Below are 57671 nucleotides of genomic sequence, written 5' to 3' on the forward strand. Positions count from 1 at the left end.
GCCGAGCGAGCCGCCGCAGGCCAAGCACGCGGTGGGGGAGAAGATCGACCCGGTCGCCGCGCCCCGGCCCGAACCGGGGCCGCGCCTTAACCTGATGCTGCCCGTGGTCCTGATCGCCGCCGTGGCCGCGTGGATGTGTTTGCTCGCGGCCGGGACCGTCGCCAGATTGCGGCGGATACTGGGATCGCCGCCACATCCACCGCACAGGGTCCTGATGGAATACTGGGGGTGGGGCCGTCGTCGGGGGCGGGGTCCCGATGGATCGGCGCACAACCGATCTGTGGATTTTTGGGGTCCGAGGTCATGAAGCTGTGTGTTGCTCGATAGCGGCGTAATGTTTTCGGTGGCATCATGGGGAATCGAGATCGTCGAATCCCACACGAAACCAAGGGAGTAGCATTTTTACCATGTCTTTTAATCAAGTGGCGAACGACCGCCCTCGTGTCCTGATCGTCGGCGGAGGTTACGTCGGCTTCACCGTCGCCAAGCAGATTCAGTCTGCGATCAAGGCCTCGGGCGGCGTCGTGACCGTCGTCGACCCGAATCCGTACATGACCTACCAGCCCTTCCTCCCCGAGGTTGCCGCTGGCCAGATCGAGGGTCGTCACGCGGTGGTTCCGCTGCGTCAGCACCTCCCCGGATGCGAGATTCTGGGTGCCAGCGTCGAGAAGATCGACCACAAAACCAAGACCGCTACTCTGCGCGCCAATGACGCCGGTGACACCTACGACCTCAAGTACGACCAGATCGTCGTGGCCGCCGGTTCGGTGACTCGCGCCTTCCCGATCCCGGGCCTGGCGGAGAACGCCATCGGCATGAAGACCATCGAAGAGGCCGTGCACGTGCGCAACTGGGTCCTCGACCGGATCGAGACCGCCTCGTTGCTCAAGGACGAAGACGCTCGCCGTCGCGCCCTGACCTTCGTCGTGGTGGGCGGCGGTTTTGCCGGCGTCGAGACCATCGCCGAGCTCGAGGACATGGCCCGCGACGCCGTATCCCGCAACTCGCGTCTGCGCGTCTCGGACCTGCGCTTCGTCATGGTGGAGGCCATGGGCCGCATCATGCCCGAGGTCCCCGAAGACCGCGCGGAATCCGTCGTGGCGCACCTGCGCTCCCGCGGCATCGAGGTTCTGCTGAACACCTCCCTGGGTGAGGTCGACGGCGACACCTGCAAGCTGATCAATATGTCGGATAAGTCCCCCGCGGGCGAGGTCGAGACCCAGACCCTGATCTGGACCGCCGGCGTCATGGCCGCGCCGTTCCTGAAGAATTCCTCCCTTCCGATCGACGAGCGCGGACGCGTCCGCGTGGGCGCGGATCTCCGCGTCACCGGGGACGAGGGCGTCGTGGAAGGCGCCTGGGCCGCCGGCGACAACGCCGCGGTTCCGGACCTGACCGGCAAGGGCCCGGGCGGCTTCTGCGTCCCGAACGCTCAGCACGCCTCGCGCCAGGCCATGACCCTTGCGGCCAACCTGTTGGCCGCACGCAACGGCGGTGAGCTCAAGGACTACTACCACGAGAACATCGGCGCGGTTGCCGGTCTCGGTGCTTACAAGGGCGTCGCCAACATCAAGGGTCGCTCCTTCGAAGGGCCCCTCGCGTGGCTGATGCACCGTGGATACCACGGCATGGCTATCCCGACGGTCGAGCGGACCACCCGCGTGGCCGCCAACTGGGTCCTCAGCCTCGTGTTCGGTCGTGACACCTCTCCGATCCGCAACGAGCGCACCCCGCGTCTGCCCTTCCAGGAGGCCACCAACACGGCCCCCGAAGAAACCAAGTCGCACCTGTAACGATGCTGTTCCCCGCCCCGCGGCGGGATCACGCTGATGTCACCCCGCACCGCCCCCGGACGCTGCGGGGTGGCCTCGCCCCAGTAGCCCAATCGGCAGAGGCAGCGGACTTAAAATCCGTTCAGTGTGGGTTCGAGTCCCACCTGGGGTACCAAGAGTTCAATTTTCATCACCCGAGAGCGTACGCGGCCGGACGGCCTGCCCACACACCTCGGCGGTCTGTAGAATGAAGCAGACACCGGTTCGTCCCGGCGCGCGTTCGTGATCGTTGCGCGACCGATGTGAACCGCCGCTTGAGAATTGAGGAATCCCATGGGACGTGGAAATCCCCTGATCAGGCGCATGGATCAAAATGCGCAGCGCAACGACTACGCTCACGCCGGGCAGCGAGCCCCGTACGGCCAGCAGCCCGGTTACGGCCAGCAGGCTCCCTACGGCCAGCAGCCCGGGTACGGGCAGGGGCAACAGCAGTACGGCCAAGGCCAGTACGCGGCCAGCGCCGACTCGCTGAACCAGATGTACAACGCCCCCGCGGCGGGTCCCCAGGATACCCAGCGGGCCACGATGGACGACGTCGTCGTCAAGACCCTCAGCATGTTGGGTCTTATCGCCGTGGGCGGTGCCGTCGGGTGGTTCTTGGGAATCATCGGCATCGTCTTCGGCGTCATCGGCTTCGTTCTTGCGATGATCGTGATCTTCAAGAAAAAGGTCTCGCCGGGCCTCATCATTGCCTATTCGGTGTGCGAGGGTGCATTCCTCGGCGCATTGTCGAAGACCTTCGAATCGCAATTTGGCGGCATTGTCCTGATGGCCGTGGTGTCCACGCTCGTGGTCTTCCTCGGAATGCTCGCTCTCTTCGCCAAGGGGGTGCGCGTTTCCGGCAGGGTCGCCAAGATTGTCGGCATCGGCATGATCGCTTACCTCATCTTCATGGTGGGAAATATTTTCTATGGCGCCTTTACCGGCCACTCGATGCGAGAAGTCACCGTTTTCGGTATCCCGCTCGGCGTGATCATCGGTTTGCTCGCGGTCATCATGGCCTGCGTGTGCCTGATCTCTGACTTCCAGCACATCGATGGCGCGCTCAAGGCCGGGGTCCCGCAGAAGGAATCCTGGCGCTTGGCCTTTGGCCTGATCCTCACCGTCGTGTGGCTGTACGTCGAGATTCTTCGCCTGCTCAGCTATTTCATGCCGAGGAATTAGCGCGATCTGCAGGATTTATTGCCTGAATGATGCGGGGCCTCACCTTCGGGTGAGGCCCCGCATCCGTTGATGACCGGTCTCCTGCCTTTATGATGAAACCCATGACATCGATCTCGCGAGTGACCTCAGAAAATACCCCCGAGGTCCACCTGGACCACAGCGGGGGATCGTCCCAGCGTTCCCACAGCCCAGATATTCCCTACGGCCTCAACGTCGCGGCGGCCTGGTCGTGGCGACTCATCGTCATCCTGACCATGGCCGGCGTGCTGGTGTACCTGTCGAAAAGCGTCAGCACGATCATCACCGCGGTCCTGGTCGCGGCGCTGATCGCCGGACTGCTCTCACCCTTCGTGTTGTGGTTCCGCAGCAAGAAGATCGGCGCGGGCATCGCGACGGCCATCGTAGAACTTGGCGCCATCATCCTGGTCGTCGGACTGTTGACGTTGGTGGGCCAGCAGCTGGTCAAGGGCTTCTCGGAGCTCTCGGATCAGGTTGTCTCCGGCTACCACCAGCTGATGTCGTGGCTGTCCGATGGCCCGTTGCAGCTGTCCGTGGATCAGGTGGATAACGCGATCAGCTCGGTCACGAGCGCCGCCAAGGGCCACTCGAGCCAGCTGCTCAGCGGCGCCGCCGCGGCCGGCTCCACGGCCGGCGAAATCGGCACGGGCCTGCTCATCGTCCTGTTCACCCTGATCTTCTTCCTCCTGGAAGGCGAACAGATCTGGCTGTTCTTGGTGAAGCTCCTGCCTCGTAAGGCACGGACGGCCGTCAACGGCGCCGGACGCCGTGGCTGGCACTCGCTGGTCTCCTACACGCGCGTCCAGGTCCTGGTGGCCTTTGTCGATGCCCTGGGCATCGGGATCGCGGCCCTGATCCTCGGTGTGCCGCTGGCGTTCCCCTTGGGCGTGCTGGTCTTCCTGAGCTCCTTCATCCCGGTGATCGGCGCCCTGGTTTCGGGTGTCATCGCCGTCTTGCTCGCCCTGGTGGCCAACGGCCCGATCAACGCGCTGATCATGTTGATCGCGGTTCTCCTGGTTCAGCAGATCGAATCCCACATCCTTCAGCCCCTCGTGATGGGCAAGGCCGTGTCCCTGCACCCGCTCGCCGTGGTGCTCGCGGTCGCCCTGGGGTCCATGGTCTTGGGCATTCTGGGCGCCCTGTTCGCGGTGCCGGTACTGGCGGTCGTCAACACCGTGGTGCGATACCTCGCCAACCGCGAGTGGGAGCACGACGAGAACATTCGGACCACGCCCTTTGCGTATCAATGGGAGATCGACAAGCGGAAAAAGAAGTCCGCCGCCCAAGAGGCCAAACAAAAGCTCAAGAAGGCCGGTCGCAAGGCCTCCCAGGACGAATCGGAGAAGCAGCCCGTCGATGCGGGTGTCCACGAATCGGACGACACGGACGCGACGTCGACCACCGGCTCCGAGCGCAAGTAAATTGATGGAGGCGCCCCACAGGCTGTGGGGCCGAACCCCAGAACGAAGGTTGAATCAGTGAATCCTTTGGAGAACCTCCCCGTCCAGATCGACGACGTCGAACAGGCCGCCACGCTCGTGGGAAGGATCATTGAACGGACCCCGATTGCTCACTCTCGGGCCATGGAGCGGAAGATCGGCTCGCCGGTCCACTTCAAGTGCGAGAACCTCCAGCGATCGGGGTCCTTCAAGGTCAGGGGCGCCTACAACCGCATCGCGCAGCTGAGCGACGAGGAGAAGGCCCGCGGCGTGGTCGCGGCATCGGCCGGCAACCACGCCCAGGGCGTCGCACTGGCTTCCTCCAAGCTCGGCATCGACGCGCGGATCTACATGCCGCAGGGCGCGGCATTGCCCAAGATCGCCGCGACCCAGGGGCACGGCGCCCGCGTGGTGCTGCACGGCAACACGGTCGACGAGGCCCTCGCGGAGGCCCAGCGCTACGCCGAAGAGACCGGCGCGATCTTCGTGCACCCCTTCGATAACAAACACATCATCGCTGGACAGGGCACGCTCGGTCTGGAGATCATCGAGCAGGTGCCCGACGTGGACACCATCATCACCGGTGTGGGCGGCGGTGGGCTTCTGGCCGGCGTCGCGATCGCCGCGAAGAGCCACGAGGCGAAGACCGGCAAGAAGATCCGGGTGATCGGCGTGCAGGCCGAGCACGCGGCCGCCTATCCGCCCTCCCTGGCCGCGGACGCCCTCGTCCCGCTCAAAAAGGTCTCGACCATCGCCGACGGCATCGCGGTGGGCCGCCCCGGGCAGTTGCCGTTCTCCATCATCAAGGAGCTCGTGGACGACGTCGTGACGGTCACCGAGGACGACCTGGCCAAGGCCCTGATCTTCCTGATCGAACGGAATAAGCTGGTCGTCGAGCCCGCGGGTGCCGTCGGCGTCGCCGCCCTGATGAACGGCAAGCTCAACGAGTCCTACGGCAATCTCGGTTCCACGGTGTGCCTGCTCTCGGGCGGAAACATCGACCCGATGCTCATGCTCAAGGTCATCCAGCGCGGTCTCTCGGCGGCCGGGCGTTACCTCACGGTGAAGATCATGCTCACCGACCACCCGGGCGAGCTCCGAGACATCTCGCGCATCATCTCGGAGTGCGACGCCAACGTGACCGGCGTGGACCACACGCGGGTCGGCGGTTCCCTTTCGATGGGCGACGTCTCGATCACCATCGACATGGAAACCAAGGGCGAGGAACACAGCAACGAGGTGCTCCAGGCCCTCGAGGCCGAAGGGTTCAAACCCATCGTCGTCGGCTGACCGGGCGGCGTCGCGAGCCCCGCGAGGGGCCCGAGGCGCGACGCACCAAAAATCACGGACGCAAAAAGGCCGGGCCCCGCACGCAGCGGGACCCGGCCTTTGGCTCTTCGGGGAAGATTCCGATCAGTACGGCTTGGCCGAGAGGACCTTCAGCTCGATGTCCTTGCCGTTGGGGGCCTTGTAGCTGAGCTTGTCGCCCACCTTGTGGCCGCTGATGGCCTGGCCCATGGGCGACTTCTCCGAGAAGACCTGGATGTCTTGGTCTCCCACGAGGGTTTCGGCGACCTCACGGCTGCCCAGCAGGAAGGTCAGCTTCTTCCCACCGATCTCGGCCTCGACGAGCATTCCGGACTCGACGATGCCGTCGTCGGCCGGCTTGGCGCCGACCTCGGCGTTCTCGAGCAGGTAACGCAACTGGGCGATGCGCCCCTCGTTCTTGCCCTGCTCTTCCTTGGCCGCGTGGTAGCCGCCGTTTTCCTTGAGATCGCCCTCTTCACGGGCGGCCTCGATGCGGTCGATAATGTCCTGGCGCTTGGGACCTTCGCGGTCGTCCAATTCTGCCTGGAGGCGGTCGTAGGCCTCCTGGGTCAGCCACGTGCCATTCTCGGTTGTCTCTTCAGACATGATGTCTCCTTGATGCGACGCTGCATCCGCGGGCCTTCCGCGGTGGTTCCCTGGGGGAGGCGGACCTCCCCGCGGCGTCTTTACGGATAGATAAAACCCGCCCGGGTAGACCCGTGGCGGGAGACGTCAAGATTCTATTGTACCGACAGGTGCTCGGAAGGGAAAAACATGCCTCTTTAGGGGGCCTTCCAGCAGGAATCGACCGTGACCGTGTGCGCCTGTGAAGTGGTGCGAACCGTGACGCGCTGGGGGGAGGTCTTGCCGCGGAGCTGATCCTCGGCCACGTGCCCGATGGTGACTTCCTTCCACCCGACGATCGCGTGCTGGTCGTTGATCGCCTGGACCGCACACGTGACCGTCTCGTCCGGTTCCTTGGTGAGGTCGAAGTCCAATGTGGCCTCCGTCGCTCGGGAATCGTCGAAGCTGACCTCTTTGAAGGTGGGCCCCTGTGAGTTTCCGTACGCGATCCACGCGACCAGGGAGACCGCTAAGACCAGCAATACGGCCACAATGCCCCACCACGCGCGTCGGGAGAGGCCGCGGCGCGATCTTTTCTTGCCGTAACGCTGGTCTAGAGTGGAAGTGGTCAATTTGGGGAGAACCTGTCCGTTAGTCTGCGGGCCGTCCGTCTCAGCTCGAGGTTCTCGGGTGAATCCGATGACGGCCCATAAAGCACTCTCCACTGTATCGAAAAGAATGAGGTGTCCGTACGTGACGACCGCTCAGGAACCCGGCTCCGCCGAGGGGGCAACCTCCGCCGTGCCCACGCTCGAGACCGACTACAGCGGATTGCGAATCCTCGCGGTTCACGCCCATCCGGATGACGAATCCAGCAAGGGCGCGGCGTCGATGGCGGCATATGCCCGCCGGGGCGCCCGCGTCATGGTGGTCTCCTGCACCGGTGGCGAGAGGGGATCGATCCTGAACCCCGCGGTGGAGGAAAACCCGCGTTCGCACTGGGACCTTCCCGGGCTGCGTCACCGTGAGATGGCCAACGCCCAGGCCGCCCTCGGGGTCGAGCACCGCTGGTTGGGGTTCATGGATTCCGGTCTGCCCGAGGGCGACCCCCTGCCCCCGCTCCCGTGGGGGTGCTTTGCCACGACGCCCCTCGAGCGCGCCGCGGCCCCGCTGGTGCGTCTGGTGCGCGACTTCAAACCGCACGTGATCCTCGCCTACGACGAGAACGGTGGATACCCCCACCCCGACCACATCATGGCGCATAAGGTCGCCGTGGAGGCGTGGGAGGCCGCCGGAGACCCTCGTCGTTACCTCGCCGAGGGCACCCCTTGGGAGCCGTCCAAGCTCTACTACGACATGGCCTTCAACACGGACCGATTCTTGGCCCTGCACCACGCCCTCGAAGATCGTGGCATGGATTCTCCGTACGCGGAGTTCATGGCGCGGCTCGCGGAGTCGGAGCCCGAAGGAGCGCCGCCGGTCTCCCGACACGAAACCACCACGCAGATTCCCTGCGGAGACTACTTCGAGGTTCGGGATGAGGCCTTGAAATCGCACGAGTCCCAGGTGGACCCGACCGGCTTCTTCTTCGCCGTGTCCACGGATCTCCAGCGCGAAATCTGGCCCTACGAGGATTACGTCCTCGCCGCGAGCAGGGTCGAGTCGTCATTTCCCGAGCACAGCTTTTCCGAGGGCCTGAACCTGTCCACCTCCCCGGCGGACGCGGGAGAGGAAGGACGAGACCGATAATGCTGAACCTAGTCGTCACCCAGACGGCGAGCATTCTCGCCGCCGATGAATCCCCGAGCCTCAAGCCGGGGCTGGACGCCAACCAGGTTTCCCCCGGAGTGATCGGCTTCCTGATCACGCTGTTGCTCGCGGTGCTGATTATCCTCGTGGGCCTGGATCACACGCGTCGGCAACGGCGCCTGCAAAACCGCTTTGATTACGCGATGGCGCGGGAGGAAGAGCGCTTGGCAGAAGCCGAGGACGGGGCCCCGGTGCCCGCCGAAGACAGCGGCGAGGAGCGGGCCGACTCGGCCGGGAACGGCTCGCATCGCACCGGCGGCGAGTCCCGCTAAGGGGCTAGGCGTACAGGGTAAACACCACGGCCGCGTAGTGGCAGGCGAACCCAAAGATGGTGCAGACGTGGAATAGCTCGTGGAACCCGAAGACCCGCGGCGAGAGCGCCGGGCGCTTGAGGGCGTAGAAGACCGCCCCCACGATGTAGAAGACGCCGCCGGCACAGATCAGCACGGTGGCCACCGGGCTGACGGACCAGAAGTCACCCAGGAAGAACAGCGCCATGAGGCCCATGACCACGTACAGCGGCGTGTAGAGCAGGCGTGGGGCCCCGGTCCAGATCACCCGAAACAGAATGAGCAGGATCGCGCACGCCCAGACGCTCCAGAGCAGGACGGACGTCTTGGGCTGATCCAGCAGGGTCAACGCCAAGGGAGTGTAGGTTCCGGCGATAATCAGCGAGATATTCGAGTGATCCAGACGCTTGAAGGTCATGCGGACCCGCCCCTGCCAATACGCCCGGTGATACATGCCGGAAACCCCGAAAAGGATCACGCTGGTTGCGCCGAAGACCGCGCACGCGGCCGAGAGGGCGCCGCCACCGGCGAGGACGATCAGGACGATGCCCGCGGCGAAGGCCACCGGCGCGAAGGACGCGTGAATCCACCCGCGCCACAACGGCTTTTTCTCGAGCACCTCGTGAAAACTTTCGGCGGCGCGGTTGGCGGCCCGTTCTGCCTTGGCCGTGGCCTCTCGGGCCCGGTCGCCCCAGGGGGAGGAACGAAGGGCGCGAGTCTCCGTGGCGCGATCGCCGCGATAGTCTGGGAATTTATCCCCGGGGGAAGCCTGACGGCTTGACGAACTCATGTCCTGATTCTCCTCTTCGAACCTGACGTACAAGAACAAGCCTATTTGCCCGCGCTGTCGGTTTCCTGTGTCGGGGTGGATACGAACGTACCGGCGCCGACGAGCAGGTACGGTTAAGCCACACGAACCCGCTGGAAAGTCCAGTGCGGAGGACTCCCAGCCGCCACGACCCAAAGGACTGCCATGAAGCTTTCAAAGCCTCTGTACAGCGTGTACGAGCGAAACCTCACGGCGTCCATCCCGGTGGACCGGTTGCCGCATCACGTCGGCGTGATGGTCGATGGGAACCGTCGTTGGGCGGCGCTCATGGGGCAGACCACCAAACACGGTCATCAGAAGGGTGCCGAGCGCATCATCGAATTCCTCGGCTGGTGCCGGGAACTGAATATCGGCGTCGTGACCCTCTACATGTTGTCCACCGAGAACCTGAAGCGTCCCGCCTCCGAGCTGGGCGATCTGATCGGCGTGATCCAGGATCTCCTGCACGAACTGGGCGAGAGCCAGATCGCCCGCCTCCAGCCGGTGGGAGCCCTGGACCTCCTGCCGGATGATCTGCCGGAGACCGTCGAGGCCGTCACGGCGCAGACCGCCGACGTCGAGGGTCTCCACGTCAATATTGCCGTCGGATACGGCGGTCGTCAGGAGATCGTGGATGCGGTACGTGAGCTCCTGCGCGACGCGGCGGAGGAAGGCAAGAGCGCTGCCGACGTCGCCGACACGCTGACCTCGGAGGACATCTCGAGCTATCTCTACACTCGGGGCCAGCCGGACCCCGACCTGGTGATCCGCACGTCGGGCGAGCAGAGGCTCTCCGGCTTCATGATGTGGCAGTCGGCCTACAGCGAGTTCTATTTCTGCGAGGCGTTGTGGCCCGATTTTCGTCGGGTCGACTTTCTGCGGGCCTTGCGGGATTTCGCCGGACGGCAGCGTCGCTTCGGTTCCTGAGGTGCCACGGTGTGGGACCTTGCGCGCATGTGGTGGCAGACCGGTCCTTCCGGGCAGGTCGCGGCGAGTCTGGTGGCGCTGGACGCGCTGGCATTTCTCGTCCTCGGGGCGGGCCTCTTCTGGAACGATCTGACCCGTCACCGGTTGCCCCGCCGCCTGTCACGGCCGCTGTATCCGGTGCTCGGCGTCGGGCTCCTGCTGGGAGCCCTGCTGGCCGGGGAGCCGCAACGCGTGGCCTCGGGGCTGTTCGGAGCGTGTCTCGCGTGGGCGGTGCTGGCGGTCTCGCGCCGGCTCAGTCAGGGTTCCGTCGGCCGCGGTGACCTGTTTCTGGCCCCGGTCCTGGGATGGACCTGCGGATTTCTGTCCGTTCTCCACGCGGTCGCGCAGCTGGCCATGACATTTTTCGGCGCGGGGATCTGGGCGACCACTTTGTTGGCCACGGGCCGGGCGCAGAAGAGCACCCACCTGCCCCTGGGACCGTGGCTGTTGGTCGCCACGGTGGCGGCCTGCGTGCTCCTACCGTCCGGGGTCGCCTGAGCCGCCGCGGGTAGGGTGGTTGCAGAAATAAAGCCGAGCCGCCAAGGAGAACCCCCGATGCCAACGCCGGAATTCGTGGTCCAGATTCGTCAGAAGATCGGACACGACCCGCTCTGGATGCCGGGGGTGACCGCGGTGATCCTCGACGACGACCGCCGGATCCTCCTGTGCCGACGCTCGGATAACGGAGCGTGGACGCCCATCACCGGAATCGTGGATCCGGGCGAGGAGCCCGCGGTGACCGCGATCCGCGAGGCGGAAGAGGAAGCCGGCGTCGAAATCCGCGTCGAGGGGCTCGCCTCGGTCAAGGCCTGCCCGCCCCAGACCTTCCCGAACGGGGACCAGGCTCAGTTTCTGGACCTGACCTTTCGGTGCCGGTACGTGGCCGGAGCCGCGCGCGTGAATGACGAAGAATCCACCGACGTGCGCTGGTTCCATCTGGACGACCTGCCGGAGATGAGCGACCGCATGCTCTACCGCATTCGCTCCGCGGTGGAATTCACCGGGGCCGCGGAATTCTCCCTCGACGGACTGGGGGACTGACCGTCCACGGGACCACCGCGCTCAAGGGCCCCGCCTTGACCATCACGACGGATGGCGAAGACGGGGCCCTTGGACAACTCGGGAGGATTACCTCAGCGAGTTGATATTGCGGATATTCGAGCGTGCCATCGAGACGGCCTCACCGGCACCGCGGTTGAAGACGATCTTGGACATCGCGGTCGCGAATCCGAAGACCATGCTGTTGTTGATCTGCGGCGGCACCGACAGGGCCAGGGGATCGGTGATGATCTCGACGACGCTCGGTCCCTTGTGGGCCAGGGCGTCCTCGTAGGCCTTCTTGAGCTTCTTCGGATCGGTCACGCGTTCCGCGTGGAAGCCCATGGCCTTGGCGACGTCCGCGTAGTTGATGTCCGGGACATCCACGCCGTAGTCCTGAAGGCCGTCGACCATCATCTCCATCTTGACCATGCCCAGGGTCGAGTTGTTGAACACCACGATGTTCAGCGGCAACTGGTACATCGCGGCGGTCGCGAGCTCTCCCAGGAGCATCGACAGCCCGCCGTCGCCGGACATCGAGATGACCTGACGATCCGGGTAGGCAACCTGCGCGCCGACGGCCTGGGGCAGCGCGTTGGCCATCGAGCCGTGCAGGTACGAGCCGATCAGCCGGCGCGTTCCCAACGGGTTGATGTAACGGGCGGACCACACGTTGCACATGCCGGTATCGGCGGTGAAGATCGCGTCTTCGTCCGCGACCTGATCCAGGATCGACGCCGCGTATTCCGGGTGGATCGGCTTGTGCTTTTCCACGTTCCGCGTGTACGCGCCGACGGCCTTGTTCATGATCGTGTCGTGGCGCTTGAGCAGCTTGTCGAGGAACTTGCGGTTGGTCTTGCGCTCGAGGAGCGGAAGCACCTTGTGCACGGTTTCCAGGACGCTGCCCTCGATCTGCAGGTCCACATTGGTGCGTCGGCCCATGTGCTCGGGGGCGGTGTCGACCTGGATGGTCTTGGTATCGGGCAGGAACTGGTCGTACGGGAAGTCCGTGCCGAGCATGATCATCAGATCGGCGTCGTGGATGCCCTCGGCGGCCGCGCCGTAACCCAACAGGCCGGTCATGCCGACGTCGAAGGGGTTGTCGTACTGGATGAAGTCCTTGCCACGGAGGGAGTGCCCGATCGGGGCCCCGATCTTCTCGGCGAGCTCGACGATGACGTCGTGGGAGCCCTTCGCGCCGGCACCGACAAACAAGGCAACCTTGTCGGCCGAGTTGATGGCGTTCGCGAATTCCGCGATGGTCTCGTCGTGGGGCACCTTGGGGGAGCGGCGCAATTCGCCGAGCACCGGCGACTTGGCGGTGGCTTCCTCGTCGGCGAGGTCGCCCGGAAGGGTCACGACGGAGACACCGGACTTTCCGACGGCGTAACGGATCGCCGAGGACAGCACGCGCGGGGCCTGGTCGGTCGTGGAGATGAGCTCGTTATAGACCGTGCACTGTTCGTAGAGACGGTCCGGATGGGTCTCCTGGAAATATCCCTGGCCGATCTGGACGCTCGGGATCTGCGAAGCAATCGCCAAGACCGGGGCCTGCGAACGATTGGCGTCGAACAGCCCGTTGATCAGGTGGAGGTTGCCGGGCCCGCAGGAACCCGCGCAGACGGCCAGCTCTCCGGTCAGCTGCGCCTCGGCGCCGGCGGCGAAGGCCGCAGCCTCTTCGTGGCGGACGTGCACCCAGTCGATGCCGCCCTTCTTAGCTCCGCCGGTCGCTCGGACCGCGTCAACGATGGGGTTGAGAGAATCACCGACGATACCGTAAATGCGGTGTACGCCGGCCTCGATCAGTTGTTGGACGATCTGTTCTGCGAGTTTCACAGTTCCTCGATTCCTTATCGATCGGAGCAGGGACGGAAATCCCAAATTCTGGTCATGTCAACCAGTCCTGACGCCATGCTATTCCGCCCCGAGTCCTAAATTGACCGGAATCACTAGGATCGGGGCGGAATAGTGTTCAAAGGAACTGTTTCGGAAACAGACCGGTGGGACCGATCACCGTTGCGTGGAATCTGCCTCACGGGTTCCGGGTCGGGCGTCCACGGGCGAATCCGCGACGTGGCGACCGGCGGGCTTGGGCGAAGGGTCGGCCTCACCGGCCGAGGATGCCCCGCCAGCGTCGGCCGCCGTGGCGTCCTCGGACCGCGGGGGCGCCTCGCTCGAATCCTCGTCCTGCGGGCCGGGCACGACGCTCAGGCCGCCGGTCGGAATCGCGGCGAACTGACCCGTGTGCAGGTTCTGATAGGCCTGCTCGGCGGCGTCGCCGTCGATGGCCTCGCCTCGCGCGACCATGCCGGAGACCGACCGCAGCGGAATTTCCTTGAGGAACAGGGAGAGGATGAAGGCCAGGGCCATGAAGGGGAGCAGGTACCAGAACACCGGTGCCAGGGACTCCGCGTACGCCTTGACGATGCCGTCCTTCAAGAAGTCCGGCATGTCGTTGAGCATCGACGGCGTCAGGGAGGACGCGGCGTCGCCCCCTGCGCCACCGGCCTGGGCGGCCTGCGCGGCCTGCGGCGGCAGCGAGCTAAACAGGTCGGTGAGCTTCTCGGAAAGATGCGAGGTGAACATCGCGCCGAAGATCGCCACGCCCACGGACGAGCCCATCTCACGGAAGTAGTTGTTGGCGCTCGTGGCGGTGCCGAGCTGGGTGAACGGGACGGAGTTCTGCACCACCAGCACGACGACCTGCATGATCAGGCCGAGGCCCACGCCGAAGAAGAACAGCATCGTGCAAATGACCCACACGGCGGTGTCGGCCGACAGCGAGGTCATCCACACCATGACCGCGGCCGTGACGAGGGTTCCCAAGATCGGGTACAGCTTGTATCGGCCGGTCTTGGAGATCAAGTTACCGGAGAGGATCGACGTCAGCATGAGCCCGGCCATCATCGGCAACATCAGCAGTCCCGAGGCCGCGGCCGAGGTTCCCGTGGACATCTGCAGGAACGTCGGGATGAAGGCCAATGCCGCGAACATGCACATACCCAGGAAGAAGCCGATCGCGGTCGCGATGATGAAGATGCGGTTCTTGAACAGCGTCAGCGGAATCACCGGGTCGCTGGCCTTGGCCTCGACGAGGACAAAGACGAACCCGGCCAGCAGCGCGCCGCCGCCCCACAGCCAGGTCTCCAGGGCGTCCCAGCCGTGATCGCTGGAACCACCGAAGTCGGTGAAGAAGATCAGGCAGGTTGTGGTGATGGACAGGAAGATGACGCCCAAAACGTCGATACGGTTCTGGGCCTTGTGCGAGGGCAACTTGAGGAAGACGATCGCCACGATCAGGGCGATGACACCCAGGGGCACGTTGACGTAGAAGCACCACTGCCAGGAGAGGTGATCCACGAAGAAGCCGCCGAGCAGAGGGGCGATCACGGCGGACATGCCGAAGACCGAGCCCATGACGCCCATGTAGCGCCCGCGATCCTTGGCGGGAATGATGTCGCCGATGATCGCCTGCGACAGGATCATCAGGCCACCGCCGCCCAGGCCCTGGACAGCGCGGAAGACCACGAAGAACCAGAAGCTCGTGGACAGCGAGATCACCAACGAGGCACCGGTGAAGATCGTGAGCGCGATGAGGAAAAGATTCCGCCGGCCCAAGGTGTCCCCGAATTTGCCGTAGATCGGCATGACCAGGGTAGAGGCGAGTAGGTACGCGGTGGTCACCCAGGTCTGGTGCTCGACGCCGCCCAGGTCGCCGACGATCGTCGGCATGGCGGTCGAAACGATGGTCTGGTCCATCGATGCGAGGAACATCGCGACCAAGAGGGCGCCGAAAATGGTCCAGATGCGGCGCTTGGTCAGCAGAAACTTGCCATTGGCGTCGGTCAGCTGATCTTTGCGCCGCGACTTCTTGCTCGTCGCGGGGGCCGCGCCGGTCGCGGTCGATTGTGTCACGGTGTCTCCTGTACGTCGTGGTCCGTCGTTCGCGGAGTGGGCCGGAAGGCCATGTCCGCGAGGTCGTCGTAAGTCTGCATGAGTTTTTGGGGGCCGTACTCGAGGGAACCGGAATCCCGGATCCTCTCGAGGTAGATATGTCGTAAGCCCTCGACGGTCTTGAGGGCCAGCATTCGTTGCGCCTCGGTCAGCTGGGGGTGCCGGCGCTGGAGCAACGCTGAGCGATCATGGAAATTCGCGTCCGTCTTCTTGATGACGTAGTCGATGAGCTTGGGATTGTCCTTCAGGAGGTCCCGGACGCGACGCATGCGGGACGGCTGGTATCCGACCAATCGTGACTGCTCGACGTCGGCGTACATCCGAACCATTTCCAACACGACCGAGGATTCGGGAGATGCGTAGACGCCGTCGACGTAGCGCTGGCGGTAAGCATCCGGGAGGTCCTCGGGATCGAAGTCGAAGATCGCGTCTTCTTTGCTGGCGAAGTAGTTGAAAAAGGTGCGTCGAGAAATCTCCGCACGCTCGGCGGCTTCCTCGACGGTGAAGCCGCTGACTCCGCGTTCCTCGGCCAGATCAAGGCAGGCCTCGTGGATGGCTTTACGCGTCTCGAGCCGTTTGCGCTCGCGAAGGCTGTCCACGCAGGACGGCGTCAGAAACATTTCACTATCGGTCACTCAGTGTATTTTTGCACTACGCACCGAAGGGTGCAATTAGTTTGGATGTGACCTTTGACATGAGCAGATACGCAAAAAGCCGCGCCGAAATCGGCGCGGCGAGTTCACGTCAGGAGGTTTAGGCGGCCATCGGAATCGTTGGGAGAGGGGTGGCCGTGGTGAGCAGGGTCGACATTCCCATGGCCATGGTCATGTCGTTGACCTCCGGATCGCTCAGGGAGTAATCCGAGGCGTTCCGATCCTCGCGACGCGGGGTGGTGACGAGTTTAAGGAAGTTCATCGCGTGGTCCTTTCGAGAGCCGGTCATGCCTTGTGCTGCATGACGTCTACGACTCTACGGACCGCGTGATGGCGGGGGATCAGAGGCAGATGGAGACTCGGGCAGAGCCAGCTCTACCTTTCGGCCTTCGCCTTTTCCCGAGGCACGCCAAAGGGCCGACGGCGTCGTGGAATGGTGGGAAGTTCACGACGTCGCCGGCCCTTGGCGCGTGCCGGAGCACCTGGTGTTGAAGCCTAGTGGCTACCGAGCATCTTGGTCACGTCGAGCGCGTCATCGAGCTGTTCCTCGGTGACTTCTCCACGTTCCACGTAACCCAAGGCGATGACCGCTTCGCGAACCGTGGTCTTGTGGGACACGGCGTGCTTGGCGATCTTGGCGGCGGCTTCGTAGCCGATCAGCTTGTTCATGGGGGTGACGGTGGACGGCGAGGCCTCGGCCAGGAAGCGCGCGCGCTCCTCGTTGGCTTCGAGGCCGGAGACCATCTTCTCGGCCATGACCCGCGTGGAGTTGGACAGCAGACGGATCGACTCGAGCAGGTTCGCGGCCATGACGGGGATGCCCACGTTCAGCTCGAAGGCGCCGTTGGTCGAGGACAGCGCGACGGCCGTGTCGTTGCCGATGACCTGCGCGGCCACCTGGATGACGGCCTCGCAGATCACGGGGTTGACCTTGCCCGGCATGATCGAGGACCCGGGCTGCAGATCGGGGATGCGCAGCTCGCCGAGGCCCGTGTTGGGGCCCGAACCCATCCAGCGGATGTCGTTGCAGATCTTCATGAGCGAGTAGGCGATGCCGCGGAGCTGGCCGGAGGCTTCGACCAGGCCGTCACGGTTGGCCTGCGCCTCGAAGTGGTTGCGCGCCTCGGTGATGGGCAGTCCGGTCTCTTCGGCGAGCAACTCGATGACCCGGGCCGAGAAGCCGTCGGGCGTGTTGATTCCGGTGCCGACCGCGGTGCCGCCGAGGGGGACCTCCGCGACGCGGGGGAGCGCGGCGTCGATGCGTTCGATGCCGTAACGGACCTGCGCGGCGTATCCGGAAAATTCCTGGCCGAGGGTCACGGGGGTCGCATCCATCAGGTGGGTGCGGCCGGACTTCACCACGGAGGCGAAGTCGGAGGACTTCTTCTCGAGGGCGGTGGCCAGGGTGTCCAGGGCCGGCTTGAGATCGTTGATCAGCGCGCCGGTGACGGCCACGTGCACCGAGGTCGGGAAGACGTCGTTGGAGGATTGTGACGCGTTGACGTGATCGTTCGGGTGAACCTCGATGCCCTTGGACTCGAGGGAGCGGCTCGCCAGCGTGGCGAGAACCTCGTTGGTGTTCATGTTCGAGGAGGTTCCGGAACCGGTCTGGAAGACGTCGATCGGGAACTCTCCGTCGTGCCGGTGCGCGATGACCTCGTCCGCGGCGTTGCGGATGGCCTCCGCCCGGTCGGCGTCGAGGACGCCGAGCTCGAGATTCGCCTGGGCCGCGGCCTTCTTGACGCGGGCCAGGGCGGCGATGTGGGCCGACTCGAGGGTCTTGCCGGAGATCGGGAAGTTTTCGACGGCGCGCTGGGTCTGGGCGCGGTACAGGGCTTCGGCCGGGACGCGGACCTCGCCCATCGTGTCGTGTTCAATGCGGAATTCTGTATTTTCAGCCATGCCGCCAGTTTAGGCCGATCAGCGTCCCGTTTGCGTCTTAGGCGTCCAAGTCGTGTGACGAGAAGACCAGTTCGGCCTTCCCCTCGCGCAGGTGGTAGAACATTCCGACCACGGCCGTGCTTCCGTCGGCCACGGCGCCGGAGATGATCTTGGACTGGTCGATCATGCGTTCGGCGGTCTGGCGGGTGTTCGTGCGAACCATGTCGTTGACGGTCGCCTCCCCGGCCTCGGAATTGCGCTCGGTTTCGATGACGGCCGGCATGATCTCCTCGACGAGGTTCCGCACGAAACCGGGAGGCATGGATCCGGACTCGTAGGACTGCTTGGCCGCGGTCACGGCTCCGCAGGAGTCGTGGCCGAGGACCACGATCAGGGGGACGTTCAGATCCGTGATGCTGTACTCGAGGGAACCCATCGCCGCGTTTCCGAGCACCTGCCCCGCCGTGCGGACCACAAAGGTATCCCCGAGGCCCAGGTCAAAAATGATCTCGGCGGCCAACCGTGAGTCGGCGCAACCGAAGATGACCGCAAAGGGGTTTTGGCCGCCCGTGAGCGATTCGCGTCGGGCCGCATCCTGATTCGGGTGGTCCGTCTTGCCCGCGACGAAACGGGCGTTTCCGTCGGTCAGGCGCTGCCACGCTTGCTGGGGTGTGAGTTGCTGGGGTGCATCCGACATGGAGGAAACTTTCGACGTGGGGGACAAAGGCGGTCTCCGGTCTGTCGGAGCGCCCAGTTCTTCGATGGTAGGCCAGGCTAGCCCTGGTCCGTGGACGGGGTGGTCGAGGAGGCCTGGGGTTGCGGGCCTTCCTTGACGGATGTGACGCAATGTTCCGCCACGGTCGAAAACTCGTCCTTGGTTCCGTCGCCGGAGAGCACGATCGTGGTGCCCTGAATATTCGCGACGTACGAGGTGCCGCCGGAATCGTCCTTCTTGCCGGGCTTGACGTGCGTCTCCCAATCGACCCCGCCGATCTGGGTGTGGCCCGTTGCCGGTGAGCCGTTGGTCTTCTGCGCGGTCCAGGTCGGGTTGGCCTTATTGGTCTGCGAAATGGTGATAAACCCCTGTGAGGGGGTCACGAAACCGGTTTCCCAGAATGGGACTCCGTCGGCCGCCCCGGAATTCCACCGCGCAAAATTCGCGTGCCACGGCTCATCGAGCTGAGGGGCGGCGACCGTATAACCCGCGGCCTCGCTCGCCTCCTGCGCGGTCTTGGTGAGGTCGACCTCGGGGCGATACGACTCGTTGTCCGGGCGTGGCACCAGCCAGAGGAACGGGAGCAGGATCAACAACAGCGCGATCATCGAGAAAACCATCGCGCGCAGGGGAGTGTTGAGCCTTTTGGCCTGTGACTCCGTCAGCTGCGGCGTGATCGGGGTGTCATCCCCGGCGGCAGGCTCGGTCGGGTCAGTGGCGCTACCGTCGCGCGGCTCGGGAGGTTCAGGGCTGGATTGGCTCACGTGGCCATTGTGCCGCAGGGTCCAGTGCGGTCCAAGCTGACGGGGCCGCGCCCAGGGATCTCTCACGCAATATTGTGCCCAGGATCATCGATTGGTCCGAGATACGGGCATGTCACATGAAACGGAGACGGGCCTGGCCCGCGCGGGGGAAGTAAGCTGAAGGGGCAACCCCGGTGGCAACGCGCTCCAGGGAGACCACGCGGTGGGCGACGACTACACGCTCATCGTGGATGACAACTTCGAAGGCGAGGAACTCTGTGTCGGAAGTCAGCGAACAGAATAATCAGGCCGATCGCAACCTTGCGCTCGAACTGGTTCGAGTGACGGAGGCCGCGGCGATTGCCGGCGGCAACTGGGTAGGTGCCGGAGACAAGAATTCGGCCGACGGCGCGGCAGTGGATGCGATGCGCAAGATGCTCTCCACGGTTCACTTCAACGGAACCGTGGTCATCGGCGAAGGCGAGAAAGACGAAGCCCCGATGCTCTTCAACGGTGAGGAGCTGGGAGACGGCGACGGCCCCGCGCTCGACGTCGCGGTGGACCCCGTGGACGGCACGCGCCTCACGGCCCTGGGCATGAACAACGCCCTGTCGGTGATCGCCGTGGCTGATGGCGGGTCGATGTTCGATCCGTCCGCCGTGTTCTACATGGAAAAGCTCGTCACGGGCCCCGAGGCCGCCGACCTGGTGGACCTGCGGCTGCCGGTCAAGCAGAACCTCCACCTGGTGGCCAAGGCCAAGCGAAAGCGCATCAACCAGCTCACGGTGTGCATCCTGGATCGCCCCCGGCACGCGAAGCTGGTCGAGGAGATTCGGGCCACCGGCGCACGCACCCGGATGATCCTGGACGGCGACGTCGCCGGCGCGATCGCCGCGTGCCGCCAGGGCACGGGCGTGGACGTCATGATCGGCACGGGCGGAACCCCCGAGGGCATCGTCGCGGCGTGCGCGATCAAGGCGACCGGTGGCGTGATCCAGGGTCGCCTGGCCCCCAAGGACGACGAGGAAAAGCAGAAAGCCCTCGACGCCGGCCACGATCTGGACGCCGTGCTGACCACCGACGAGCTCGTGACCAGCGATAACTGCTTCTTCGCCGCGACCGGGGTCACCGACGGGGACCTGCTGCGCGGCGTGCGCTATTCGGGCCCGACCATCACCACGCAATCGATCGTGATGCGGTCGAAGTCCGGCACCGTCCGCATGGTCGAGGCCGAGCACGTGGCGTCCAAATGGGATAAGTACCAGCGCTGAGCGTCTCCTGAGGCCCGCAACGGCCCGGGAGTGCGGTGTACCACGCTGTACTGACGGGCCGTTGCCGGTAATGTCTGGTGCTCGGCGGCGTCATCATTGTCGATCTCGATGGCGCGGCCGAGGAGAGACTGCATAGGGGGATGTTGTGGCTCGAGGCTCTGGGAGCGGATTGTCCGCAAAGGACGACTACCGCCGTCTACGAGTAGTTTTCCGACTGGTTCCGTGGCGCATGCGCTCGCGCATCGTGGCCATGTTCATCACCGCCTTCGCGGCGTCCGTGCTCGACATGGTCGCCGTGGCGGCGATGTTACCGCTGACCCAGGTCATCGCTGCCGGTGACCAGCTGCCGGGCATCATTACCCGGTTCGTCGTTCCGGTCCTGGGAACGGAAGACCGCAAGACCATCCTCTTCGTGCTGGCCCTCGGCGTGGGCCTGGCCTTCCTCATCAAAAATGGCGCCATCATCCTGATCCGCCGCTGGATCATTCGCGAGATCGAATACGCCCGCGCGGCCACCGAGGCGGAAGTCCTCGAGCGATATCTGGCCGCCCCGTACGCGCGCCACCGGCAGCGGTCCAAGGCCGGGATGCTCCAGATTCTGACCCGGGGCATCGCGCAGGTCTTCGAACAGGTTCTGCTGGGCTACATCACGATCGCCGTGGACGGCATCACGATTGTGCTCATCATCGCGACCATCACCGTGATGTCGCCGGTGGCCGCCGCGGCCGCGGTCATCATTTTTGGGGGCGCCGCGTACCTGCTGGCGCGGGTGGTCAAGCCGTATTCCCTGAAACACGCACACTCCGCCTACCTCCGGGATATGGAGGCCTTCGGGTACCTCAACCCGGCGATCGAGGGGTTCCGGGAATCGCGGATCTTCCAGCGCGAGCAGTACTTCGCGGATGCCTTCCGGAAAAATCGGCTCGAGTACGCCGGCTACCAAAGCTTCCTGCGCATCATGGGCGAGCTGCCCAAATACCTCTTGGAGATCGTCATGATCTTCGGGATCCTCGTGGTCGCGATCCTGCTCTTCAGCGTCAAGGATCAGGCCACCGCCTTCGGCCTCCTGGCCGTCTTCGCCGCGGCCGCGATGCGCGTCGTACCCGCCCTCAACCGCGTGGTGGCCACGCTGAACCAGGTCAGGTCGGGCGGCCCGTCGTTGAAGGAGGTCGCCGCGGATATCGAGGAGCTCGCTGCCGACCAGGCGAGCAGCCGGTCGAGGGACGAGACGATCCTGGAGTTCCCGGACACGGAGATTCAGGTGCGGGATCTGTGCTTCGCCTACCCGGACTCGTCGCGACCGGTGCTGGAGCACGTGAGCGTGACCATTCCCCGGGGGCACACCGTGGCCCTGGTCGGTGGGTCGGGCGCCGGGAAGACGACCTTCGCGGATATTCTGGCGGGCCTGTACGAGCCAAGCTCGGGGACGGTCAGCGCCGGCGGCATCGATATCTCGACCCATCCTCGATCCTGGTTGCGGCACGTCGCCATGGTCTCCCAGAAGGTCTATCTGTGGGACGCCAGCGTGCGCGACCTGATCACCTTCGGCGAGCCCCACGATCAGATCGACGAGGCCTGGCTCGACGAGGTCGTGCGACGAGCCCGGCTCGACTCGCTCTTGAAGGATCTGCCGGACGGGCTCGACTCGATGGTCGGAGACGCCGGCGCACGGCTCTCAGGAGGGCAAACGCAACGGATCGGCATTGCCCGGGCCCTGTACCGCAAGCCGCGAGTGCTGATCCTGGACGAGGCCACGAGCGCCCTCGACAACGAGACCGAGCACGAGATCACCGAAACGATCGACGCCTTGCGCGGGCAGATGACCGTCATCGTGATCGCCCACCGGCTCTCCACCGTGAAGAACGCGGACGAGATCCTCTTCTTCGCCGGCGGACGCCTTCAGGGACGCGGCACGATGACGCAGCTCAAGGAAACGCAACCGGAATTCGCCCGGTTGGTTGCCCTCGGCGATCTGGGCGTGTGAGGCTCCCGCGGGAGGTCAGCGCTTAGCCACGGACCGTACCGAGGAGACGGCCCGCGATCCCAGCTTCTTGAGGCGGGGGAGGCCCTTCTCGCGCAGGGCGTAGGCGGCGCGGAAGGCCCGATACGCGGCAAGGCTGACCGGCAGGTCCCAGGTGCCCGGGGTGGTCACCGCGTAGCCGCCGAAGGACTTCTTGAACCCGGTGAATCCGGCCCACGGATGATTCGGCTCACCCTCGGGCGCGATGCCGAACATGTCGAAGCGCTGAAGGCCCTTGGCCTTGGCATCGAGCATCATGGTCGACACCAGGGGGTTATTGGCGCTCAGCCGACGGTGCTCGTAGGACATCGAGGCGTGCGCGTAGGTGCGCGTGTCCTCGGAGTCGTAGACCATGGCCGCGCCAATCGGTTCGCCCTCCACACGGATCAGATACACCGAGGCGGCGCCCAACGGGAACAGCGACTTGGCGGCCTGGGTGAGGTAGTCGTCCTGTTGCCGGTTGAAACCGACGCGCTCGGCGGTCTGATTCAGGTAGGTGAGCAGGACCGACACATCGGCGGGGTCGTGAGACTCCTCGAAGGTCACGGCCTTCTTGTGGATATTTCGGTGCAGATTCCGGTTGGTCGACTTCATGCCCTTCAGGATGGCGTCTTCATCCTGGGTCAGGTCCACCATCCAGGTGTGGCTGGGCTGGATCTGACGCGGGGAGAAATACATCCCGCGGCTCGTGAGATCCTCAACGGGATCCGAGCCCACCGGGAACATGGTGTCTTCGGTCGGTTCGACGCGAACGAAGAGGCACTTCTTGCTGGCCGCCAGCCGCCGCAGGTCGTCCAGGGCCTGGGTGAAGGCCTGGGGAGACTCGGCGATGGGGCCGTACGGGCAGTACAGGTAGCGACCGGCGCGGCCACCCTCCAGGATCGCAAGGTAGGAATAACCGTCTCCGGTCTTCTGAAAAACCTCGTGTCCCAGATCGCGCTGAAAAGTGGCCCATGCGTCTGACTGCAGAATCGTGCTCATTCTTTTCATCCTATGGCTTTAGGGGACCGAACAGGTTCCGTTCTCCGTGAGCTCCGCCGCCAGCTGGACGTCGACGGTGCTCGAGGCGCCGTGCGTCGAGGACTGCTGGGCGGTGGTCACGCCGAGCGGCTGGAGCAGGGACATGGGGGAGACCGCCGAGACGGGCGCGACGCCGGTCCCGGAGCCCGCCGCCTGAGGGCTGCTGCCGTCATTCGTGTCGGGGGTCTTGCCGTCCTTCGAGTCCTGAATGACCTTCGCCACGGAGGAGTGGAACTGATCGAAGTCGGGATAGGTCGGGAAGGTGTCCGGGAAATAGGGCGGGGCCATGCCGTACTGGATCAGCGAGTGGTCTTTGGACTGGATGCCCAAGTCGACAAACGTCGAGAGCTGTTTCTCGGGAATGTCGGTTTCGATGATCTTCTGCCCGGCGTTCGAGATGTCTTGGAACCGGGTCAGGACCGTCGCGGGATCCAGCTGCTTGAGCATGGCCGATTGCACGCAGCGCTGGCGTGCCTCGCGGTCGTAGTCGGATGCGCCTTCGCGGGAGCGTCCGTACCAGAGCGCGTGGAAACCATCCAGGTGCTGTCTGCCGGGCTCGATGTATCCGTCGATGGGGTTCGGTGCGCCGGTGATCTCATCGTGGCCGCCGCCGATCGGAACGCGGCCGCCCACGTTGATGTCGATCCCGCCCATCGAATCGATGAGGTTGGCGAACCCGTCCATATCGACCAGGACGTACGCCTGGATCGGCAGCCCGGTGATGCCCTCGGCGGCGTCCTTCATGGCCTCGGCGCCGGGATCGGAGGCATTGGGGTAGAGGTCTTTGTGATTATTCGCCACGTCGGGATAGAGCGCGTTGAGGATGCACTCGTCGCCGCAGTTGTAGCCGTCCGGGTAGATCTTCCACAGCGGGGAGTCCTTGGAGAACTGGGCGTTCTGCGTATTGCGCGGCAGCGAGATCGTCACGGCCTGCCCGGTCTTGGCGTCCACGCTGAAGACGGTCATCGAGTCCGGGCGCCGGCCCACGCGGTCGCTCCCGGCGTCGCCTCCCATGAGGAGGAAGTTATACCGACCATCGACCGGCTTGACCTTGTCACCCGAGGCGAAGATGTTGCTGACGGCCCCGCGACCGACCCCCACGAGGTATGCGGTATAGCCCACGCCGCCGGCGGTCACGAACAGTAGCACCACGAAGCCAATGATGACGGCCGGGCGCATGCCTTTGGCCAGGAGCACCGGCCGAATGAGCCGAAGGGTATCGACGAAGAGCAAGGCCCAGAACAACGCCAGGGCGATCAGCACGATCACCAGGACCAGGGACATGAACGATCCGGTGACCAGATCGATGACCCACGCCCGGTGAATCAGGTAAACCAGGAACAGCAGGATGATCAGGGCCCACACGCTGAGGGTCACGGTCAGGCCGATGCGGCCCAACCGCCGGTGGCCGGCCACCAGCTGCGCTGACCCCGGGATCAGGGTGGTCAGCAACAACAGCAGCCAGGCCCGTTTGGTGCGCGTGACAGCCCCACCCGAGCGCGGATTCCTGAGCGGATCCGTCAAGCGGGTGCTGCCGACGCTCTCGTCCAGGCCTCGGGCGGCCTCGATCTTGTCGGAGTGGTCCTGGTTACTGGAGGAAGTAGTCATGATCGAGGTCGATCCTACCGTCTGACATGCGCAAATACCCCGATATCGGGTCAAGGCGCGAGGGGAAGTGTGCCGGGTGTCGAATTACGGGGCGTAGGCCGCGGCGGGGCCGTCACCGCGGTCCTCGTCCTCCGGCGCCTTGGGTGCGGCGGCCGGGCGATCTTCCTCCGCGGGGTCCCGGCGCGCGGCGACCTTGGCGCTCAGCGCGAGTCCCTTATTGCGGGCAGTCTCCGAGAGGTTTGCCGCGAATTCCCCGAGTTCGCCGCGGATCTCCTGGCCCTCACGCGTGGCGGCGGAGCCGAGAATCCGGGCGGCCAGGAGGCCGGCGTTCTTCGCGCCATTGATCGAGACCGTGGCCACCGGCACGCCCGCGGGCATCTGAACGATGGACAGCAGGGAATCCATGCCGTCGAGGGTCTTGAGCTGAACCGGGACGCCGATCACGGGCAACACGGTCACGGAGGCCAACATGCCCGGCAAATGCGCCGCGCCGCCCGCGCCCGCGATGATCACCCGGAGACCGCGTTGCTCGGCCGATTTGCCGTACGCGATCATTTCCTCGGGCATCCGGTGTGCCGAGACCACCTTGGCCTCGTACGCAATTCCGAAGTCCTCGAGGACGTCGGCGGCTGCCTCCAGGGTTGGCCAGTCCGAATCGGACCCCATGACGAGGCCGACGAGAGGGGTTTCCTGCGTGGGGCTCATGTGTGCTCCTTCGTGGTGCTGGTGACCGGGTCGGATGCCCGGCCGGGCTGGAGGGTGGGCGCTAATCCCACTCCCGGGTCGGGTAGTCGCGGATTCCCTCGGCGGCCCCGCGCGCAATCCGGCGGAGCGATTCCACCTCGTCGTGGGAACCGGTGACGTTGACGTGGCCGACCTTCCGGCCTTCGCGCACGGACTTACCGTAGGTGTGGATCTTGGCCCGCGGGAATTCGGCCATCACACTGGGATAGGCCGCAAAGAGATTCGGGTTGCTTCCGCCTAAGAAATTCTTCATCACGCTGACCGGAGCCACGCGATCCGTCGACCCGAGGGGAAGATCCAGGACCGCCCGGAGATGCTGCTCGAACTGGCTCGTGACCGACCCGTCTTGGGTCCAGTGCCCGGAGTTGTGGGGGCGCATCGCGAGCTCGTTGACCAGGAACCCGGGGCCGCGTCCGGGGGTCTCAAACAGCTCGGCCGCCATCACGCCCGTGACGTCGAGTTCCTCGGCGATGCGCCGGGCCGCGTCGCTCGCGGCCTTCGCGGTCTCCTCGGGAAGGCCCGGCGCGGGAACGATGACCTCGTCGCACACCGAGTTGACCTGAATCGACTCCGCGACCTCCCACGCGGCGATTTGGCCGCTGGGCCGGCGGGCCACCAGCGCGGAGAGCTCGCGGGAGAATTCGACCTTCTCCTCCGCCAGGAGGGCCCCGTCGGTCCATCCCGCGTCCTGGGCCCGTCGGAACCAGTCGGCCACGTCGGCCGAGTCGACCTCGTGGGCTTCGACGAGCATGACGCCCTTGCCGTCGTATCCGCCGCGCGGGGTCTTGAGGACCACCGGCCAGCCTGCCTCCTCGCCGAAGGAGTGTAGCTCTGCGGGGGAGGAGACCGCCGCCCAGCGGGGGTTGGGCAATCCGAGGCGATCCACGGCCCGGCGCATCGCGATCTTGTCCTGGGCATGGATCAACGCGCCGGGGCCGGGATGCACGGCTACGCCGTCGGTCAAGAGCGCCCGAAGGTGTTCGGTGGGCACGTGCTCGTGGTCGAAGGTCACCACATCGACGCCGCGGGAGAATTCGCGAAGGGCCGTCAGATCCGTGTAGTCGCCCACGGGGGAATGGGGAACGACGGCCGCGGCGCATACCTCGGGGGATTCGGCGAGGACGCGGAGCTCGATTCCTAGCTCGCTGGCAACGGGCGCCATCATGCGGGCGAGCTGGCCGCCCCCGATGACGCCGACAATGGGTCCGGTACTGGGAAAATTCACGCTTCCAGGCTACCTGCTGAGGGTGCTCTGGGTGACGGATGCGTCATTTTCCTGCGCAGGATTTCTTCCCGTCCCGGGTAGACTCACCGTGAGCATTGGGCCTCCGCACGAGGTGCGGACCCCATCATCGCGGCCAGTCGCCCGGAAAATCTCGCGCACCGTGCGGCCGGTTGCGGCCTTCCTGCCCCCAATCACGTGGAGTCTGAGTGTCGACCATTGCTGAGAAAGTCCATGGACTGTGGAACCTCTTCCTGAAAGAGGTCCTGAAGTTTGGGATCGTCGGCGCCCTGGCCTTCGTCGTCAATGCCGGTGTCACGCTTCTGCTGATGAACACCGTGTTCGAGGCAGAAGGGCACGTGAAGGCGAAGTTCATCGCCGGCATCGTGGCGACGATCTTTTCGTGGATCGTCAATCGCCTGTGGACCTTCCGCGACAAGCGGCAGCAGAACAAGCTGCGGGAAGCCGTCCAATTTGCCGTGGTCAACCTCATCGGCATCGGCGTGGAATCCGGGTGCGTGCTCTTCACCTTCTACGTCTTGGGCATGACCTCGAAGGAAGCCTCTTTCATCTCCGGAACGATCATCGGCACGATCCTGGGCACCATCGTCCGGTATTTCGCCTACCGGTTCTGGGTCTACGGGGACGAATCCAAGACCAAATCGGCGGTCTCCGAGGAGGACATGACGCGGGAGGAACGCGTCGGCCGCTTCGTGGCCGAAGCCACCGAAATCGTCACCGGCTCGATGGACGCGCGCGAGATCGCGCGGCACTCAAAACCCTCGAGTCAGGGCCCCCGCGACGCCGATCGGCCGGAGTCCTAGCCCCGCCTGTCGCGCGGCGTGCGGGAGGCGATCACGGCGCCGTGAGGCTGCGCGTGGCCCGCTCATCGCGGCAGATCGAGGCCGCGCGGTCTTCCTCGGAGGCGACCGACGGATCCAGGAGGACGACGGCCCGCCCGGTCGCCAGGATGCCGCAACACCAGGCGAGAAACTCCAGGTTGAGGTGCCCGGCCGGGACGACCACCTGAACCGCCTGTTCCTCGAGATCGCCCAGTTCCTCGGCCCACGAGGCGGCCCGATCGAGCCATTGCCTGACCGTGGTCTCGCCGCCTGCAGAACCATCGGCGGGTGCGTTGAGCACGTGATCCGAGGCGACGGCGTCGATCGGGTCGAAGACGTCACCGAAGGACCTGATCTCGGCGCAATAGTCGAGCGAGCCGTCCGGCAAGTTCTCGGACGGGCCGTCGTAGGACATCGCGAGGGATCCGCGGCCCATGAAGACGGCGATGTCGGCGGCGTCGGCCGCCGGGTCGTGGTCAAAGCCCAGCCAGAACGCGGGGGCCTCGTCGGCGGTTACGGTGCACCCCGCCCGAAGCGCGCCGAGGGTTGCCGCGATGCTACGCCAGTGCGCCGTCGCGTGGACGGCGATCGAGTCGCCGTGGACCGCGTCGAGTTCGTCGACGAAGAGGTTCGCCGATTTCGCGATCCAGTTTTCCAGGACCTTGCCCGAGAGCTCGATGCGCTCGCCCCCGACGCCGTACCAAATGATGGCGGGCCGCGGCGATGCCGACAGCGCGCGGGAGAAGGTTTCCAGATTGGCCCAAGACGAGGGCGTGGCGAAATGGCTCATGGGTTCGAGTCTATCTGCGGATGAGACGTGCGAGACACGCCGGAAATGTAGCGGTTCGGCGTGGTTGCTTGACATTTGAATCAAATTCGAGCTTGACGCGACGTGATTACACCGATGTAATTATGAGTGGAATTTTCCACGAACCGGCGCGCATCTTGGGGGCGCAAGGAAAGGACGAGCATGGGCGAAGCAGTGCGGAACCGAAGCACATCACCCGCTTCCGAGGGGAGGATGGGCCTTCGCCAAACCGTTCCGGCCGACTGGTACGTCGATCCCGCGGAGACGCAGGGCGACCACCGTGAATCGACCGACAGCCTGGAAGATCAGGCCACCGCTTTTCTCGCTCTTGCCGACGATACCCCCAAACAAACCGCCGCGCCCACCGAGGCGGAAGACCAGCGCGTGGATCTCTTTTCGTCGGATCCCGACGTCTTGAAGATGTGGCAGGCGGCCGCGGGGCAGTACGGAACGGACGACGAAGAAGGCGAGCTTGCCTGGCAGGCCGACGCGCTGTGCGCCCAGACCGATCCCGAGGCCTTCTTCCCGGAAAAGGGCGGATCCACCCGGGACGCCAAGCGCGTCTGCTCGGAGTGTCCCGTGAGCCAGGCGTGCCTGGACTACGCACTGGCCAAGGACGAGCGCTTCGGAATTTGGGGCGGCCTGTCCGAGCGTGAACGTCGTCGCCTCCGCAGGCGTGCCAGCTGAAGGACGCTAACCTGACTCACAGCTGAGCGGGGTAGCATTTGGATTCCCATGATTGAGAACATTCGCATGTGCTCGCGCATGATGTGTCAGCGCGAGGCAACTTACACCTTGACGTACGCGTACTCCGAGTCCACCGTGGTGATCGGGCCCTTGGCGACTCGCGTGGAACCTCATGCCTATGACATGTGTTCTGCGCACGCCGCCCGGCTGACCGCACCGCGTGGATGGGATATTGTGCGGTTGGACATGGATGACTCGCATCCGTCACCCCAGGGTGACGACGCCGATCCGTCGGCGAATCTGTCCACGGAAGAGAGCAAGCCGGATATGCCGGACAACGTGAGGACTCTCCACTTTATGCGCGGGCCAGGCTCGCGCGCTTAGACTACGTCGGATGGTCGTGCTAGGGAACACGATCTTCCGTGATGCCGCACATCGGAAGGAAACCTTAGCTTTGGCCGAACCCACCTCGAACCACCGCGAGCATCGAGCTCAGGGGCGTATCGGAAGTCTTTCCGATCCCGATAACGCCCGCCCCCTCCTGAGCCGGCGCAAGGCCGTCGCCGGGGGCGCCCTGGGGCTCTTCAGCGCCGCGATCCTTTCGGCGTGCTCCAATAATTCCGGGGGCTCCCCGGGGGCCTCCGGGAGCAGCTCGTCGGGCGCGTCATCGGCCGCTGCCCCGGTCTTCGAGCCAGAGGTCACGGTCGTTCCCGCCGCCGATGCGCAGGAGATTAACCCGGTGGCCCCGGTGACCGTCAGCACGAAGCAGGGCAAGATCGAGAAGGTCACCGTTGACGGTGGCAAGGAGCCTGTGCAGGGCAAGGTCTCACCGGACGGGCTGACCTGGACCTCCGAAGGCCCCTTGGACTTCGATACCCAGTACACCGTCAACTACTCGGTGAGCAACGGTAAGGCCTCGAAGGACGGGCAGAGCGGCTTCACGACCGTCGTCGCGGCCAATGAGGCGGACGCCAAGATCAACGTCGCCGACGGCAAGACCTACGGCACCGGCCAGATCATCGAGATCAACTTCTCCGAGCCCGTGACCAACCGGGCCGAGATCGAAAAGGCCATCACCGTGACGGGCGGCGGCATGGGCCCCGGACGTTTCCGCTGGTACAAAGACACGATGGTTCGCTACCGCCCCGAGGACCTGTGGGCGCCGAACTCCGAGATCACGATCAACGCCGACCTGCTGGGCAAAGACCTCGGCGGCGGTCAGATCGGCAACCAGAACTACCAGGTCACCTTCAAGACCGGTGACAAGCACTACGCCTACGTGGACAACAACACGAAGACGATGACCATGTACGTCAACGACAAGAAGGTGCGCGAGGCCTTGGTGACCCTGGGCGACCCGGAGTGGCCCTCGGTCACCGGCAAGCTCGTCATCATGGAGCAGGCCAAGAAGTACAAGTTTGACGCGAGCACCCTGGGCATCAAGAAGGGCGATCCGCACTGGTACGAAACCTTTGAAGCGACCAACACCAACCGGCTGACCAGTAGCGGAGCCTTCGTTCACCAGGCGGAGCCCTCCGCGTATGCCTACGTGGGCGTCGCGAATATCTCGCACGGTTGCATCGGTCTGTTGCCCGACGACGCGGAATTCTTCTTCGACACCTTCATGGTCGGCGACGTGGTCCAAACCGAAAACACCGGCTACGGCCAGGCGGACCCGGATAACGGGTATGGTGACTGGAATATCCCGTGGGAGCACTACACGGATACCAGCTGGAAGGGTAACTGGTAGACGTCTTCCGGTGCGCCACGGCGCCCCCAGTGATGGGGGAGTCGTGGCTTCCCGCGTATCAGCGTCACCGCATTTCTAGTGAGGAGAAGCATGCCCGCCCCATCACGACCCGATGAACCCGAGGCCCCTTGGGCGGAGACTCCTCGACCGGAATGGGATAACCTGCTCCCGGCGGTGGCCCCGGAGACGGTGGATACCGGCACCACCGGGGCAACGGGTCGTGCCGGACTCCGCCGCCCCGAAACGACGGCACGCACCGCCTCGGCGCACGACGCATCGTCTGCGGCGTCGACCGGCGATGGCTCGCGGGCCTCAGGCGGTGGCACCTCGGCAGTTGCCGTCGCGGGCGAGGAGCGTGCCGACCCCGGCAATCTCCAGGCCGACGCGCAGGCCGAGGACGGCCGACGAGGGGGCGCGGGCCGAGGCTCCCGGGCGGCGGCCCGGGACGAGGCGATCGAGGACCGCCCCAGAGCCCTCGGCCTTCGGCGGGCCGTGATCACCATCGCCGTCCCCCTGGCCACGCTCATGCTGGCCATCCGGCTCGTGGCGACCCCGGCTTTTCTCTGGCTCGAATATCACCGCCCCGGCTTCCCCGAGGATGCCTACGGATTCTCGACCGATGACCGCATGACCTTCGGCTCCTACGGGCTGAACTACATCCTGAATTTCGCGCCGTCGCGCTTCCTGAGCGACGTCGTCACCCCGCACGGACAGACGGTGTTCTTGCCGGCAGAGGTGGGCCACATGACCGACGTCAAGCACGTGATGCTGTGGTCGCTGGTGGGAATCACCGCGTTGGCCCTGGTCGCTCTTCTGTGCATGACCGGGTTGCGGCGTCGGGCCCCGGGCGCGATCCGGAAGAGCTTATTCCTGGGCGCGTGGCTCACGCTCATTCTGCTGGTCGTCCTGGGGGTCCTCGCGGCCGTCGGCTGGGAATCCTTCTTCACGACGTTCCACGAAATCTTCTTCTCCGGTGGCAACTGGGCCTTCCGCGAATCCGACAGCCTGATCCGGCTCTTCCCGGAGCAGTTCTGGGTGGATTCGGCGGTCGTGATCGCCGCGGTGAGCATCATCGTCAGCGCCGTGATCCTGGCGATCACCTGGCCCACCAAGGCACGCCGTCAGCGGACCCTCCAGCGGATCCACGAGCGTCAGGGAGCCCGCGAGCGGCTCAGCCACTGAGGCCGCGGCCCGCAACAGCGCGGGTCACGATGAGCGTGCGGTGTCGTCCACCCAGCGGTGGAGCGCGGGGAGCAGCTCGCCGATCGCGTCCTGAATCTCCGTGACGGCCCGGCGGGCGGCTTCGTTTCCCTTGCGAAAGGGATCGGCGATGCCGTCCTCGGGCTGCCCGGCCGCGGCATGCGACCGCAGCCACACCGCCGGATCGGTCATTCCCGAGACCGGCGCGTGGGCGGCGGAAAGGTTGCGGGCGGCGTGCTTGAGCAAGAATGTTTTGCCGACCGCCGCCGGCCATTCGTCGAGGATCCACTGACGGTGGTGTCCCTCCATGGCGAGCACGATGTCCGCGTGGCGGATCATCTCCCCGGTCAGTTGCTGGGCCCGATGCTCGCCGAACGGCACGCCCCGCTCGCGCAGTTCGGCGCCCACCTCCTCGGCGACCGGAGAGCCCACGACCGCCGCTGTTCCGGCGCTCGCGAAGACCAGGCGCGAATCCTCCGGGCTCCGCTGGCGGGCCAGCAGCTCGGCGGAGGCCGAGCGGGCGATATTGCCGGTGCAGACGAACAGAGTGGCGTAGGGCGCCGGACCCGCCGCGTGTGCAGCGGGCCCGGAATTCGTGGGGCTGTTCACGGAAGACTCCTCCGAGGTGCGAGGTGAGGTGGTCGTGGGCGGATCAGATCCAGGCGTTGAACCACATCCGCCACCGCCAGTGATCGTAGGGGATGGTCTGGCCCGTCCAAATCGGCCAGAAGAAATTGCTGATCAGCAGCGCGGCGATGAGGAATGTGCCGACGACGATGAGCCCGAGGCGTCGTCGGCGCACGGTGTCTCCGGGCCTGCCGAGGCCAAGCCCCAGGACCGCCGTGAGCCCGAGAATCAGCCACGGCAGGAACGACAGGGCGTAGAAGTAGAAGGTCGTGCGCTCGGGATAGGCGAACCACGGCAGATAGGCCACGGCGAAGACCAAGAAGATCGCGCCCATGCGCCAGTCCCTCTTGATGATCCACCAGATCAGCACGAAGATCATGGCCGCCGCCGCGGACCACCAAATCAGGGGATTGCCGACGTTGAGAATGGCCGCCGAGCAGTGATCGGCCGCGCATCCGGCCTGGCCGGAATCGTAGGACTGGTAGTAATACGAGGTGGGCCGGCCCAGAATGAGCCACTGCCACGCCGGCGACATGTAGGTGTGCGGCGTGTCCAGGTGCGTGTGAAATTCGTAGGCCTCCACGTGGTACGCCCAGAGGCTCCGTAACGGGGCCGGGAGCCATTGAACCCCCTGGTCCGGATGTTCCTGGGCCCAATGGCGGTTGAAACCGTCCGAGGACGCGAACCAGCCGACCCAGGTCACCAGGTAGGTCCCGAGCCCCACGACGACCACCGAGATGAAGGCCCTCCAGGCATCTTTGAGGAGCGCGGCCGTGAACCAGTTGCGGACACCAACAACCCGCCTCGCGGAGATATCCCACAGCACGGTCAGGATGCCGAAGATCGCCACGAAAAACAGCGAATTCCACTTGACGCCGACCGCCGCACCGCACGCGATGCCCGCCGCGATCCGCCACCAACGGATTCCCAGCCACGGTCCGTACGAAAGATACGACCGGCTCGGAATTCCCGTGTCACCCGCCGATGCCGAGACCAGACACGCGAGCCGTCGTCGGCTCGCGGTGCGATCGGCGACCAGGAGCGCGAAGGCCAGGAGCAGCCAGAACATCTGGAAGATGTCGAGCAGGGCCAGCCGAGACTGGACGATGTGCAGCCCGTCGATGGCCATGAGGAATCCCGCGATCGACGCGAGGGTGATGGACCGGAACATCATCCAGGCGACCCACATCAGAACCGCGATCGATAAGGTTCCAAAGAGCGCCGCGGAGAAGCGCCACCCGAGGGGGTTGTCGTCGCCGAAGAGCAGCATGCCGAGGGCGATCATCCACTTGCCCAGCGGCGGATGCACCGCGTATTCGGGGTGGTCGGAGGGCTGCACCGGGTTCCCGGCGAGGAACGAGTCGTTGGCGTTCTCGGGCCACTGACGTTCATACCCGAAGTGGAACAGCGAGTAACCGTCTTTGGCGTAGTACGTCTCGTCAAAGGCCATCGCGTTGGGATGGGAAATGCTGACGAACCTCAGCAGCGCCGCCACGACCATGACGACGGCCGGTCCGATCCACCAGTACCGAGGCAGGTAGGCCGGGCCGACGCGGAGCCGATCCCACAGTGACTCCGGGGAGAAATGCGCCGGTCGGAACCGAGTTGCGGCGGTCGGGCGGCGTCGGGTTGGGGCCCGTCGTGCCGAACGCGAGGTCGAGATGTCATCGGGGGTTCTCACCCGTCCCATGCTACGGGAGGGCGGCTGTGCTTGACCGTCATGTCGCCTGTGGAGACCCCGACCACGAGTGCGGGAGGCCGCCGAAATTCCCTATATAGTTAAGGGCCGATGACCGAGATTTCGCTCACCAACGGGTGAGCACTTGCGCTGCGGGGGACTTCATGCACCATCGAACCGTCGAGGCCCGGGTATCGGAATGCGGGAGCAGGGGAGTTCGCGCGTGAGGGCCGCGAATCGCCTGCTCATTCTGAGCCCGGCCTTCCACGATTACGACGTCGCCTTTGCGGCGGCATTCGAACAGATCGGATACGAGACACACACCCACCTCTACGACCGTTTTGCGAGCCTTCCCCAGAAGGTCAAGAACAAGGTGCGCTTCGAGCTACCCGAGAGGTTGGGCCGGGACACCACCGCCCTTCGCGAGGAGCACGCCAATGCCGGGGCGTTGGCCGCCTTGCGGGAGGTCAAGCCCGATCTCGTCTTGGTCGTCAAGGGGGACGTGCTCCACCCGAACGTATGGCAGGAGATCGCCTCGCGAGGGATCCCGGTCGTGCTCTGGCTGTGGGACGAGGTGCGCCGAACCCGTTGGCAGCCCGACCGGTTGCGCGTGATCCCGAGTGTCGCCAGTTACTCGGCCCTCGACGTCGAGGCCTTTCGAGCCGAGGGCATCAACGCCTCCTACGTGCCGATGGGCTTCGACCATCTCCTCGAATTTCCGAACGGGCCCGTCGTGCCCGAGATCACCCACATCGGGGCCCGATACCCCAAGCGTGAGGCGATCCTCACGGATCTTTACGGCCGTGGGTTCCGGGTCAAGAGCTATGGCCGGGACTGGTCCCACGACGTGCGGGACAGGCTCCGCACTTGGGGCGGCGACCGTCCCGAGCTTCCCGCCGGCAGGGACCTGGACAGGGCGAATGCCTACGCCACGATGCGAGACTGCCTGGCGACCCTCAATATCCACGGAGACCAGGATGGCTTCACCATGCGGACCTTCGAGGCCGCGGGCGTCGGGGCGATCCAGCTGTGCGACCGGGCCGACGTCGCCGACTACTACGAGCCCGACCGCGAAATTCTGACCTTTGGCTCCACGGACGAGGCCCGGGAACAGATTTCGCGGGTTCAAGCCGACCCAACCTGGGCCGGAGCCATCCGCGATCGGGCCCGAAGCCGCACTCTCGCGGAGCACACCCTGGTCCATCGCGCGCGTGCCATCGCGCAGTTGTGGTGAGGCGGCTCGGTCTGCGGTCGGGCGATTGGCTAGTCTGGACGGGTGAACTCGACAAACGAAACCCCTGACCCCGCCCCGGATGCGGCCTCCGCCGGGCAACTGGTCCTGGCCGCGACCCCCATCGGAAACCTCCGTGATGCCAGCGAAAGGCTCAAGGAATATCTGTCGAGCGCCGACGTCGTCGCGGTGGAGGACACCCGCCGGTTGCGGACCCTCGCCTCGGGCTTGGGCGTCACCGTGACCGGCCGCGTGGTGACCAACCACGACCACAACGAGGGCCGCCGGTCAGAGGAGCTCGTCGCGGAGATCGCGGCGGGCAAGACCGTGTTGCTGATGTCCGACGCGGGCATGCCGACCGTCTCCGATCCCGGGTTCCGGGTGGTCGAACAGGCCGTTGCCGCGGGCCAGACCGTGACCTGCGCCCCCGGCCCCTCCGCGGTCTTGGCGGCGCTCGCGGTTTCGGGCTTGCCGACGGACCGATTCACTTTCGAGGGATTTATCCCGCGCAAGGCCTCCGAGCGCAAGGCCCGCCTGGCGGAATTGGCGGCCGAGCCCCGCACGATGGTCTTCTACGAAGCCCCGCACCGCCTCGGAGCCATGCTGGGGGCGCTCGTGGAGGCCTTCGGCGATGAACGACGGGCCGTGGTCGCGCGCGAGCTGACCAAGCTCCACGAAGAGACCCTTCGGGGGTCGCTGGGGGAGCTGTTCATGTGGGCCGATCAGCATCAGGTCCGCGGCGAGATCGCCGTGGTGGTGGCGGGTGCCCCCGAGCCCGAGGCGGAGCGACCCGAAGACCTCGTGGGCGAGGTCGAGGCCCTCGTCGAGGGTGGCCTGCGGTTGAAGCAGGCCGTCAACGACGTCTCCTCGCAGCATCAGGTGGGCAAGCGAGATCTGTACGAGGCCGTGTTGTCCCAACGCTCCGAAACCGATGACTGACCGCGTGACCGACGAGAAAGGCATTCTCACCCGATGAGCAACACAGCATCGAGCTCCTGGCGGGAGCTCGCCCCGGACACCCGAACCTTGACGAAGACGCTGTGGCCGGTCCCATCAGAGCGGCCGTACCCGGTCACCGGAGAGACACCGCCGGCGTATCAGGCCGAGCGCTATGTCGGCATCGCCGAGGAACCCTCGGGGGAGGGCACTCGTCGCCGGCACACCGCGGGCGACGACGGCCGCTCGCGCAACCTCGTCTTTCCCCCGGCGCCTGAGCCGCTTCCCGTCCCCATCGTGGACGATCACACCCACATGGATCTGCTTGATGGCGAGGTCGAGGTTAGCGCGCGTGACGCGCTGGATACGGGCGAAGCCGCTGGCATCGGGGCCATCGTCCAGGTCGGATGCGATCTGGAATCGTCGGCCTACGCCGTGGCCGCCGCGCAGGCCGACCCGCGGGTCCTGGCGGCGGTGGCGATCCACCCGAATGAGGCCCCTGGGCTCGTGGCCGCCGGCGAATTGGATGCGGCCCTCGAAGCCTTGGCGGAGATGGTGGACTCGTCCACCCGGGTGCGGGCCATCGGCGAGACCGGCCTGGACTACTTCCGCACCGAACCCGATGGTCGCGCCGCCCAGCAGGAGTCCTTCCGTCGCCACATTCGCCTGGCCAAAGAACGCGGACTTGCGTTGCAAATTCACGACCGTGACGCGCACGACGACGTCGTGGCGATCCTGCACGAGGAAGGAGCCCCCGAGCGAACCGTATTCCACTGCTACTCGGGAGGTCCAGATCTGGCGAGGGTATGTAACGAGAACGGGTGGTACATGTCCTTCGCGGGCACGGTCACGTTCAAGAATTCCCACGCGGTCCAGGAATCCCTCGACATCGCGCGCCCCGAGCTGATTTTAGCCGAAACCGACGCGCCCTTCCTGACACCGCACCCGTATCGGGGCCGCCCCAACGCGTCTTACATGACCAACTACACGGTCCGTTACATGGCGGATCGCCGGGGGCAAGACCTGACCGAGCTGTGCGAGCAGATACGGTCCAATGCGGTGCGCGTTTACGGTTCCTGGGGGATCGAAGGGTTCACGGAGGACCCGGGTCTTCCCACGTCGGCTCGCCTGTAGAATTCGGGACGTGATGGAAACAGCGCTACTGGGAGCCGCGGAGATCCGGGATCTCGCCGAACGGGCCGGCATCCGCCCGACCAAGACCCTCGGGCAAAACTTCGTGATCGATCCGAATACGATCCGACGGATCATTTCCACGGCCAAGATCAGGCCGGAAGAGACGGTTCTCGAGGTTGGTCCAGGGCTCGGGTCCCTCACGCTGGGGCTCTTGGACGCGGCCGAACGCGTCGTCGCGGTGGAGATTGACCCCCCGCTGGCCGAGCAGCTTCCCGACACGGTCCGACGTTTCCGACCTGAGAAGGCGGACCGCCTCGACGTTGTGCTCTCGGATGCCATGAAGGTCCGGCACCTTCCGGTCGAGCCGACGGCGCTCGTGGCCAACCTTCCGTATAACGTCGCCGTTCCGGTGTTGCTGCATCTCCTGGCGCAGTTTCCGTCGATCACCCACGGTCTCGTCATGGTCCAAGACGAGGTCGCGGATCGGCTGGCCGCCGAGCCGGGCAACAAAACCTACGGGGTTCCTTCGGTCAAGGCCTCCTGGTTCGCCGAGGTCCGCAAGGCCGGGGTGATCGGGACGAACGTGTTCTGGCCTGCCCCCAAGATCCGGTCCGGATTGGTGTCTTTCACTCGTCGCGAGGAGCCGCTGGCAGACGTGGACCGGGTCGCGCTCTTCGGCGTGATCGACGCCGCCTTCGCCCAGCGACGCAAAACGCTCCGGGCCGCCCTGGCGGGTTGGGCCGGTTCGTCGCAGCGGGCGGGCCGGATCCTGGAGGCCGCCGGCGTGGACCCCACTCTGCGCGGTGAACGGCTCGGCGTCAACGAATTCATCAGCATCGCTCGGGCGGCCGAGACGGTCCCCGCCTGGGTGGCGCGCGGTGATGTCCTCCCGCGCGGGTATTCACAGTAGGGGAATTCTTCGACTTCTTGGGTGGATCCTGACTGGGTGAAACGCTTCCTCTGGAATGAGAACACGCTCCTGACAGGCAGTTATACCGGTCGGTAACACTCGCGCACCGCGTTGTTCCTTGTGATAGCTCTCACTAATATCTACCCCATCATTTCAAAGTTGAATGTTGGGGGTACCTCGTGAAGAAGACATCATTCTCCCTGGTCGTGGCGGCAACGGGCCTGCTGCTGGCCTCGTGTTCGGCGCCGAGCGGTCAGGAATCCGCGCATCAGACCTCCGGCGACGGGGATCTCAAGATCGCCTGTTCGCAACAGGAGATCTTCTGCCAGAAGATGACCGATAACTTCACCCAGGCCACCGGCATCAAGGCGACGTACGTTCGCTTGGGATCGGGCGAGGTATTGGCCCGTCTGAAGACCAACAAGGGGGAGTTTGACGTCTGGTCGGGAGGGCAGGCGGAGAACCATATTGTCGCCCACAAGGACGGCAACATCGAGCCCTACGTCTCGCCCAACGCGGCCAAGCTGCCGTCCGAATACAACGATCCCGACGGGGTCTGGTCCGGTTTCTACACGGACTCCATCGGCTTCTGTTCGAGCAAGGACGAGCTGGCACGCCTGGGGGCCGACGCGCCCAAGTCCTGGGATGACCTTCTGGATCCCAAGTTCGAAGGCAAGATCTCCATGCCGCATCCGGCCACGGCGGGCGTGGGGTACATGGTCCTGTACACGCTCAATCAGAAATTCGGCGGGGACGAGGGCAAGGTCCTGGACTACATGCAGAAGCTCAATAAGAACGGGGTGCAGTACTCCAAATCTGCTGCGACCAGCACGCAGATGGTGGGCCGGGGCGAGGCCGCGGTCGGCATCGCACTGGATTCGGACTGTGCCCAGGCCCAGCACGAGGGCTTCGGGTCGCTCGAGAATACCTATCCGGAAGGTGGCACCGGTTTCGAGGTTGGCTCCGTGTCGATCGTCAAAGGCGCCAAGCACATGGATCAGGCCAAGAAGTACTTCGACTGGATCCTGAGCAAGGAAGCCCAGGAGAAGTTCGCCGAGGTTCCTTCCTTCGCGGCGCCTACTAACCCGGAGGTGACGATCGGCTCCGACGTTCCCGACCAGACGAAGGTCTCCAAGGTCAGCTGGAACGTCGCCGATGCCGCCGGAAAGCGTCAGGATCTGAACACGCTTTTCGAAGAGAAGATCCAGAAGGCCAGCGAGGCCAAGTAGTACCGACCGATGTCGTCCGACCCCGTCGCTCGTCGAGAGAGACCCTTGGCGGGGTCGGGCTCAAGCCCGAAAAGTCCCCAACACCATGACAGCGCTGAAGAAACGCGGCATCCATATCTGGATTCTCACCGCGATCGTCCTGATTGCCCTTTACTTTGTGGTCCTCCTGCCCAGCATTCGATTGTTGGGCCAGGGGCTCAGCTCCCAAGGCATCACCGCGTTCACCAAGTCGATCGTGGGAACCGGCGGAAAAAACGTCTTGGTGAACACGGTGATTCTCGGATGTCTGGTCGGGCTCGTGGGCATGATCGCCGGTTTTGTCCTCGCGATGGCCCAGACCCGTCTGCGATTCCGGGGCAAGAGGATCTTCCACTGGATTGCGATGTTGCCGCTGATCTCCCCGCCCTTCGCGATCGCCACCGCGACAGTAACCCTCTTCGGGAGGCGGGGCCTCATCACGGACAAGCTCCTTGGACTCGACGTGGACGTCTATGGGCTCCCTGGCTTGGTCATCGTCCTGGCGCTCAGCTTTACGCCGGTTTCGTACATGAACTTCAGCGGAATGATCCGCAATCTCGACCCCACCTTGGAAGAAGCCGCGCAGTCCTTGGGCGCTAGTCACCTGACGACGCTGCGCAAGGTCATCCTGCCGATGTTGCTCCCCGGTTTTGCCACGGCCTTCCTCTTGCTCTTCGTGGAGGCCGCCGCCGACCTGGCGAATCCGTTAGCGCTGGGCGGAGACTTCAGGGTCCTGGCCTCGGAGATCTACTTTGCGGTGGCCGGCAACGGCGACATCTCGTATGCGGCAGGGGTGGCCGTGGCCCTGCTTATCCCGTCGCTGTCCGTGTTCTTGATCCAGCGCTACTGGGTGAGCAAAAAGTCGGTCGTTTCCGTGACGGGAAAACCTTCGGGGCAGCCGAAACCCCTTGAGTCGTGGTGGATTAAGGCCCCGATCGGGATCCTGGCTGGCGCGTGGATACTGCTGATCCTCCTGATGTATCTCACCATCGTCGCGGGCGGATTCGTCACGATCCTCGGGGTCAAGAACGACTTCAGCTGGGAGCACTACGAATTCATTTTCCGTCTCGGCAAGGAAGCGATCGTGACGACCACGGTCATGACCCTTATCGCGGCACCGTTCGCGGTGCTGATCGGAACCCTCACCGCGTGGCTGGTGGTCCGTCAGTTCAAACGATTCGGGGCGGTGTTGGATCTCGTCGGCATGCTTGGCCTTGCCGTACCCGGGACCATCTTGGGCCTCGGTTTCGCGATTGCCTATTCCCAGCCCACCTGGCTCTTCGGAGTCAGAATCCTCCCGGCCCTCGCGGCCGGAGGCGCGGTGCTCGGAGGCGCCGTCGCGATCGTCATGGTTTACATCGCGCGAGGGCTACCGGCGAGCCAGCAGTCCTCGATCGCGGCCCTTCGACAAGTCAGCACCAGCCTGGAGGAAGCGGCCGCGAGCCTGGGGGCCGGACCGTTGACGGTGCTCAGGAAAGTTACCGCCCCCTTGATCTACCAATCCATGCTGACCGGATTCACGTATACGGTCACCCGATCCATGACGGTCATTACCGCGGTCATTTTCATCATCACCCCACAGACCAAGGTCATGGCGGGGCAGATCTTGGACGAGGTCGACGCCGGTCGCTTCGGCAATGCCTTCGCCTACTGCACGCTGTTGATCGCCATCGTGCTCGCCATCTTGGTCGTCACCGAGCTCCTCCACCGCCTCCTAGGCCGTCGCGGCATCGAGAACCTGAAGGGAAAGAACAAGTCGTGAGCGCGAAAAACATCGAGCCGTCGTCAGTCGACTTTACGAACATCGTCAAGAGATACCGCAGCAAACACGGTGCCGTCACGGCCGTGGAGGGCTTCACGCTGAGCGTGCGCCCGGGCGAGTTGGTGAGCTTCCTCGGGCCCTCCGGCTGCGGCAAGACCACCACATTGCGGATGATCGCCGGATTCGAAGAGATCACCGAAGGTGAGTTGCTGATCTCCGGTCAGCGCATGAACGACATCGAGCCGCATCGACGGCCAATCTCGATGGTCTTCCAGTCCTACGCTCTGTTTCCGCACCTTTCGGTGCGGGACAACGTTGCCTTCGGGCTCAAGCTACGTAAAGAATCCGGCCAGAAGATTCGCTCGCTCGTGGACACCGCGATGGAGACCATGAACATCGGCCAGTATGCAGACCGCGCCCCGCACGAGCTCTCCGGGGGACAGCAGCAGCGCGTGGCACTGGCGCGGGCGATCGTCACCGAGCCCCGGGTGCTCCTCTTCGATGAGCCCCTGTCCAATCTGGATGCCAAGCTCAGGGTCAAGATGCGGACCGAGATCCGTCGTATTCAACAGGACTTGGGCATCACGGCGATCTTCGTGACCCACGACCAAGAAGAGGCCATGAGCATCTCCGACCGGATCGTGGTCATGCGGGCCGGCAAGATCGAGCAGGTCGGCACGCCGGAAGACATCTACGAAGAGCCGGTGAACCAGTTCGTAGCCGACTTCATCGGTTCGTCCAATCTGTTCGATGTGCGGCATCCCCGGCTTTCATCCGGGGGAGGTGGGGCGGTCGTTCGACTGTTCGGCCAGGATGTTTCCGTGCCCATCGCCGGATCTCGCTGGGAGGAAGGGGCGGCCGGTAAAGCGCTCCTTCGGCCGGAGCGCGTCAGGGTCCACTCGGAAGGCGCGGAGGTCGGCGGGCAGATCACCGCACCCGGGAGGGTCACCAGATACCAGTACTTCGGCGACCACACCAGATTGGAATGCGAGACCGCCGAGGGCGCGGTCAAGGCCAGGCTGTACGGGCAGTCCAGGCACTGGAAGGTCGGGGAAGGCTGCCTGATCGCCTTCGAGCCACAGGACATTCGGCTCATCAAGGCTTCTTGACCCTGGTAGGCATCGAACGCATCGAGGCGGGCAAGACGGAGAGTAGGAGGAGAATTCATGAAACATGTATTGAGGTGGGGGATGGCCGCGGCCCTGGTCGTAACGGCGCTAGGCGCCCCATCGGCCGAGGCCCAGGACCACGCGGGTTCCTGCCCCGACTATCACGTGATGTACGACAGATTTGTCCACGGCCTTGAGGGGAATGATCTCGGACTCGCGGTGCAACATCGCGGTGCGTTTTCGGCGACGCTTCCGGGTAACAGCCTCGGGGCCTTCCGGGCCTCCTTCGAAGCGTGTCAGCCGGCGATCGAAACCGACGTGCGCACCACCCGCGACGGACAGTTGGTGCTGTTTCACGACACCCATGTCGGGCTCGCCCTCGAGCCGACATTCGATCCAGAGCGGGGGACGGGACCGAATCCCGCCCTGTCTTCTCTGGACTATCGAGACCTGGAGCGGAAGCCGTTGTTGACGAAGGACCGCAAGCCGACGTCGTTCGAGGTGCCCACTCTCGATCAGCTGCTCCAAACCGCCGAGAACATGCACGCGCCGACTCTGATGCACCTGGACGTGAAGGAGCCCGATCAGGCCGTACGCATCGCCCGTACCATCGCGGACTTTGAGAGTTCGCATCCTGACTCACACATGAGCCAACGGGTGGTCCTGAAATTGCCGATGAGCGAGTACCCGACTCCAGGTGACTGGCAAGCGGCCCTGGACCGGGCGGGCGTTCACCGCACGATCATGGTGCTGCCCATGATGAACCCCGGAGTCGCTGCGGCCCTCGATGCGTTTCCGGGGAAGGGGTCCGTGCCACGCTCCCAGGAGGCGCTTCGGGCTTGGACCGAGGCCCCGTCCACGCTTGCCCCTGCCGTCGAGGTGCTGATTAAAGACTCTTCGGACGTCCGGTCCACCAAACATGTCTTCAGTGAATTCGGGGACTACCAGACTCCCAAGAGCCGCGACCCGGGAAATGCTGAGCCCGGTTCGATGGCCCAGATGGCCTTCACCGTGCTGGCTTCGGGCAAGCCCCTGGGCAATTTTGTCCCCTTGCCCGACCGCATGCTGTGGGAAACCCGCTCCTTCTCCGGTTACACCGTTCCCAACATCGGTGGTGACCATCGCCCGCTGAACGTGACGCGGGCCTTCTACAACGCCGATGGACGATGCTGCTACGCGTTGGACGACAAGCGGTCCACCTCGAAGTACGCCCGTGAAGCGCAGGACCTCCGGGCGAATATTGCGTGGCAGGCCGACATGGGAGTGCGGCTCTTCACCGTGGACGATTCCGATTCGGTGCACACATACCTGTCGGAGAACAACATTCTCGATCGCGCGTCCGTTCCGAGCCCGCGGAGAGCCGCTGCCGAGAGCCGGTCGTGGTTGTATTGGCAACTGCAGGGCATGCGAATCCCGAACGAGTCGCGCGTGACCCTCAAGGGGTGGGGCGGGGGAGCCTCCCACACGTGGCAGGGCCAGGTTTGTCTCTTCAACTGGCGGGATCAGCCGGGATGGGTCGCCGCCTGCTGGTACGACAAAGAGTCGGGATACTCACCCGAGATGGAGATTTCGGTGGTCAACGACCACTTCATGAGGATCAAGAATGTCTTCGACCAACAATGCCTCGCCACCCATCCCGGGGACTGGGACCTCGTGTATTGGCAGGCCAACTGCGACGATCCGCGAACCCTCTGGAGCCGCACGGCGAACGACGAGTACCGCGACGTCGATGGCCGCTATCTGAGCTTCGATTGGGACGACCGCTATTCGTGGGGAGTCCCGTGGGCTTACGCCCATCTCACGGAGCAATCGACCGGTTCCTGGAGCACGTGGAGCTTCGATGTCTGAGCGAGGACGCCGTCATGGGGAAGAGCCACGCGGCGAAAGACGGCGTGATGATCCGTGCCACCGCCCGAGCCGTGTTCCGGAGGCGACGCGGCGAAAATGGTGCTCGACCTTTGAACCGCGTCGGTTTCGCGGGTGGACCGTGGTTGCGGAGGTTCCGGATTTCTCACCGTGGAGGAGACAGGCTCGGCGGGCGATGCGCCGGCTGCACGAGGCCAGTGGCCCCGGGGAGTGGTCTCACCACCCGCTTTCCAGCCTGCATATGACGGTGTTTCCCGGGTTGACCGAGTACGACCTCGATCCCGATCGATTCGGTGAGGCCCGGTGGGGTCCGGATCAGACCATCGAAGGGCTCACCCGCGAGTGTCTCCGGCGCATCGAGGCCTCGGCGGTACCGTGCATCGGGCCCCTCGAGGTCGAGATCCTCGGATTGGATTCCAGGCGTGACGAGGTTCGAGTCCTCGTGGAGATCACCGATTCGCGCCAGAGGCAACGCGTCGCGCGCTTCCGAGAACTCCTCCGGGAAGTGCTGCAGTGGGCAGCCCCGGGGTTCGACGATTATCGGTTCCACATCACCCTCTCCTACCGGCTCACCGACGGTCGGCTCAGGGAATCTCTGGAGGGAGAAAGGTTCGCGCACGTGGTGTCCCCGGCCATTCGGTCCGGACGGATCGAGTTGGCGGCACCGGCCTTCTGCGTCATCGACTCGATGGTCTCCTTCCCGCCGCTGATCCGGTTCTAGCGGAACAGCGCTGCGGAGGAATCAGTCGACGATCTCGGACAGCTCCAGCCAGCGCATCTCGAGCTCGTCGACCTCGTCCTGGATCCGCTGGACCTTGCGGCCGAAATCGGCCAGCCCTTCGTAGTCGGACTGGTCATGAGCGGCCATCTCCTCGTGTACGGCGCGCTTGGATTCGCTGAGCCGGCTCAGTTTGCGGTCGATCGCCTTGATCTCCTTCTGAGCCTCGCGGACCTCCGCGCCGGAACGCTTGGGTGCGCCCGACGGCGCCGGGCCGGCCGAGTTCGATGCCGTCGCGGCGCGGGAATCGGCCTCCGCCTGTTCCTGGAGTTCGAGGTACTGATCCACCCCGCCCGGGACGTGGCGGAACCGCCCGTTCATCACGGCGTACTGCTGGTCCGTGACGCGCTCCATCAGGTATCGGTCGTGCGAGACCACCAGGAGCGTGCCCGGCCACGTATCCAAGAGATCTTCCATGGCGGCCAGCATGTCGGTGTCGAGATCGTTCGAGGGCTCGTCGAGGATCAGCACGTTGGGCTCGTCCAACAGGATGAGCAGAAGCTGCAGTCGGCGCCGCTGTCCACCCGAGAGATCGCGGACCGGCGTCGAGAGCTGCGCATTCGTGAAGCCGAGCCGCTCGAGGAGCTGCCCCGGCGTCATCTCTTTGCCGTCGGCCATGTAGCTGCTGCGTTTGCGGCCGATGACGTCCGAGACGCGCTCGTTCTCAATATCCTTGAGCTCATCGAGCTGCTGCGTCAGGGTCGCCACGCGAACCGTCTTTCCCGTCTTGACGCGGCCCGTCGTGGGTTCGACATCGCCGGTGACGAGCCCGAGGAGGGTCGATTTTCCGGCGCCGTTGACCCCCAGAATTCCGGTGCGCTCGCCGGGCGCGATGCGCCAGGTCACGCGCTGGAGAACGGGCTTCTCGTCGCCGTCGGGGAGCGGGTAAGAGACCGAGACATCCTCGATGTCCACGACGTCCTTGCCCAACCGGGAGACGGCCATGCGCGAGAGCTCGACCTGGTCGCGAACCGGTGGGACATCGTCGATCAGTTCGTTGGCCGCGTCGATGCGGAACTTGGGCTTGGACGTGCGGGCCGGTGCCCCGCGGCGTAGCCACGCGAGCTCCTTGCGCATCAGGTTTTGCCTTTTTGCCTCGGCGGCCGCGGCCTGCCGGTCGCGTTCCACGCGCTGGAGAATATACGCGGCGTAGCCGCCTTCGAAGGGCTCGACCAGGCCGTCGTGCACCTCCCAGGTATCGGTGCAGATTTCGTCGAGGAACCACCGGTCGTGGGTCACGGTGAGCAGTCCGCCCTGGTTCTTGGGCCACCTCTGGTTCAGGTGGCGCGCGAGCCAGGTGATGGCCCCGACGTCGAGATGGTTGGTGGGCTCGTCCAGCATCAGCACGTCCCAGTCGCCGATGAGCAATTGGGCCAGCGCGACCCGGCGCCGTTGGCCGCCGGACAGGGAATTGATGGGCGCGGTCCAGTCGAGATCCTGCACGAGGCCCGAGATGACGTCACGGATCTTGGGGTCCGAGGCCCACTCGTAGTCGGGGGCGTCGCCGACCATGGCGTATCCGACGCTGTGGTCGTCCTCGAGCACGTCCGACTGGTCCAGATAACCGACTCGCACGCCGGAGCGCACCGTCACACGGCCCTCGTCGGGCTTGAGGCGCTGGGCCAGCAGGGACAGCAAGGTCGACTTTCCGTCGCCGTTGCGTCCGACGATGCCGATGCGGTCGCCTTCCGAAACTCCGACCGTGACGCCTTCGAAGACGGTGCGGGTGGGGAACTGAACATGAAGCGATTCGCCGCCGAGTAGATGTGCCACATCCATAGACTACGTGCTCGTAACCGGCGTGCAGAACGGCCTCGATGCTTTGATACGATGAGTAACCGTCCGGGACGGCAAGTCCCCATGACAATCCGCCTTGGTGTAATGGCAGCACAGCGGCCTTTGGAGCCGTTAGTCTAGGTTCGAGTCCTAGAGGCGGAGCGAGTCTGCGCGCCCCGCGTCGACATCACCCACATCGAGGAGTCCCACTCTCTTGACCTTTGGCACTCAGGAATCCCCTTCCGCCGTCATCGTCTTGGCAGCCGGAGCTGGAACCCGTATGAAGTCATCGCTCCCCAAGGTCATGCACCAGATCGGTGGGCGTTCCATGGTGGAGCACGCGATCGCGACGGCCCGGGAGCTGTCCCCGGAGCATCTCGCGGTCGTCGTCAGGCACCAGCGAGACCGCGTGGTTGAGCACGTGCGCGGCTTCGATGAGCAGGTGCGCATCGTCGATCAGGATGAGCTCCCCGGAACCGGTCGAGCCGTCGAGGTCGCCCTGGAGGCGCTGGACGCTCTGCCTTCCGGGCGGATGCAGGGCACCGTGATCGTGACCTACGGTGACGTCCCGCTGTTGACCTCCGCGACGATCAGCGACCTCACCCGGTATCACCGTGAGCAGGATAACGCCGTGACGGTCCTCACTACCAAGCTCGAGACGCCCGGCGGCTACGGGCGCATCATTCGCAATGAGGGCGGCGAGGTCACCGCGATCGTCGAGGCCAAGGACGCCACCCCCGAGCAGTTGGCGATCACCGAGGTCAACTCCGGCATCTATGCCTTCGACGCTTCCGTTTTGCGGGAATCCCTGAACGCCGTGACCACCGACAACGCCCAGGGCGAGAAGTACCTGACCGACGTCCTGTCGATCGCCCGGGACAACGGTCACCGAACCTCGGCGCTGACCATCGAGGACCGGTGGGAGGTCGAGGGCGCGAACGACCGCGTTCAACTCTCCCAACTGGGCAAGATCCTCAACGAACGCATTACCGAACGACACATGCGCAACGGCGTGACGATCGTCGATCCGGCCACGACCTGGATCGACACCACGGTCACGATCGACAACGACGTCACCATCCTTCCCGGCACGCAATTGCACGGAGAGACGTCGATCGCCACCGGCTCCACCATCGGGCCGGACTCCACCCTGACCGATATCCGCGTCGGCAAGGACGCCACCGTGGTGCGCACGCACGGTTTCGGCTCGGTGATCGGCGACGGCGCGACCGTCGGTCCCTTCACCTATCTGCGCCCGGGCACGGTCTTGGGCGACGAGGGCAAGATCGGCGGTTTCTGCGAGACCAAGAACGCCGATATTGGCAGAGGCACGAAAATTCCCCACTTGTCCTACGTGGGCGACGTCGAAATCGGTGAGAACTCGAATATCGGCGCGGCCTCGGTCTTCGTCAATTACGACGGGGTCGACAAGCATCGCAGCGTCATCGGCTCCAACGTCCGCATGGGCTCCGACAACATGTACGTGGCCCCCGTGAAGGTGGGTGACGGCGCGTACTCCGGTGCGGGCACCGTGATCCGCAAGGACGTTCCGGCGGGTGCGCTCGCGATTAATGAGGCTCCCCAGCGCAATATCGAGGGCTGGGTCGAAAAGAAGCGAGCAGGTACGGCTGCGGCAGAGTCCGCCCGCGCGGCTCGTGAACAGAATGCTGTTGAAAGCATCGAGGAAGGCTAGTCCATGACCCAGACCATGACGAATCCGGGTGAGAAGAAGATGGTCCTGGTGACGGGCCGTGCTCACCCCGAACTCGCGGAGGCAATCGCCCAAGAGCTCGAGTGCGATCTGCTCCCGACCTCGGCATACGACTTTGCCAACGGCGAGACGTACGTCCGCTTCGAAGGCTCGGTCCGCGGCGCCGATTGCTTCGTGATGCAGTCCCACCCGATGCCGATCAACCAGTGGCTGATGGAACAGTTGATCATGATCGACGCGCTCAAGCGCGCCTCGGCCCGTCGGATCACCGTGATCGCGCCGTTCTACCCCTACGCGCGCCAGGACAAAAAGCATAAGGGCCGCGAACCGATCTCGGCCCGCCTGATCGCGGATCTCTTCAAGACCGCCGGTGCGGATCGCATCATGAGCGTCGACCTGCACACCTCGCAGATCCAGGGATTCTTCGACGGTCCCGTGGATCACCTGATGGCCATCCCGTTGCTCGCGGGCTACGTCAAGTCTCGCGGTTTTAATCTCGACAACGTCACGGTCGTTTCTCCGGATACGGGGCGCGTGCGCGTGGCCGAGCAGTGGTCCGAATTGCTCGGCGGCGCGCCCCTCGCGTTCGTGCACAAAACCCGCGACATCTCGGTGCCGAACCAGGCCATGTCCAAGACCGTGGTGGGCGACATCGAGGGACGCTCGTGCGTGCTCATCGACGATATGATTGACACCGGCGGAACGATCTCCGGGGCCGTGAAGGTCCTGGAGGAGGCCGGCGCCAAGGACGTCATCATCGCCGCGACCCACCCGGTGTTCTCCGGGCCGGCATGCGAGCGCTTGGCGAATTCCGGTGCCTCGGAGGTCATCGTGACGGATACGCTTCCGGTCCCGGAAGAGCATCAGTTTGAGAACCTCACGGTTTTGTCGATCGCACCGCTCATCGCTCGTGCGATCAAGGAGGTCTTCGAGGACGGCTCGGTCACGAGCCTGTTCGGGGGCGTGGGGTAGTAGTTATGAGGGCGCCGATCCGGATGGGGGTCCGGAAGGCTGCCCTGGGCATTGTTTTGTTGGGGGATAAAAACAATATGTCACGGTCACAGGCGCGAGCCGTCGGTGCGTCATGGTCCTCGTGGAAGCGGGCAGCGTGAGTGCCGCTACCATCGTCATTCCGCACTACGGGGATCCACGGCCGACCCTTTCCCTCGTGAATGCCATTTTGGCGGGGGGGGGGGCAGTCTATGAAGACTGAGGTCATCGTCGTGGACGATCACTCTCCCGAGGCCTTCCCACCGCTGCCGGCGCCGTGCGTCGTCATCAGGCGTGAGACGAACGGCGGCTTTGGCGCGGCCGTGAACACCGGGTTAAACGCGGCATCGCACGACATCGCCCTGGTCATGAACAGCGACCTGAGGATCGCCCCGGAATTCGTTCACGCGTTTCTGCGGGATGCCCGAAGCCGCGGGCGAGCGGTGGTTTCGCCGCACGTCGTGGACGAACACGGGCTCTCCCAGTGGGCGGGCAGGTATTTTCCCACGGTCGCGCACCAAGCTACCGAGTGGCTCATCCCCTTAGCCAGGTGGCGCCACACCCGATTCCTGCACGAGCGCGTGGGGCATGACACCCGATGCACGGCGGGCGCGATCGTCGAGGTCGACTGGGTTCTCGGCGCCTGCATGTGCCTGCCGGTTGACACCGTGCGCCAGATCGGCGGCTTTGACGAACGCTTCTTCATGAACTGTGAGGAAGTCGATCTCCAGCGAAGGCTTCGCGAGGTCGGTGTGCCCTCGGTCTTCCTGGGCACGCACACCGTGGTTCATCGGGGAGGTGGCTCCTCGGCGAGCGCGCTTCGACGGCAGTGGCTCGTTGCCTCACGCGTGAGGTACGCGCAAAAATGGGGCGGAGACCGGCGGCTCCGGCTCGCGCTGATGGCCTGCGTCTACGTGAATTTTCTTTACCTGGTGATCGTGCGCCTTCTGGGCGGTTGCAGCCGGCCGCTGACGAACCTTCGCGGGGAACGCCGTCTGGCCGCCTCCGACGGCACGTACCAGCGCGCGGTTCGCCCCACGGCCCGAGGAGGTGTCGAATGATCGGTCTGGATCACCCGGAAGACCTCACGGCGTGGAGCCGGTGGCAGCGGAGGCGCAATGTGCTGCGTGAAACCAAAGCCGCCGCGTCGACCCTGCTTCAAAGGCGGGAACCCTCGGTCGATGCGGTGGTTCTTCACGTCGCCGACGGAGACCCGCGACTGCTCGTGGCCCTCGACGCGACGACTCCCACGAAGATCGCCGCGCTGATCCGACCGATGAGGCATCTCGTCGGCCGGGTTCCCGTCGCGGTCCTGGCGCCCGGGGATATCTCCGCGCAACTGCCGGGGGAGGGATGGGCCGTGAGGCGGATCCCGCGGACCCTCGCCGGACTCGATGCGCAGAGGGGTTCCGGAGGGACGCTCGGCCGGATCGACTCCGTCATGAGCGCGGGACATTACCTTCCGGTCGGGTCCCTCCTCGACGCCTGGGCGCAGAGCCACGGGCTGAGGAAATGGATCGTTCAGCACGGCCTCCTGACGCCCAAGGCCCCGCCGTTGCCGCACGAGGCGCACCTGCTGGCCTTCACCGAGGCCGACGGGCGTTTTTGGGCCAGCGGTCGCCGCGATATCGAGATTCATCCGGTCGGTTCTCAGCTGTTGCACGAGGCCGGACGGTTGGCGCGGGTGGGCACGAAGACCTCGGCGGCGCCCGTCTTTCTGGGACAGCTCCACGGGGTCGAACTGAGCAAACCGGGGTTGGTGGCCTCCACGCGGCGATTCTGTCGCGACACCGGCGCCGTGTACCGGCCGCACCCCGGGGAGAAGGATCTGTTCTCGCGGACAATCCACCGGTGGTGGGAACGCGAGGGCATCGAATTCGACCGTTCCGGCGAGGCCCTCACGGATCTGCGTTCGCCGGTGGTATCGACCTTTTCCACAGGGGTGCTCGAGGCCGCAGCCAGGGGGCTGGACGCGTGGGTCTACCACTCGCGGCCGCCGGCGTGGCTGCGAGAATTCTGGCAGCGCTACGGCATGAATCAGTGGGGCGAGGCTCCCACGCCCGCGCCCGATCCCCTCCACGACGAGCCGGCGCGGCTGATCGCGGATATCGTCTCCCACTAGATCTCACGACGGATGGAAACCATGAAGAACGTATTGTGTGTGATTCCCGTGCGGGGTGGATCCAAGGGGATCCCCCGGAAGAATCTCCGGCCGATCGCCGGTCGTCCGCTGGTGGAGTGGACGGTGCTTCAGGCCCTCGAGGCCCAGGCCGATCTGGCGGAGGACGTGCGGTTTCGCGTGGTCGTGTCGACCGATGATCGGGAGCTCGCGGATATCGCCGCGGCCGCGGGCGCTGAGGTTCCCTTCCTGCGCCCGGCCGAGCTCGCGGAGGACACCACCGCCACGGAGCCCGTCGTCGAGCACGCCATGGCGCACTACCGCCACCACGGTTTTCCGCCGGATGCCGTGGTGCTGCTCCAAGCGACGTCGCCCCTCCGGCTGCCAGGGACGATCGCCCGGGCCGTCCGCGAATTCGAGCGATGCGGCGCCGACTCCATGGTGGGCGTGATCCCTCAGGGGCCGTTCATCTGGGCGGCGGGCGAGACCCCGCGGGCCGAATACGACGTCATGAATCGGCCCCGGCGCCAGGAGCTGACCCGCGAGACCTACCGTTACCGCGAAAACGGCTCCCTATACGTCACGTCCGCGGATATCTACGACCAACTCCACAATCGTCTCGGCGGCACCATCGAGCTGTTCATCATGGACGACGTCGAAGGCGTCGACATCGATACCCCGATCGACTTCGCCGTGGCCGAGGCGCAACTTCGCGCAACCTACCCACATCACTTCAGTGAAGGATCCGACCAGTGATTATCGAACGCAACGTCACGCCCTACGTGGTTTTTTCGGAAGATTCGGTGCTCACCGCCCTGCAAAAGATCACCGCGAACGGCCACCGCATTGTGTTCTGCGTCGACGCCTCGGGAATTCTTCAGGGCTCCCTGACCGACGGCGATTTTCGCCGCTGGCTCTTGGCCAACCCCGACGCCGATCTGACCACCGCGTGCCTGGCCGTGGCCAACCGCAATCCGCGAACGTGTTCGCATACGAGCGACGCCTCGGATCTGGCCGGGCTCTTCGGCCAGGGGATCGAGCATCTTCCCCTCGTGGATGACCGAGGGCATCTGCTCGGTATCGCGCAGGACTCCTCGGACTCGTTGCGCATCGGGTGCCACACGATCAGCAAGGACCACCCGGCCTTCGTGATCGCAGAGATCGGCAATAACCATCAGGGGGATCCCGACCTCGCGAAACGACTCGTGGACCTCGCGGTCGAGGCGGGCGCGGATGCGGTGAAGTTCCAGCTCCGGGACATGGACGCCCTCTACCGCCAGTCCGGCGGGCGTTCCACGGGGGAGGACCTCGGCGCCCAGTACACCCTGGACCTGCTGTCCAAATTCTCCCTGACGGTCGAGCAGATGTACCGGGTCTTCGATCATTGCCGGGAGCGAGACATCGATGTGCTCTGCACACCGTGGGACATCCCGTCCCTCGACGCGCTGGTGGAGTACGGGATCCCGGGGCTGAAGGTCGCCTCGGCCGATATGACCAACCACGCGCTTCTGCGTCAGATGGGGCGGCACGGTTTGCCGCTGCTGGTTTCCACGGGGATGTCCCGCGAGGACGAAATCCTCGGTTCCGTTGACGTTCTGCGGCAATCCGGAGCGAGTTTCGCGCTGCTGCAGTGTCAGTCGACCTATCCGGCGCCGTATAAGGACGTCAATCTCGCGTACATGGATCGGCTGGCGGAGCTGGGACAGTGCCTGGTCGGCTATTCGGGGCATGAGCGCGGCTACCACGTGGCGGTGGCCGCGGTGGCTCGCGGGGCCAAAATCATCGAAAAGCACTTCACGGTGGACAAGACCCTGGAAGGCAACGACCACACCGTCTCGCTGCTTCCCGAGGAATTCGCCGCGATGGTCCGGCAGATTCGTGAGGTCGAAGCATCCATCGGTTCGGATGGTCCCCGCGAGGTCTCCACCGGGGAACAGATGAACCGGGTCAACCTGGCCAAGTCCCTCGTCGCGGCGCGGGATCTGTCCGTCGGCGAGGTCGTCTCCGCCGACGACGTCGCGGTGAAATCGCCGGGTCGCGGGCTCCAGCCGAATTACCTCAACGCCCTGATCGGTCGGAGGCTGCACCGCGCCGTATCCCAGGGAGACTTCTTCTACGAGGGGGACCTGAAGGACGCCGCCGTGCGCCGCGGCGGGTTCCGCTTCGACCGCCCGTGGGGGTTGCCGGTCCGGTACCACGACTTCCGGAACCTGATCGCCGAGTCCTCCCCGGACTTCTTGGAATTCCACTTCTCGTATAAGGATTTGGACATCGACATCGACGACGTCTTCGAGGACAAGCTCGAGATGTCGTTCACGACGCACCTTCCGGACCTCTTCGCGGGAGACTTCCTGGTGGATCTCGCCTCGGAGGACGCCGATCACTGGGAACGTTCCATCGCCGAGGTCCAGCGGACCATCGATACCACCCGGGACCTGAGGCGTTTCTTCACCGCGGACGAGGACCCCGTCATGGTCGTGACGATGGGCGGATTCACCAAGGACGGCCATATCCCCGCCGAACGGAGGGTGGCCAAGTACGAGCGCATCGGCGCGGCCCTGAAGCGGCTCGACACGTCGGGCGTGCGCCTGGCCGCCCAGACCCTCCCGCCGTTCCCGTGGTTGATGGGCGGACAGCAATTCCACAATCTTTTCGTCGATCCTCGGGACACGGTCGAGTTCGCGCGCTCCTTCGACACCTCTCTGTGCCTCGACGTCAGCCATACGGTGCTGGCCGCCAACTTCTTAAGTCTGCCGCTGTACGACGCGGTCGAGCTTCTCGCCCCCGAGTCCATCCACCTGCACCTCGTGGATGGCACGGGCGTGGACGGCGAAGGGGTGCAGGTCGGTGAAGGCGACGTCGACTGGGCGTCCCTGGGCGAACAGCTGCGCCGCTTGGCCCCCCACGCCTCATTCATCCCGGAGATCTGGCAGGGTCACGTCAATAATGGGGAGGGTTTCTTCACCGCACTCGAACGCCTGGAGCAGTGGATCTGATGGCGACTCGTCCGTGTGCCCTCTGGCTGGTCCCCGTGCCGGACTTCGGCGGCGTCGCGCGGCACGTCATCGACGTGGCCGAGCACGGCATTCCCGGGTGGGACCTCGCGGTACTCTGCCCGGAAGGCGCCCTGGCCGACCGCCTCGAGGCGACGGGGTGCCGAGTCATCACCGGTGAATTCGGCACGGAGCACGGGTTTCGTGCGTCGGTGCGCACTCTGCGGTCCGCGATCGACGACCTCTCCCCGGTGGTGGTCCACGCGCATCTTGCCTACGCCGATATCGTGGCCGCGGTCGTGGTCAACTACCTCAAGGTCGCGACCTTCCTCGACGGACGCACCGGGGCGCCCCTCCTGGCGACGACCGAACACGGCATTGCCCCGGAAGACTCGACGTATCAGGACTCCCGGTGGCGAGGCCCGGCCATGAGGCTGGTCCACGGCGTGCGCCTGCGCGTGACCGACCGGAAGGCAGCGGTGTGCGAGTCGACCCGGCGCGTCATGGCCGCCAAGTGGAAAGCCCACCGGGTCGAGGTGATCCGGAACGGCGTCGACGTGGGGCGAATCCGACGTACGGTGGAGGAACGACGGAAAACGCTGGCCCCGAAGGCCCCCACTTTTCTCACCCTGTCCCGGCTGTCGGAGGAGAAGGGCCTCGACGTCGTCGTGCGAGCTTTCGCCGTGGTGCTCAAACGCCGGCCGGACGCGAAGCTCGTGATCGCGGGCCGTGGGCCGTCGGAGGAGAGCCTGAGATCTTTGGTGCGTGGGCTACAGCTCGAAGAGTCCGTGCGCTTCGCGGGGTTCCTCGATCCCCTGGACGCGCTGGCCGGGGCCGACGTCTTGGTGCAGATCTCGGCGTGGGAGAACTACTCCTACACGCTGCTCGATGCCGTCGCGGCCGGGATTCCGGTGGTGGCCAACGACGTGGGCGGAAACGCAGAAATACTGGCGCACGATGCTGTACTGCGCGGTAATATTGGAGTTCACGACCTGGCACGAGGCATGGACGCCGCGTTGAACCGGCCCGCGGCCGCGGCGGAGTCCCTCTCGAGTATCCGCGAGATGACCGAATCCCTGGCCGCGTTCTACGCGGGACCGCACCACAAACAACGCTCTGGAAGGGTGAAGAATGACCGTTCGCGCTGAAAGCGGCCCGAAACCCGCGGGCATCTATGCCCGAGCGCACCGGGCCGTCGTCGCGGAGGCCGGGTCGTTGCGGCTCCTCGAATTTTTCATCGGCTGTTTGATCGCGTTCGTCGGCACGTCCGCGCCGGGATTGCCCGGGAATCTTCCGCTCTCCTACGTCGCCGTGCTCCTCGGCCTGGGGATCGCCTTCCTGCGACGCCCTCGGCATGCCTTCCCGTCCGACGTTCGGTGGTGGACTCTCGCCTTAGCGCTCGGGCTGGCGGCGGCCGTGGTGGTCTCGGTGGTCGCGGGCTACGCCTCGACCGGGGAATGGCTCAGGAGAATCTTCCGATTGGGCATCGTCGTGGCGTTTGCCCTCGTGCTCGGCTCAGGGCGGCTCCACTTCCGGTCGGTGCTCCGCGGATTCATCACGATGCTCCTGGTCAACGTCCCGCTGTTCTACCTCGGCCTCACCTCCGACACCTACGGCGGTTACCTGACGGGAATCTTCGGTGACAAGAACCAGGCGGGCCTGAACTACGCCGTGGGCGCGGTCCTCGCCCTGCTCGCCTTTGGGCAACGACGCCTGGGCATCGCGATCTTCGTGGTCCTGGGGGTTCCCCTGTGGCTGACGGGGTCCCGAACCTCCCTCGCCGCATACGCCGTCGCCGTGCTGTGGATGCTGTTTTCCCGCAGGGTCTCCCTCCCGATCAAGATCATCGTGGGCGCCGTGTTGGGGTGGCTGGTTGCCAACGTGGAGGAGAACTTTGCCCGGGTCGGGGTGTTCTCCGATCGTCGAGGCACCGACGCCCTCCGGGATCGGATCGACGCCGCCTCCCTCCTGAAGCTCCAGGATTCCCCGTGGTACGGCCGTGGCTTGGGGCAGGCCACGGTCGAGATGGAGAACCGCACCTGGTTTTTCCACAACGGCTACTGGCAATTGCAGATCGAAGGAGGAATCGTACTTCTCTTAGCGGTGCTCGGCTTCACGCTGTTCGTCGGGACGCGGATCCTGCGGGCCGGCGCCACGAGCACCGAAAGAGTCATCACCCAAGCGGCAACCATCGTCGTGCTCGTCTGCGCCTGGAAGCTCGGTGACGTCTTCCTGACCGCCTCGTGGGCCTTGGTCATGGGTGCGGGCATCCGGACGGCGAACCGCGACGACGGGATCGGTCAGACGACTGCGGGGTCCCTCGCTGCCGCGACACGGCGATGAGGGCGGTGACGGTGACATCGCTCGGTTCCGGAAGGAAGAAGATGCCCCACCCGGGAAGGATATTCCTCGCCACCAACAACGGTGATATCTCTGGCGGGGAGAACATG

General features: G+C 65.0%; 53 protein-coding genes and 2 tRNA genes (2 of these 55 running past the window's edge). 37 read left to right on the forward strand and 18 right to left on the reverse strand.

Annotated elements, in window-relative coordinates; translation table 11 throughout:
• The 6 genes from CURSPS6_RS09905 to ilvA all read left to right on the forward strand — a co-directional run.
• On the forward strand, positions 1–307 hold the 3' end of the coding sequence (locus tag CURSPS6_RS09905) for a S8 family serine peptidase (protein WP_051687888.1). It extends 1133 nt beyond the left edge of the window; the window shows 307 of its 1440 coding nt (coding positions 1134–1440); its start codon lies off the left edge, out of view; the stop codon is at positions 305–307.
• Positions 308–407: 100 nt separating this feature from the next.
• Positions 408–1793 carry an NAD(P)/FAD-dependent oxidoreductase gene (locus tag CURSPS6_RS09910; RefSeq protein WP_030015885.1) on the forward strand — a complete coding sequence of 462 codons (1386 nt, stop codon included), beginning with the start codon at positions 408–410 and terminating at the stop codon, positions 1791–1793.
• Between the two features lie 77 nt (positions 1794–1870).
• Positions 1871–1947, forward strand: a tRNA-Leu gene (locus CURSPS6_RS09915).
• A gap of 158 nt (positions 1948–2105) precedes the next feature.
• Positions 2106–2996, forward strand: coding sequence for a Bax inhibitor-1/YccA family membrane protein (locus tag CURSPS6_RS09920; protein ID WP_030015887.1), 891 nt, complete (start codon positions 2106–2108; stop codon positions 2994–2996).
• Between the two features lie 101 nt (positions 2997–3097).
• A complete protein-coding gene (locus CURSPS6_RS09925; RefSeq protein WP_235503745.1) occupies positions 3098–4435 on the forward strand; it encodes an AI-2E family transporter in 1338 nt (445 codons plus the stop codon).
• A 57-nt stretch (positions 4436–4492) separates the two neighbouring features.
• Positions 4493–5743 (forward strand): threonine ammonia-lyase, encoded by a 1251-nt coding sequence (gene ilvA / locus CURSPS6_RS09930; RefSeq protein WP_030015889.1) that lies wholly within the window; start codon positions 4493–4495, stop codon positions 5741–5743.
• Between the two features lie 123 nt (positions 5744–5866).
• Here ilvA and greA read toward each other — a convergent pair whose 3' ends face one another.
• Both greA and CURSPS6_RS12385 read right to left on the reverse strand, forming a co-directional pair.
• On the reverse strand, positions 5867–6367 hold the full coding sequence (greA, locus tag CURSPS6_RS09935) for a transcription elongation factor GreA (protein WP_030015890.1): 501 nt from the start codon (positions 6365–6367) through the stop codon (positions 5867–5869).
• 176 nt (positions 6368–6543) lie between these two features.
• The gene (locus CURSPS6_RS12385) at positions 6544–6957 is read right to left on the reverse strand and encodes a DUF4307 domain-containing protein (RefSeq protein ID WP_160319791.1); all 414 of its coding nucleotides are present in this window, start codon (positions 6955–6957) and stop codon (positions 6544–6546) included.
• Positions 6958–7126: 169 nt separating this feature from the next.
• Here CURSPS6_RS12385 and mca point away from each other — a divergent pair, with 169 nt between their 5' ends.
• On the forward strand, positions 7127–8074 hold the full coding sequence (mca, locus tag CURSPS6_RS09945; RefSeq protein WP_035811136.1) for a mycothiol conjugate amidase Mca: 948 nt from the start codon (positions 7127–7129) through the stop codon (positions 8072–8074).
• Positions 8074–8406, forward strand: a complete 333-nt coding sequence (locus CURSPS6_RS09950; protein WP_051687890.1) for a hypothetical protein — start codon at positions 8074–8076, stop codon at positions 8404–8406. Before mca ends, CURSPS6_RS09950 begins: the two co-directional genes overlap by 1 nt.
• Before the next feature lie 4 nt (positions 8407–8410).
• On the opposite strand, the gene trhA is transcribed toward CURSPS6_RS09950, so the two are convergent.
• A complete protein-coding gene (trhA, locus tag CURSPS6_RS09955) occupies positions 8411–9214 on the reverse strand; it encodes a PAQR family membrane homeostasis protein TrhA (protein WP_030015895.1) in 804 nt (267 codons plus the stop codon).
• 183 nt (positions 9215–9397) lie between these two features.
• Between trhA and CURSPS6_RS09960 the strand changes: the two genes are divergently transcribed.
• The 3 genes from CURSPS6_RS09960 to CURSPS6_RS09970 are packed head-to-tail and all read left to right on the forward strand — an operon-like array spanning position 9398 to position 11239.
• Entirely contained in the window at positions 9398–10159 is a 762-nt protein-coding gene (locus CURSPS6_RS09960) for an isoprenyl transferase (RefSeq protein WP_030015896.1), read from the forward strand.
• A 27-nt stretch (positions 10160–10186) separates the two neighbouring features.
• Positions 10187–10696: a prepilin peptidase gene (locus tag CURSPS6_RS09965; RefSeq protein WP_051687891.1), complete on the forward strand. Its 510-nt coding sequence runs from the start codon at positions 10187–10189 to the stop codon at positions 10694–10696.
• Between the two features lie 57 nt (positions 10697–10753).
• The gene (locus CURSPS6_RS09970; RefSeq protein WP_030015899.1) at positions 10754–11239 is read left to right on the forward strand and encodes an NUDIX hydrolase; all 486 of its coding nucleotides are present in this window, start codon (positions 10754–10756) and stop codon (positions 11237–11239) included.
• Positions 11240–11326: 87 nt separating this feature from the next.
• Here the strand turns inward: CURSPS6_RS09970 and CURSPS6_RS09975 are convergent, their stop codons facing one another.
• The 7 genes from CURSPS6_RS09975 to CURSPS6_RS10000 all read right to left on the reverse strand — a co-directional run bounded on the left by CURSPS6_RS09975 (position 11327) and on the right by CURSPS6_RS10000 (position 19203).
• Positions 11327–13072 (reverse strand): pyruvate dehydrogenase, encoded by a 1746-nt coding sequence (locus CURSPS6_RS09975; protein ID WP_030015900.1) that lies wholly within the window; start codon positions 13070–13072, stop codon positions 11327–11329.
• A gap of 174 nt (positions 13073–13246) precedes the next feature.
• Positions 13247–15010: an MDR family MFS transporter gene (locus CURSPS6_RS09980; protein WP_416371675.1), complete on the reverse strand. Its 1764-nt coding sequence runs from the start codon at positions 15008–15010 to the stop codon at positions 13247–13249.
• A 137-nt stretch (positions 15011–15147) separates the two neighbouring features.
• Positions 15148–15825 (reverse strand): TetR/AcrR family transcriptional regulator, encoded by a 678-nt coding sequence (locus CURSPS6_RS09985; protein WP_235503746.1) that lies wholly within the window; start codon positions 15823–15825, stop codon positions 15148–15150.
• A 118-nt stretch (positions 15826–15943) separates the two neighbouring features.
• Positions 15944–16105 carry a hypothetical protein gene (locus tag CURSPS6_RS12645; RefSeq protein WP_160319792.1) on the reverse strand — a complete coding sequence of 54 codons (162 nt, stop codon included), beginning with the start codon at positions 16103–16105 and terminating at the stop codon, positions 15944–15946.
• 233 nt (positions 16106–16338) lie between these two features.
• Positions 16339–17745, reverse strand: coding sequence for a class II fumarate hydratase (locus tag CURSPS6_RS09990; protein WP_030015904.1), 1407 nt, complete (start codon positions 17743–17745; stop codon positions 16339–16341).
• 37 nt (positions 17746–17782) lie between these two features.
• The gene (locus tag CURSPS6_RS09995; RefSeq protein WP_030015905.1) at positions 17783–18421 is read right to left on the reverse strand and encodes a carbonic anhydrase; all 639 of its coding nucleotides are present in this window, start codon (positions 18419–18421) and stop codon (positions 17783–17785) included.
• Positions 18422–18498: 77 nt separating this feature from the next.
• On the reverse strand, positions 18499–19203 hold the full coding sequence (locus CURSPS6_RS10000) for a DUF4245 domain-containing protein (RefSeq protein ID WP_055725746.1): 705 nt from the start codon (positions 19201–19203) through the stop codon (positions 18499–18501).
• 257 nt (positions 19204–19460) lie between these two features.
• On the opposite strand from CURSPS6_RS10000, the gene glpX reads away from it, so the two are divergent.
• Together glpX and CURSPS6_RS10010 are read left to right on the forward strand one after the other, a co-directional pair.
• Positions 19461–20453 carry a class II fructose-bisphosphatase gene (glpX, locus tag CURSPS6_RS10005; RefSeq protein WP_030015908.1) on the forward strand — a complete coding sequence of 331 codons (993 nt, stop codon included), beginning with the start codon at positions 19461–19463 and terminating at the stop codon, positions 20451–20453.
• A 169-nt stretch (positions 20454–20622) separates the two neighbouring features.
• Positions 20623–22437 (forward strand): ABC transporter ATP-binding protein, encoded by a 1815-nt coding sequence (locus CURSPS6_RS10010; RefSeq protein ID WP_152978132.1) that lies wholly within the window; start codon positions 20623–20625, stop codon positions 22435–22437.
• A 15-nt stretch (positions 22438–22452) separates the two neighbouring features.
• On the opposite strand, the gene CURSPS6_RS10015 is transcribed toward CURSPS6_RS10010, so the two are convergent.
• From CURSPS6_RS10015 to CURSPS6_RS10030, 4 genes are all read right to left on the reverse strand, one after another.
• Positions 22453–23454 (reverse strand): lipid II:glycine glycyltransferase FemX, encoded by a 1002-nt coding sequence (locus CURSPS6_RS10015; protein WP_030015911.1) that lies wholly within the window; start codon positions 23452–23454, stop codon positions 22453–22455.
• Positions 23455–23472: 18 nt separating this feature from the next.
• Positions 23473–25101, reverse strand: coding sequence for an LCP family protein (locus tag CURSPS6_RS10020; RefSeq protein WP_051687895.1), 1629 nt, complete (start codon positions 25099–25101; stop codon positions 23473–23475).
• Between the two features lie 84 nt (positions 25102–25185).
• Positions 25186–25806 carry a 5-(carboxyamino)imidazole ribonucleotide mutase gene (purE, locus tag CURSPS6_RS10025; RefSeq protein WP_051687896.1) on the reverse strand — a complete coding sequence of 207 codons (621 nt, stop codon included), beginning with the start codon at positions 25804–25806 and terminating at the stop codon, positions 25186–25188.
• 61 nt (positions 25807–25867) lie between these two features.
• Entirely contained in the window at positions 25868–27010 is a 1143-nt protein-coding gene (locus CURSPS6_RS10030; protein ID WP_235503760.1) for a 5-(carboxyamino)imidazole ribonucleotide synthase, read from the reverse strand.
• A 266-nt stretch (positions 27011–27276) separates the two neighbouring features.
• Between CURSPS6_RS10030 and CURSPS6_RS10035 the strand changes: the two genes are divergently transcribed.
• Positions 27277–27891 carry a GtrA family protein gene (locus CURSPS6_RS10035; protein ID WP_035811046.1) on the forward strand — a complete coding sequence of 205 codons (615 nt, stop codon included), beginning with the start codon at positions 27277–27279 and terminating at the stop codon, positions 27889–27891.
• 31 nt (positions 27892–27922) lie between these two features.
• Here the strand turns inward: CURSPS6_RS10035 and CURSPS6_RS10040 are convergent, their stop codons facing one another.
• Positions 27923–28699, reverse strand: a complete 777-nt coding sequence (locus tag CURSPS6_RS10040) for a TIGR03089 family protein (RefSeq protein ID WP_051687897.1) — start codon at positions 28697–28699, stop codon at positions 27923–27925.
• A 180-nt stretch (positions 28700–28879) separates the two neighbouring features.
• Here CURSPS6_RS10040 and CURSPS6_RS12920 point away from each other — a divergent pair, with 180 nt between their 5' ends.
• From CURSPS6_RS12920 to CURSPS6_RS10060, 4 genes are all read left to right on the forward strand, one after another.
• A complete protein-coding gene (locus tag CURSPS6_RS12920; RefSeq protein ID WP_035811049.1) occupies positions 28880–29404 on the forward strand; it encodes a WhiB family transcriptional regulator in 525 nt (174 codons plus the stop codon).
• 48 nt (positions 29405–29452) lie between these two features.
• On the forward strand, positions 29453–29788 hold the full coding sequence (locus CURSPS6_RS10050) for a DUF3499 domain-containing protein (RefSeq protein ID WP_051687898.1): 336 nt from the start codon (positions 29453–29455) through the stop codon (positions 29786–29788).
• Between the two features lie 70 nt (positions 29789–29858).
• Complete coding sequence (locus CURSPS6_RS10055) at positions 29859–31154, forward strand: L,D-transpeptidase (protein WP_030015920.1); 1296 nt, start codon at positions 29859–29861, stop codon at positions 31152–31154.
• Between the two features lie 90 nt (positions 31155–31244).
• On the forward strand, positions 31245–32336 hold the full coding sequence (locus tag CURSPS6_RS10060; RefSeq protein WP_051687899.1) for a TIGR01906 family membrane protein: 1092 nt from the start codon (positions 31245–31247) through the stop codon (positions 32334–32336).
• 24 nt (positions 32337–32360) lie between these two features.
• On the opposite strand, the gene CURSPS6_RS10065 is transcribed toward CURSPS6_RS10060, so the two are convergent.
• Positions 32361–32963, reverse strand: a complete 603-nt coding sequence (locus CURSPS6_RS10065; RefSeq protein ID WP_051687900.1) for a low molecular weight phosphatase family protein — start codon at positions 32961–32963, stop codon at positions 32361–32363.
• 43 nt (positions 32964–33006) lie between these two features.
• Positions 33007–34671, reverse strand: coding sequence for a phospholipid carrier-dependent glycosyltransferase (locus CURSPS6_RS10070; RefSeq protein ID WP_082470430.1), 1665 nt, complete (start codon positions 34669–34671; stop codon positions 33007–33009).
• Between the two features lie 211 nt (positions 34672–34882).
• Between CURSPS6_RS10070 and CURSPS6_RS10075 the strand changes: the two genes are divergently transcribed.
• The 9 genes from CURSPS6_RS10075 (at position 34883) to CURSPS6_RS10115 (ending at position 45575) form a co-directional block, all read left to right on the forward strand.
• Positions 34883–35893 carry a CgeB family protein gene (locus tag CURSPS6_RS10075; protein WP_030015925.1) on the forward strand — a complete coding sequence of 337 codons (1011 nt, stop codon included), beginning with the start codon at positions 34883–34885 and terminating at the stop codon, positions 35891–35893.
• A 42-nt stretch (positions 35894–35935) separates the two neighbouring features.
• Positions 35936–36829: a 16S rRNA (cytidine(1402)-2'-O)-methyltransferase gene (gene rsmI / locus CURSPS6_RS10080; RefSeq protein WP_030015926.1), complete on the forward strand. Its 894-nt coding sequence runs from the start codon at positions 35936–35938 to the stop codon at positions 36827–36829.
• 33 nt (positions 36830–36862) lie between these two features.
• A complete protein-coding gene (locus CURSPS6_RS10085) occupies positions 36863–37960 on the forward strand; it encodes a TatD family hydrolase (RefSeq protein WP_082470432.1) in 1098 nt (365 codons plus the stop codon).
• A 13-nt stretch (positions 37961–37973) separates the two neighbouring features.
• Positions 37974–38870 carry a 16S rRNA (adenine(1518)-N(6)/adenine(1519)-N(6))-dimethyltransferase RsmA gene (gene rsmA, locus CURSPS6_RS10090; RefSeq protein ID WP_200910946.1) on the forward strand — a complete coding sequence of 299 codons (897 nt, stop codon included), beginning with the start codon at positions 37974–37976 and terminating at the stop codon, positions 38868–38870.
• Positions 38871–39049: 179 nt separating this feature from the next.
• Positions 39050–40099, forward strand: a complete 1050-nt coding sequence (locus CURSPS6_RS10095) for an ABC transporter substrate-binding protein (protein WP_030015930.1) — start codon at positions 39050–39052, stop codon at positions 40097–40099.
• An 85-nt stretch (positions 40100–40184) separates the two neighbouring features.
• Positions 40185–41879, forward strand: a complete 1695-nt coding sequence (locus CURSPS6_RS10100) for an ABC transporter permease (protein ID WP_051687903.1) — start codon at positions 40185–40187, stop codon at positions 41877–41879.
• The gene (locus CURSPS6_RS10105; RefSeq protein ID WP_035811052.1) at positions 41876–42988 is read left to right on the forward strand and encodes an ABC transporter ATP-binding protein; all 1113 of its coding nucleotides are present in this window, start codon (positions 41876–41878) and stop codon (positions 42986–42988) included. The genes CURSPS6_RS10100 and CURSPS6_RS10105 overlap by 4 nt, the downstream gene beginning before the upstream one ends.
• A gap of 57 nt (positions 42989–43045) precedes the next feature.
• A complete protein-coding gene (locus CURSPS6_RS10110; RefSeq protein ID WP_082470434.1) occupies positions 43046–44836 on the forward strand; it encodes a glycerophosphodiester phosphodiesterase family protein in 1791 nt (596 codons plus the stop codon).
• Positions 44829–45575, forward strand: coding sequence for a DUF1868 domain-containing protein (locus CURSPS6_RS10115; protein ID WP_082470436.1), 747 nt, complete (start codon positions 44829–44831; stop codon positions 45573–45575). Before CURSPS6_RS10110 ends, CURSPS6_RS10115 begins: the two co-directional genes overlap by 8 nt.
• A 21-nt stretch (positions 45576–45596) precedes the next feature.
• On the opposite strand, the gene CURSPS6_RS10120 is transcribed toward CURSPS6_RS10115, so the two are convergent.
• Entirely contained in the window at positions 45597–47411 is a 1815-nt protein-coding gene (locus tag CURSPS6_RS10120; protein WP_235503748.1) for an ABC-F family ATP-binding cassette domain-containing protein, read from the reverse strand.
• 88 nt (positions 47412–47499) lie between these two features.
• Between CURSPS6_RS10120 and CURSPS6_RS10125 the strand changes: the two genes are divergently transcribed.
• From CURSPS6_RS10125 to CURSPS6_RS10170, 10 genes are all read left to right on the forward strand, one after another.
• Positions 47500–47570 (forward strand) — tRNA-Gln (locus tag CURSPS6_RS10125).
• Positions 47571–47622: 52 nt separating this feature from the next.
• Positions 47623–49101 carry a bifunctional UDP-N-acetylglucosamine diphosphorylase/glucosamine-1-phosphate N-acetyltransferase GlmU gene (glmU, locus tag CURSPS6_RS10130; RefSeq protein ID WP_030015936.1) on the forward strand — a complete coding sequence of 493 codons (1479 nt, stop codon included), beginning with the start codon at positions 47623–47625 and terminating at the stop codon, positions 49099–49101.
• 3 nt (positions 49102–49104) lie between these two features.
• Positions 49105–50091 carry a ribose-phosphate diphosphokinase gene (locus CURSPS6_RS10135; protein WP_030015937.1) on the forward strand — a complete coding sequence of 329 codons (987 nt, stop codon included), beginning with the start codon at positions 49105–49107 and terminating at the stop codon, positions 50089–50091.
• 230 nt (positions 50092–50321) lie between these two features.
• Positions 50322–51170 (forward strand): glycosyltransferase family 2 protein, encoded by an 849-nt coding sequence (locus CURSPS6_RS10140; RefSeq protein WP_051687904.1) that lies wholly within the window; start codon positions 50322–50324, stop codon positions 51168–51170.
• Positions 51167–52231, forward strand: coding sequence for a hypothetical protein (locus CURSPS6_RS10145; RefSeq protein ID WP_030015938.1), 1065 nt, complete (start codon positions 51167–51169; stop codon positions 52229–52231). Before CURSPS6_RS10140 ends, CURSPS6_RS10145 begins: the two co-directional genes overlap by 4 nt.
• Positions 52232–52252: 21 nt before the next feature.
• The gene (locus tag CURSPS6_RS10150; RefSeq protein WP_051687905.1) at positions 52253–52984 is read left to right on the forward strand and encodes a cytidylyltransferase domain-containing protein; all 732 of its coding nucleotides are present in this window, start codon (positions 52253–52255) and stop codon (positions 52982–52984) included.
• Positions 52981–55224: an N-acetylneuraminate synthase family protein gene (locus CURSPS6_RS10155; protein WP_030015940.1), complete on the forward strand. Its 2244-nt coding sequence runs from the start codon at positions 52981–52983 to the stop codon at positions 55222–55224. Before CURSPS6_RS10150 ends, CURSPS6_RS10155 begins: the two co-directional genes overlap by 4 nt.
• Positions 55224–56369 carry a glycosyltransferase gene (locus tag CURSPS6_RS10160; RefSeq protein WP_051687906.1) on the forward strand — a complete coding sequence of 382 codons (1146 nt, stop codon included), beginning with the start codon at positions 55224–55226 and terminating at the stop codon, positions 56367–56369. Before CURSPS6_RS10155 ends, CURSPS6_RS10160 begins: the two co-directional genes overlap by 1 nt.
• A complete protein-coding gene (locus CURSPS6_RS10165) occupies positions 56353–57564 on the forward strand; it encodes an O-antigen ligase family protein (protein ID WP_051687907.1) in 1212 nt (403 codons plus the stop codon). Before CURSPS6_RS10160 ends, CURSPS6_RS10165 begins: the two co-directional genes overlap by 17 nt.
• A gap of 41 nt (positions 57565–57605) precedes the next feature.
• Positions 57606–57671: the 5' end (the start) of a glycosyltransferase family 4 protein gene (locus CURSPS6_RS10170; protein WP_160319794.1), read on the forward strand. Its footprint extends 1020 nt past the window's final position; only the first 66 of its 1086 coding nucleotides appear in the window; the start codon lies at positions 57606–57608; the stop codon falls past the right edge of the window.

The organism is Curtobacterium sp. S6, from assembly GCF_000710345.2.
GTDB lineage: Bacteria > Actinomycetota > Actinomycetes > Actinomycetales > Micrococcaceae > Rothia.

Bases quoted from the DNA above. Each gene is read 5' to 3' on its own strand.
- CURSPS6_RS10100 (WP_051687903.1), top strand. From the start codon at position 40,185: ATGACAGCGCTGAAGAAACGCGGCATCCATATCTGGATTCTCACCGCG.
- CURSPS6_RS09960 (WP_030015896.1), top strand. From the start codon at position 9,398: ATGAAGCTTTCAAAGCCTCTGTACAGCGTGTACGAGCGAAACCTCACG.
- CURSPS6_RS09965 (WP_051687891.1), top strand. From the start codon at position 10,187: ATGTGGTGGCAGACCGGTCCTTCCGGGCAGGTCGCGGCGAGTCTGGTG.
- CURSPS6_RS10145 (WP_030015938.1), top strand. From the start codon at position 51,167: ATGATCGGTCTGGATCACCCGGAAGACCTCACGGCGTGGAGCCGGTGG.
- CURSPS6_RS10015 (WP_030015911.1), bottom strand. From the start codon at position 23,454: ATGAGCACGATTCTGCAGTCAGACGCATGGGCCACTTTTCAGCGCGAT.
- CURSPS6_RS09995 (WP_030015905.1), bottom strand. From the start codon at position 18,421: ATGTCGGATGCACCCCAGCAACTCACACCCCAGCAAGCGTGGCAGCGC.
- CURSPS6_RS10050 (WP_051687898.1), top strand. From the start codon at position 29,453: ATGATTGAGAACATTCGCATGTGCTCGCGCATGATGTGTCAGCGCGAG.
- CURSPS6_RS10020 (WP_051687895.1), bottom strand. From the start codon at position 25,101: ATGACTACTTCCTCCAGTAACCAGGACCACTCCGACAAGATCGAGGCC.
- CURSPS6_RS10160 (WP_051687906.1), top strand. From the start codon at position 55,224: ATGGCGACTCGTCCGTGTGCCCTCTGGCTGGTCCCCGTGCCGGACTTC.
- CURSPS6_RS09920 (WP_030015887.1), top strand. From the start codon at position 2,106: ATGGGACGTGGAAATCCCCTGATCAGGCGCATGGATCAAAATGCGCAG.
- CURSPS6_RS09925 (WP_235503745.1), top strand. From the start codon at position 3,098: ATGACATCGATCTCGCGAGTGACCTCAGAAAATACCCCCGAGGTCCAC.
- CURSPS6_RS10165 (WP_051687907.1), top strand. From the start codon at position 56,353: ATGACCGTTCGCGCTGAAAGCGGCCCGAAACCCGCGGGCATCTATGCC.
- trhA (WP_030015895.1), bottom strand. From the start codon at position 9,214: ATGAGTTCGTCAAGCCGTCAGGCTTCCCCCGGGGATAAATTCCCAGAC.
- CURSPS6_RS12920 (WP_035811049.1), top strand. From the start codon at position 28,880: ATGGGCGAAGCAGTGCGGAACCGAAGCACATCACCCGCTTCCGAGGGG.
- CURSPS6_RS10120 (WP_235503748.1), bottom strand. From the start codon at position 47,411: ATGGATGTGGCACATCTACTCGGCGGCGAATCGCTTCATGTTCAGTTC.
- purE (WP_051687896.1), bottom strand. From the start codon at position 25,806: ATGAGCCCCACGCAGGAAACCCCTCTCGTCGGCCTCGTCATGGGGTCC.
- CURSPS6_RS10085 (WP_082470432.1), top strand. From the start codon at position 36,863: ATGAGCAACACAGCATCGAGCTCCTGGCGGGAGCTCGCCCCGGACACC.
- CURSPS6_RS12645 (WP_160319792.1), bottom strand. From the start codon at position 16,105: ATGAACTTCCTTAAACTCGTCACCACCCCGCGTCGCGAGGATCGGAAC.
- CURSPS6_RS10070 (WP_082470430.1), bottom strand. From the start codon at position 34,671: ATGGGACGGGTGAGAACCCCCGATGACATCTCGACCTCGCGTTCGGCA.
- greA (WP_030015890.1), bottom strand. From the start codon at position 6,367: ATGTCTGAAGAGACAACCGAGAATGGCACGTGGCTGACCCAGGAGGCC.
- CURSPS6_RS10040 (WP_051687897.1), bottom strand. From the start codon at position 28,699: ATGAGCCATTTCGCCACGCCCTCGTCTTGGGCCAATCTGGAAACCTTC.
- CURSPS6_RS10140 (WP_051687904.1), top strand. From the start codon at position 50,322: ATGAAGACTGAGGTCATCGTCGTGGACGATCACTCTCCCGAGGCCTTC.
- CURSPS6_RS09970 (WP_030015899.1), top strand. From the start codon at position 10,754: ATGCCAACGCCGGAATTCGTGGTCCAGATTCGTCAGAAGATCGGACAC.
- CURSPS6_RS09910 (WP_030015885.1), top strand. From the start codon at position 408: ATGTCTTTTAATCAAGTGGCGAACGACCGCCCTCGTGTCCTGATCGTC.
- CURSPS6_RS10115 (WP_082470436.1), top strand. From the start codon at position 44,829: ATGTCTGAGCGAGGACGCCGTCATGGGGAAGAGCCACGCGGCGAAAGA.
- CURSPS6_RS10150 (WP_051687905.1), top strand. From the start codon at position 52,253: ATGAAGAACGTATTGTGTGTGATTCCCGTGCGGGGTGGATCCAAGGGG.
- CURSPS6_RS10060 (WP_051687899.1), top strand. From the start codon at position 31,245: ATGCCCGCCCCATCACGACCCGATGAACCCGAGGCCCCTTGGGCGGAG.
- CURSPS6_RS10030 (WP_235503760.1), bottom strand. From the start codon at position 27,010: ATGATGGCGCCCGTTGCCAGCGAGCTAGGAATCGAGCTCCGCGTCCTC.
- CURSPS6_RS09980 (WP_416371675.1), bottom strand. From the start codon at position 15,010: ATGTTCCTCGCATCGATGGACCAGACCATCGTTTCGACCGCCATGCCG.
- CURSPS6_RS10110 (WP_082470434.1), top strand. From the start codon at position 43,046: ATGAAACATGTATTGAGGTGGGGGATGGCCGCGGCCCTGGTCGTAACG.
- CURSPS6_RS09990 (WP_030015904.1), bottom strand. From the start codon at position 17,745: ATGGCTGAAAATACAGAATTCCGCATTGAACACGACACGATGGGCGAG.
- rsmA (WP_200910946.1), top strand. From the start codon at position 37,974: ATGGAAACAGCGCTACTGGGAGCCGCGGAGATCCGGGATCTCGCCGAA.
- CURSPS6_RS10135 (WP_030015937.1), top strand. From the start codon at position 49,105: ATGACCCAGACCATGACGAATCCGGGTGAGAAGAAGATGGTCCTGGTG.
- CURSPS6_RS09950 (WP_051687890.1), top strand. From the start codon at position 8,074: ATGCTGAACCTAGTCGTCACCCAGACGGCGAGCATTCTCGCCGCCGAT.